General features: G+C 64.0%; 37 protein-coding genes. 26 read left to right on the plus strand and 11 right to left on the minus strand.

The features are described from left to right. From AXK11_RS08905 to AXK11_RS08920, 4 genes are all read left to right on the plus strand, one after another. Positions 1-961: PEP-CTERM sorting domain-containing protein (locus AXK11_RS08905; RefSeq protein WP_231865822.1), on the plus strand; the 961-nt coding region annotated here is incomplete at its 5' end. 133 nt (positions 962-1,094) lie between these two features. Next, a complete protein-coding gene (locus tag AXK11_RS08910) occupies positions 1,095-1,721 on the plus strand; it encodes a nucleotide exchange factor GrpE (protein WP_068631390.1) in 627 nt (208 codons plus the stop codon). A 9-nt stretch (positions 1,722-1,730) separates the two neighbouring features. Beyond that, positions 1,731-2,903, plus strand: coding sequence for a molecular chaperone DnaJ (gene dnaJ, locus AXK11_RS08915; protein WP_068631392.1), 1,173 nt, complete (start codon positions 1,731-1,733; stop codon positions 2,901-2,903). Positions 2,904-3,100: 197 nt separating this feature from the next. Beyond that, entirely contained in the window at positions 3,101-3,604 is a 504-nt protein-coding gene (locus AXK11_RS08920; protein WP_068631394.1) for an adenylyltransferase/cytidyltransferase family protein, read from the plus strand. Between the two features lie 173 nt (positions 3,605-3,777). Here the strand turns inward: AXK11_RS08920 and AXK11_RS10310 are convergent, their stop codons facing one another. Next, entirely contained in the window at positions 3,778-5,298 is a 1,521-nt protein-coding gene (locus AXK11_RS10310) for a CobW family GTP-binding protein (RefSeq protein WP_068631395.1), read from the minus strand. A gap of 190 nt (positions 5,299-5,488) precedes the next feature. Between AXK11_RS10310 and rsmG the strand changes: the two genes are divergently transcribed. The 4 genes from rsmG (at position 5,489) to AXK11_RS08945 (ending at position 9,368) form a co-directional block, all read left to right on the plus strand. After that, positions 5,489-6,202, plus strand: coding sequence for a 16S rRNA (guanine(527)-N(7))-methyltransferase RsmG (rsmG, locus tag AXK11_RS08930; protein ID WP_197456868.1), 714 nt, complete (start codon positions 5,489-5,491; stop codon positions 6,200-6,202). Positions 6,203-6,319: 117 nt separating this feature from the next. Continuing rightward, on the plus strand, positions 6,320-7,366 hold the full coding sequence (locus tag AXK11_RS08935; RefSeq protein ID WP_068631397.1) for a YeiH family protein: 1,047 nt from the start codon (positions 6,320-6,322) through the stop codon (positions 7,364-7,366). 74 nt (positions 7,367-7,440) lie between these two features. After that, positions 7,441-8,349, plus strand: coding sequence for a LysR family transcriptional regulator (locus AXK11_RS08940; RefSeq protein ID WP_068631399.1), 909 nt, complete (start codon positions 7,441-7,443; stop codon positions 8,347-8,349). A 224-nt stretch (positions 8,350-8,573) separates the two neighbouring features. Continuing rightward, entirely contained in the window at positions 8,574-9,368 is a 795-nt protein-coding gene (locus AXK11_RS08945) for a CAAX protease (protein WP_156469299.1), read from the plus strand. Here AXK11_RS08945 and AXK11_RS08950 read toward each other — a convergent pair. The 5 genes from AXK11_RS08950 to lipB form a co-directional block, all read right to left on the minus strand. Beyond that, positions 9,365-11,605 (minus strand): copper-translocating P-type ATPase, encoded by a 2,241-nt coding sequence (locus AXK11_RS08950; RefSeq protein WP_068631402.1) that lies wholly within the window; start codon positions 11,603-11,605, stop codon positions 9,365-9,367. The genes AXK11_RS08945 and AXK11_RS08950 overlap by 4 nt on opposite strands. Next, positions 11,595-14,816: an efflux RND transporter permease subunit gene (locus AXK11_RS08955; protein ID WP_068631404.1), complete on the minus strand. Its 3,222-nt coding sequence runs from the start codon at positions 14,814-14,816 to the stop codon at positions 11,595-11,597. Before AXK11_RS08955 ends, AXK11_RS08950 begins: the two co-directional genes overlap by 11 nt. A 124-nt stretch (positions 14,817-14,940) precedes the next feature. After that, positions 14,941-16,695 carry an efflux RND transporter periplasmic adaptor subunit gene (locus AXK11_RS08960; RefSeq protein WP_068631406.1) on the minus strand — a complete coding sequence of 585 codons (1,755 nt, stop codon included), beginning with the start codon at positions 16,693-16,695 and terminating at the stop codon, positions 14,941-14,943. Between the two features lie 803 nt (positions 16,696-17,498). Next, positions 17,499-18,392: a lipoyl synthase gene (lipA, locus tag AXK11_RS08970; RefSeq protein ID WP_231865823.1), complete on the minus strand. Its 894-nt coding sequence runs from the start codon at positions 18,390-18,392 to the stop codon at positions 17,499-17,501. Between the two features lie 160 nt (positions 18,393-18,552). Beyond that, complete coding sequence (lipB, locus tag AXK11_RS08975; protein WP_068631444.1) at positions 18,553-19,248, minus strand: lipoyl(octanoyl) transferase LipB; 696 nt, start codon at positions 19,246-19,248, stop codon at positions 18,553-18,555. A 107-nt stretch (positions 19,249-19,355) separates the two neighbouring features. Here lipB and lysS point away from each other — a divergent pair, with 107 nt between their 5' ends. Continuing rightward, on the plus strand, positions 19,356-20,864 hold the full coding sequence (gene lysS / locus AXK11_RS08980; RefSeq protein WP_068631410.1) for a lysine--tRNA ligase: 1,509 nt from the start codon (positions 19,356-19,358) through the stop codon (positions 20,862-20,864). 119 nt (positions 20,865-20,983) lie between these two features. Here the strand turns inward: lysS and AXK11_RS08985 are convergent, their stop codons facing one another. Then, the gene (locus AXK11_RS08985) at positions 20,984-22,036 is read right to left on the minus strand and encodes an AraC family transcriptional regulator (RefSeq protein ID WP_082781074.1); all 1,053 of its coding nucleotides are present in this window, start codon (positions 22,034-22,036) and stop codon (positions 20,984-20,986) included. 332 nt (positions 22,037-22,368) lie between these two features. Here AXK11_RS08985 and AXK11_RS08990 point away from each other — a divergent pair, with 332 nt between their 5' ends. Then, positions 22,369-23,352 (plus strand): alpha/beta hydrolase, encoded by a 984-nt coding sequence (locus AXK11_RS08990; RefSeq protein ID WP_068631448.1) that lies wholly within the window; start codon positions 22,369-22,371, stop codon positions 23,350-23,352. A gap of 230 nt (positions 23,353-23,582) precedes the next feature. Continuing rightward, positions 23,583-24,434, plus strand: coding sequence for an aldo/keto reductase (locus AXK11_RS08995; protein WP_068631412.1), 852 nt, complete (start codon positions 23,583-23,585; stop codon positions 24,432-24,434). Positions 24,435-24,591: 157 nt separating this feature from the next. On the opposite strand, the gene AXK11_RS09000 is transcribed toward AXK11_RS08995, so the two are convergent. Further along, positions 24,592-25,011 carry a type II toxin-antitoxin system VapC family toxin gene (locus AXK11_RS09000; protein ID WP_197456869.1) on the minus strand — a complete coding sequence of 140 codons (420 nt, stop codon included), beginning with the start codon at positions 25,009-25,011 and terminating at the stop codon, positions 24,592-24,594. Then, complete coding sequence (locus tag AXK11_RS09005; RefSeq protein WP_068631416.1) at positions 25,008-25,244, minus strand: hypothetical protein; 237 nt, start codon at positions 25,242-25,244, stop codon at positions 25,008-25,010. The genes AXK11_RS09000 and AXK11_RS09005 overlap by 4 nt, the downstream gene beginning before the upstream one ends. A gap of 293 nt (positions 25,245-25,537) precedes the next feature. On the opposite strand from AXK11_RS09005, the gene AXK11_RS09010 reads away from it, so the two are divergent. The 7 genes from AXK11_RS09010 (at position 25,538) to AXK11_RS09040 (ending at position 35,227) form a co-directional block, all read left to right on the plus strand. Then, positions 25,538-26,308 carry an NAD-dependent epimerase/dehydratase family protein gene (locus AXK11_RS09010; protein ID WP_068631418.1) on the plus strand — a complete coding sequence of 257 codons (771 nt, stop codon included), beginning with the start codon at positions 25,538-25,540 and terminating at the stop codon, positions 26,306-26,308. Next, positions 26,305-27,009, plus strand: coding sequence for an SDR family NAD(P)-dependent oxidoreductase (locus tag AXK11_RS09015; protein ID WP_068631420.1), 705 nt, complete (start codon positions 26,305-26,307; stop codon positions 27,007-27,009). The genes AXK11_RS09010 and AXK11_RS09015 overlap by 4 nt, the downstream gene beginning before the upstream one ends. Positions 27,010-27,229: 220 nt before the next feature. Next, positions 27,230-29,215, plus strand: coding sequence for a glycoside hydrolase family 36 protein (locus tag AXK11_RS09020; RefSeq protein ID WP_068631422.1), 1,986 nt, complete (start codon positions 27,230-27,232; stop codon positions 29,213-29,215). A 260-nt stretch (positions 29,216-29,475) separates the two neighbouring features. Then, positions 29,476-30,471 (plus strand): aldo/keto reductase, encoded by a 996-nt coding sequence (locus tag AXK11_RS09025; protein ID WP_082781076.1) that lies wholly within the window; start codon positions 29,476-29,478, stop codon positions 30,469-30,471. 181 nt (positions 30,472-30,652) lie between these two features. After that, complete coding sequence (locus AXK11_RS09030; RefSeq protein WP_082781077.1) at positions 30,653-32,599, plus strand: glycoside hydrolase family 36 protein; 1,947 nt, start codon at positions 30,653-30,655, stop codon at positions 32,597-32,599. Between the two features lie 123 nt (positions 32,600-32,722). Then, positions 32,723-33,685 carry an aldo/keto reductase gene (locus AXK11_RS09035; protein ID WP_197456870.1) on the plus strand — a complete coding sequence of 321 codons (963 nt, stop codon included), beginning with the start codon at positions 32,723-32,725 and terminating at the stop codon, positions 33,683-33,685. Positions 33,686-33,835: 150 nt separating this feature from the next. After that, positions 33,836-35,227, plus strand: a complete 1,392-nt coding sequence (locus AXK11_RS09040) for an NTP/NDP exchange transporter (RefSeq protein WP_197456871.1) — start codon at positions 33,836-33,838, stop codon at positions 35,225-35,227. Here the strand turns inward: AXK11_RS09040 and pdxR are convergent. Beyond that, on the minus strand, positions 35,218-36,735 hold the full coding sequence (gene pdxR / locus AXK11_RS09045; protein WP_068631430.1) for a MocR-like pyridoxine biosynthesis transcription factor PdxR: 1,518 nt from the start codon (positions 36,733-36,735) through the stop codon (positions 35,218-35,220). The two genes, AXK11_RS09040 and pdxR, sit on opposite strands and share 10 nt — an antisense overlap. Positions 36,736-36,859: 124 nt before the next feature. Between pdxR and AXK11_RS09050 the strand changes: the two genes are divergently transcribed. The 5 genes from AXK11_RS09050 to AXK11_RS09065 all read left to right on the plus strand — a co-directional run bounded on the left by AXK11_RS09050 (position 36,860) and on the right by AXK11_RS09065 (position 41,182). Next, positions 36,860-38,110 (plus strand): benzoate/H(+) symporter BenE family transporter, encoded by a 1,251-nt coding sequence (locus AXK11_RS09050; RefSeq protein ID WP_068631452.1) that lies wholly within the window; start codon positions 36,860-36,862, stop codon positions 38,108-38,110. Continuing rightward, positions 38,110-38,919 (plus strand): YggS family pyridoxal phosphate-dependent enzyme, encoded by an 810-nt coding sequence (locus tag AXK11_RS09055; protein ID WP_068631432.1) that lies wholly within the window; start codon positions 38,110-38,112, stop codon positions 38,917-38,919. Before AXK11_RS09050 ends, AXK11_RS09055 begins: the two co-directional genes overlap by 1 nt. After that, a complete protein-coding gene (locus AXK11_RS09570; RefSeq protein ID WP_082781078.1) occupies positions 38,916-39,896 on the plus strand; it encodes a GNAT family N-acetyltransferase in 981 nt (326 codons plus the stop codon). The genes AXK11_RS09055 and AXK11_RS09570 overlap by 4 nt, the downstream gene beginning before the upstream one ends. Beyond that, positions 39,869-40,693 carry an aldo/keto reductase gene (locus AXK11_RS09060; RefSeq protein ID WP_068631455.1) on the plus strand — a complete coding sequence of 275 codons (825 nt, stop codon included), beginning with the start codon at positions 39,869-39,871 and terminating at the stop codon, positions 40,691-40,693. The genes AXK11_RS09570 and AXK11_RS09060 overlap by 28 nt, the downstream gene beginning before the upstream one ends. Positions 40,694-40,939: 246 nt before the next feature. Beyond that, positions 40,940-41,182, plus strand: a complete 243-nt coding sequence (locus AXK11_RS09065; protein ID WP_068631456.1) for a hypothetical protein — start codon at positions 40,940-40,942, stop codon at positions 41,180-41,182. Between the two features lie 235 nt (positions 41,183-41,417). Here AXK11_RS09065 and AXK11_RS09075 read toward each other — a convergent pair whose 3' ends face one another. Next, a complete protein-coding gene (locus AXK11_RS09075) occupies positions 41,418-41,879 on the minus strand; it encodes a universal stress protein (RefSeq protein ID WP_068631436.1) in 462 nt (153 codons plus the stop codon). Positions 41,880-42,045: 166 nt separating this feature from the next. Between AXK11_RS09075 and AXK11_RS09080 the strand changes: the two genes are divergently transcribed. From AXK11_RS09080 to AXK11_RS09930, 3 genes are all read left to right on the plus strand, one after another. Further along, positions 42,046-42,837, plus strand: coding sequence for a sugar phosphate isomerase/epimerase family protein (locus tag AXK11_RS09080; protein WP_068631438.1), 792 nt, complete (start codon positions 42,046-42,048; stop codon positions 42,835-42,837). Positions 42,838-42,980: 143 nt separating this feature from the next. Beyond that, on the plus strand, positions 42,981-43,631 hold the full coding sequence (locus tag AXK11_RS09085) for a ThuA domain-containing protein (protein ID WP_068631458.1): 651 nt from the start codon (positions 42,981-42,983) through the stop codon (positions 43,629-43,631). A 149-nt stretch (positions 43,632-43,780) separates the two neighbouring features. Beyond that, the coding region (locus AXK11_RS09930) for a hypothetical protein (RefSeq protein ID WP_156469301.1) at positions 43,781-44,254 on the plus strand (474 nt) is incomplete at its 3' end.

The raw sequence follows: 44,254 nt of genomic DNA on the forward strand, positions 1-44,254 counted from the left end.
GGCGCGAAATTTTCCCGAACCCCAGTGGGATAAATATGAAAAGAAAAAGACTGCCGCGAGTGCGTGGAGTAACACTCAAGGTGTGACTTGGCCCGGTGGGGATGTGGGGAGCCGGGGCATTACTGTTAACACTGGTACGGGTATCGATATTCGGAGTAGCGTTACCTCCTCGGCCGGAGTGGTTAAGGTTTACTCGACTGTCTGGACTTATCACTGCTTGGCCTTTCATGCGCCGATAACTGACTATGGTAATAAGAGCGTTGGCCTGGACCTCTCCGCAGCAGCTAATGCACGAGGGGATATTGATATAACCGGCGCGAGCTCCAACACCTACACTGGCGATACATCTATCACAGGGAATGTGTTTGCTCAATTATTTAAAAAAAGTGGAGCCATCGCTATCCCTAAGGATATGTATATAAGAGATGGGGCTGTGGTCCAGGTCATGTACAACGAGCAGATTGCTAATGGATCTAAAGTCTCGCTTATCTCCAAGAGTCGGGCGAAAGCCTCTTCAATTGGCTTCCTGGGACAGTGGCAGACTGATATTAAAGAGACGATTGGGGAGCTGGCAGTGAGTGGGTATGGGGTGGTTGATTTCGGCTTCGATGGTAAAGCGAACGGTGAACAACTATGGCCTGCTGGGGATCACGGCAAACGTTGGTTTTACATAGATGACTTATATATCTCTTACGGTAGCCTTCTGACGATTAAGAACTGGAAGTATGGGCGGGACTTCCTCCTCGTGAAGAAGGGTACTTGGAATCTGGAGGAGATGCTCAAGCGGATGGAGTTTGAGGGCTACGACCGAAACGCCATCCACTTGGAAAGTTTCAATTGGGAATACTGGCAAATCTCCGGAGCACCCGAGCCTGCGACCTACGGGGCGGTCCTCAGCATCGCGGTCCTCAGCGCCTTCCTCCTCCGCAAACGCCGCAAGGCTTGCCTCGCGCGAGCGTGAACGACCCGAGGGAGCCCGCCTTCCAATAAAGGGGGCGCATTCCGGACGTGTCGCCTGCGGGCGACGCGCCAAATAAAAGGGGCGAAGCCCCCTTGAAGAATGGGGAAACCTGTGAATCTAATGCCCGCTTACTATGAGCAGAGCGAATTCTGAAGACACCGAGCCAAAGACCCACACTACGACTACAGCCGACCCCGACGTGAAGGCAGAGGAGGGGGCAGGTACGCCGCCTGCGGAGCAGGCGCAGGCCCAGTCGGGCGAAGGCGCGGCGCCTGCCGCGGACCCGCTCGAAGCGGCCAAGGCCGAAGCCGCTGCGCTGCAAGACCGCTACCTGCGCGCCGTGGCCGATCACGAAAATTTCCGCAAGCGCGTGGCCCGCGAAAAGGACGAGCTGCGCCAGTACGCAGCCTCGCGCGTGCTCGAAGACCTGCTGCCCGTGCTCGACAACCTGGGCCTCGGGCTCGCTGCTGCCGCCCAGCCGGGCGCCGACGTCAAGTCACTGCGTGAGGGCGTGGCGATGGTGCAGACGCAGCTCAAGGCCGCGCTCGAACAGCACGGGCTAAAGGAGATCGACCCGGCGGGCCAAGCCTTTGACGCGCACCAGCACGAGGCGCTGTCGCAAGCGCCGAGCGCGGAGGTCGCCGAGGGCGATGTGCTCCAGGTCATCCGCGTCGGCTATTCGCTGAACGGTCGGCTGCTGCGCCCGGCGTCGGTCGTCGTTTCGAGCGGGGCTGCCGCCAATTCCGGGGAGGGCAAATAAGACACGCGTATGGCTGCAAAGGAAGATTACTACGCGCTGCTCGGCGTCGGCAAAACTGCGACGGCGGACGAGCTGAAGAAGGCGTACCGCAAGAAAGCCGTCCAGTACCATCCGGACAAAAACCCGGGGAATAAGGAGGCCGAGGAGATGTTTAAAAAAGTCTCCGAGGCCTACGATGTGCTCAGCGATGCCGATAAACGCGCCGCCTACGACCGCTACGGTCACGCTGCATTTCAGGGCGGTATGGGCGGGGCTGGTGGGGCACGCGGTGCGGGCGGCGGCGGTTTTCACGACCCCTTCGACATCTTTCGCGAGGTCTTTGGCCGCCAGGCGGGCGGTATGGGCGGCAGCGGCGGTTTCTTTGATGAAATGTTTGGCGGCGGCGGTGGCGGGCGCGCCCAGGCAGGCCGCGACGGCGCCGACCTGCGCTACGATCTGGAGATCAGCCTCGAAGAAGCTGCGCGCGGCGCGGAGAGGGAGATCTCCTTTCGCCGCGCGGTGGCCTGCGACCACTGTCACGGCAGCGGGGCCGAGCCCGGGTCGAAGACGGTGACCTGCCCGACCTGCGGCGGTACGGGCCAGGTGCGCCGCTCTGGCGGGATCATCACCTTTACCCAAGTCTGCCCGACCTGTGGCGGCACGGGCCAAAAAATCGAAAAACCCTGCACCAAGTGCCACGGCGAAGGCCGCGTGCAAAAAACCACCAAGCTCAAGGTCAACATCCCTGCGGGGGTGGATACCGGCTCGCGGCTGCGCTCCGTCGGCAGCGGCGAGGCGGGTGTGCAAGGCGGCCAGACAGGCGACCTCTACATCGTCCTCACGGTGCGCGAGCACGAGCTCTTCGAACGGCACGGCGACGACCTGTTTTGCGAGATCCCGATCAAGTTCACGCTTGCCACGCTCGGCGGCTCGATCGAGGTGCCGACGCTCTTCGGCAAGGCCACGCTGAAAATCCCCGCAGGCACGCAGAGCGGCACGACCTTCCGGCTGCGCGAAAAGGGCATGCCCTCGCTGCGCGGGCGGCGGCAGGGCGACCAGCTCGTGCGCGTACACGTCGAGGTGCCGACCTCGCTCAGTGGCGAACAGCGCAAGGTGCTGGAGGAGTTTGCCAAGCTCAGCGGCGACGCACCCAGCGAACCGGCCTCGAAGAGTTTTTTTGAAAAAGCCAAAAAGTTCTTTTAGCGCGTAGCTCGCGCAAGGCGGCGCGGGCGCATCGCACACACGATGGCGTGCCGCTCGCTACCGCCCGCCCGCGCGCGCCGAGAGCCGCAGGCGGAACACCGCGATCTACTACTCGACCTCACCGCCTGTTCGCCCGCCTGGTGTGCGGGTGCTCTCGCGCAGCACACCGCACTTTGCGATCAATCCCCACACGCCCTATGCACCACGCGCTCGAAACCCCAAAGCTCCTGAGCCTCGCCGAGGCGGTCGCCGCGCGCGCGGCACTGCGCCGTGCGGGCAAGCGCGCGGTCCTGACCAATGGCGTTTTCGACCTGCTGCACCCGGGCCACCTCTACTCGCTCGCTGCTGCGCGGCGGCTGGGCGACGCACTGTTTGTGGCGATCAATAGCGATGCCAGCGTGCGCGCGCTCAAAGGCCCCACGCGCCCGATCCTCAGCGAAGCGCAGCGCGCCTACGCGCTCGCCGCGCTGGAGTGCGTCGATGCCGTGCTGGTGTTTGACAGCGAACGGCTGACCGAGGAAATCCGCGCCCTCGCTCCCGACGTGTACGCCAAGGCGGGCGACTACACTCTGGAGACGCTCAACTCGCAGGAACGCGCCGAGCTCGAACGCTGCGGCGCCCAGATTTCCTTCCTGCCCTTTCTCCCCGGCTTTAGCACCACCACCCTGATCGAGAAAATCCGTGCCGCAGGCGAAGCCTGATAAGCGGCCACCCTGCCGCCCCTCCTTCGTTCGCCCTGGCCGCCAAGGCAAAGCGATTACCCACTTGGGCGATTTTTTCAGTTAACGGGTAAAACCACCGGATGCAGTGGGGCGGTGGCAGCCGAAGCGGGAGGGGCGAAGGCTCCCTTATTTTTGGGGAGGCTTCATTTCGGTTAGGTTACGAGGCAGTCGCGGAAGGCGGTGGTGAGGGCTTCGCGGTCGAGGTCGCGGCCGATGAAGACGAGGGTGTTTTGGCGCGGCTCGCCGGAGGCCCATTCGCGGTCAAACTTGGCGTCGAAGAGCATGTGCACGCCCTGGAAGACGAGGCGTTTATTGGAGCCCTTCACCGAGAGGACGCCTTTCATCCGGTAGATGTCGCCGCCCTTGGTGCGGAGCAGCTCGCTGATCCAGTCGTTGAGGCGTTTGGGGTCGAGCTCGCCGCCGTGGTTGATGCCGACCGAGCTGACAGCATCGCTGTGGGTGTGCGCGGCGTGAAAGTCCTGCTGCCAATCGGCGCGGATGGGCTGCTCGGCGCGGTGGCCGTCGGCGTGTTTTTCGTAAATGTGCAGGGGGATCTCGCCGTGCTGCGCGAAAATGAGGTAGTGCCCGCTGCGCTCGATTTTTAGCGGGAAGTGGCCGTGACCGTCGTGCAGGCAGAGGCGCTGGAGGGCGGTGCCGGGGAGGACGGCTTCGCCTTCCTTGAGGCGCGTCTCCCAATCGGAAAAACTGGCAACGGCGACTTTGATCGCGGCCGCAGTGGGGGCGTGCCCGGCAGCGCGCTGACCTGCAGCGGGGATTTCGGGGATGGGCAGAACGACCAGGTCGAGCTCGTTTTCGTTTCCGTGATGATGGTGGTGGTGCGGCCCGCTGTGGCCCTCGCTGTGGTCGCCGTGATCGTGATGCGCGTGCGGCTCCTCGCCCTCGTGGTGATGTGGGGTTCCGTGAGTGTGCTCATGATCGTGTGCGTCGTGGTGGTGATGGCCGACGACGAGTTCGTGAGTGCCTGCGGGGAGCGTGTAGGCGCTGGCCGCTTCGAAGGGGTACTCGATGTCGAGGAACTGCGGGTCGAGCTCGGTCGCGCGGCTGAGGTTGAAGCCGCCCACGTCGAGCACGTGCGTGAGTGGGAGCTCGCAGTTTTGGGTGCGGTGCAGGCGTGCGACGGCGTTGATGCCGCGGATGCGTTTCTCCAGCGCGTCGAGCTCGGCAGGGGCGACGAGGTCGGCCTTGTTGAGAAGGATCACATCGGCAAAGGCGACTTGCTTCTGCGCTTCGTCTTCCACGCCGAGGTGCTGCTCAATGTGTTTGGCGTCGACGACCGTGACGATCGCGTCGATGCGGAAGTGCTCGCGCATTTCCTCGTCGGTGAAAAACGTCTGTGCAACGGGGGCGGGGTTGGCCATGCCGGTGGTCTCGATGAGGATGGCGTCGAGCCGGTCCTTGCGTTTGAGGAGGCGGCCGAGGATGCGGATCAAGTCGCCGCGCACGGTGCAGCAGATGCAGCCGTTGTTCATCTCGAAGATCTCTTCGTCGCTCTGGATCACGAGCTGGTTGTCGACGCCGACTTCGCCGAACTCGTTTTCGATGACGGCGATTTTCTTGCCGTGGTTCTCGTTAAGGATCCGGTTGAGCAGCGTGGTCTTACCGGCTCCGAGAAAACCAGTGAGGACGGTGACGGGGATGGGAGCGTTGGGCATAAGGCGAAGTGGGCTGGGGGCGGAGGCGTTGTGACGTGTGTGTGGTACGTGAGATATGGAGAGGAGGCCGATAATACCGAATGGCGCAAGTGGCGTGCATGCACGCCCGGGAGAATGGACGGCACAGCGCAGCCGCCGCCCTCCGCAAAGTCCCTTGATTCGCCCCGGTGCTCCGGCATGGCTATGCGGGATGAGCCGTGCTGAAACTTTGCCAATGGAGCTGCCGCTGGTGCGTGAGTTTTTCCCCGAGCTGGCGGCGGCCGGCGTGGTCGGGCAGTTGGGGCGCCTGGGCGCGAGCGTGCAGCAGTGGAATGCGCGGCTAAACCTGATCTCGCGAAAGGACGCCGAGCATATCGAGGAGCACCACATCCTGCATGCGCTGACGCTGACCAAGGTCCTGCGGCCGGGCGCGGGCGCGAGCTTCGCAGACCTGGGAACGGGCGGCGGCTTCCCGGGGCTGGTGCTGGCGATTTGTTATCCGCAGTGCCGATTCACGCTCGTGGACTCGGTCGGTAAAAAAATCGCCGCCGTGCAGGAGATCGCGCGCGAGCTGGGCTTGGAAAACGTGATCGGGCGCGCCCAGCGTGCGGAAACGCTGCGCGAGAAATTCGACTACGTGACGGGCCGCGCCGTGACTGCGCTGCCGAAGTTTCTTGGCTGGGCGCAGCCGCTGCTGAAGTTGGCGCGTGCACCCACGGCTTCCGCAGGGGAGCCGCCAAACACGGGTGTTTACTATTTCAAGGGCACGCTGTGGCGCGAAGAGCTCGCCGGCAGCCCGCAGCAGCCCGCCTCGGTCTGGCCGCTGGAGGCGTGGGTGCCGCGTCCCTTTTTCGCCGAGAAATTCCTGCTGCATTTTCCGCCCGCTCCACTAACTCAGTGGGCCTTCAGGGCGCCCGTAGCTTGACTGGCGATTAGCCCGAAAGTTAGCCGGTGTGGTCGTGCTCCCGATAACTTAAAGTTATGGGGGATCAGATAACGGTATTTCCCGAAATGCGAGGCGTGGCGGTATTCTTGGGGCGTGATGATTTCGCGCATTCGTCGTTTTGTGCCCGCGCTGGTTTTGGTGGCCCTGATTGCTTCGCTGGCGTTGTGGGGTGAGTCGCTGCCGCTGCTGCGGCATGTGGGTGCGCTGGCCTTGGCGTTGTTGCTGGGGTTGGGGCTGCGCGTATTGTGGCGCGTTCCCGAAGCGTATGTTGCGGGCGTGAGCTGGGCGGCCCGGGCCTTGCTGCGCTGGGGGATTGTGCTGCTGGGTGTGCGGCTGGATTTGATGTTGGTGTGGGAGGCGGGCGTGGCGATTTTGGCGATTAGCGCTTCGGTGGTGTTGTGCGGTTTGATTGGGATTTCGTGGTTGGGGCGGCGGCTGGGACTGGGCCCCGTGTTGGCGATGTTGATCGCGGTGGATAGCTCGATTTGCGGCGGCTCGGCCGTAGCGGCAGCGGCGCCGGTGGTCGGCGCGCGCGAGCGCGACGTAGCCCTGGTGGTGCCGATGTGCAGTTTGCTGGGGACGGTGCTGATGTTGGGCTACACGGTGGTGCAGCAGTGGTGGCCGCTCTCGGAGTTGCGTTATGGCGTGTTGGTCGGGGCTTCGCTGCATGAGGTCGCGCAGGTGGTGGCGGCAGTGACGCCTTTTGCGGGAGCGGTGGAGCCGGGGATGGTGGCCAAGCTCAGTCGCGTGGCGCTGTTGGTTCCGGCTGTGGCGGTGTTGGGCTGGGTGTGGGGGCGCGCCAGTGGGGGTAAAAGTCGTGAACCAAACGCAGCGCCCGCGCGGAAAGTCAGCTCTGCACCGGCTGCGCCGCGCCCTTGGTTCGTGCTCGGTTTTTTTGCGGTGAGCTTGGCAAACACGGTTTTCTTGCACGCTTGGCCAGAGGCTCGCGGGCTTGTGGAACAGGTCGACGGGCTGCTGCTTCACAGCGCGGTTTTCCTCATGGCAATGGCGATGGCGGCGATGGGGCTGGGCACCGATTTCGCGCATTTGCGTGAGAATGGGCTGCGCGCTTTTGCCTGTGCACTGTTGGGCTGGTTGGGGATTGCGGGACTGGTCGCGGCCGAGCTTGCGGTGTTTACCTGAGTGCGCGCGTGGTCTGTTTTTTGCGTCAAACACCGCCCTGCTTTCCTCCACATTTCCCCAATCGATCAAAGCCGATGTCGGACTATCGTTTGCATGTTTTCAAAATCGCTGCCGAGGTGCTCAACTTCACGCGTGCGGCGCGCGAGCTGCACATCTCGCAGCCGGCGGTGACGCAGCACATCAAGCAGCTCGAAGAGCACTACGGGCAGGCGCTGTTTGTGCGTGGGGCGGCGGGGCTGAGCCTCACGCCGAGCGGGCAGCTCCTCCACGAGCATGCGGTGCAGTGCGAGGCCGTGGAGGCCGAGCTTGAGGCAAGGCTGCGTGCGGATGCACCGTTGTTGAGCGGGACTTTGAAAATCGCGGCTTCGACGACGATTGCGCAATACCTGCTGCCGCGCTGGCTCGGGCGTTTCAAGCAGGCGCACCCGCAGGTGCGGCTCGATTTGCGCATGGGAAACACGGAGGAGGTGGGTGCGGCACTCGGTGCGCGTCGGGTCGAGCTGGGCTTGGTGGAGGGGCTCTACGCGCGGCGCGAGTTGAAGGCGCAGCCGTTTTGGGAGGACGAGATCGTCGTCGTCGCTTCGCCGCGGCATCCGCTCGCACAGAAGCGGCGATTGGGGTTGGCCGATCTCGCCGCCGCGCCGTGGGTGCTGCGCGAGCCGGGCTCGGGCACGCGAGCGGTGGTCGAGCGAGCCCTCAAGCGTGCGCGCGTGAACCCGAAAAAGCTGAATGTCGTCCTCGAAAGCTGGAGTAGCGAGACGATCAAGGGCGTTGTCGAAACGGGCGCGGGGCTGGCTTTCTTGTCGCGGCTGGCACTGCGGCACGAGTTGACGGTGGGCACGTTGGTCGTGCTGCCGGTGGCGGGATTTTCCATCAAGCGCGACTTGCAGCTCCTGCGGCCGCAAGGGCCGCCGGCCATCGGGCCGGTGCGTCACTTCGCGGACTTTCTCTTCGAGGCGGCCAAGGCCGACCTGACCGGGTGAGCGGGTTTCTGCATCCGATAAAATCGGGAGTTCCGCGGGCTGCGCTTCATTTGCTCTGGGCAAAAAAATCCCCGCCTCAAGGGCGGGGTGATGTGAGCGGGTTTTACATGGCAGGTCGTAGACTCGCGTCCATTGGAAGCTGCCACCAACCCCAGTGCTCACCGTCGTGAACCTGTATTTTCCGGCTGGCCTGTGTCAACTGGTTTCTTTGGCTTCAGGTCGACGTGTCCCATTCACTGCAATACCGACCGGTGTTGATTGACGAGCTCATCAGCGTTGAGCGCATTCGTAGCTACGAAGTCGTGTTTCATCCGGCTGACGATGCCGAATTGATGGGGGTGTATTTGTGGAATGCTCATGTATGCGGTGCGCTGTACCCTCTGATCAGCGCCGTCGAAGTCTCATTGAGAAATGCGATTGATCACGCGCTTATGGCTGAGCTGGGTGAGTTCTGGTGGGTGGGCAACCGGCTGAGGTATCGTTCGTTTGGCTCAGGTAACCCACCCCCGCAGGCGATGCAGGTCATCAGGGCGAATTTTACCAAGGCGACGAACAGCTACATTATTGATCAACGCCGCCGTCATAAACGGCGGGGGCGGGTGGAGCCGTTGCACAACGACGTCATTGGGAAAACCGAGTTCTCCACTTGGCAGTTTATGCTGGATGCCGAGTTCTTGGGACGCGGGCTGATCTGGCCAAAGCTCTTGTCGATCGTATTTCGCGGGCCGTGGCCGACGCGTCAGGCGAGCGTACTGCTCACTCGAGTGAGGGGGCTTGTCTTCATGCTGCGCGAGTTTCGGAACCGCCTGTTTCACAACGAGCCTGCCTGGAAAGGCTATGGAGTAAAGAGCGAGGCCGACGCCTTGGCGCATCTGCAAGAGCAGATCCGAAAAGTGGAGGGGCTGCTGGCATTGATTCACCCCGAGTGCTTACGCTTGCTGCGGCTAAGCGGGCTGCTGCGGGCGGCGCAGCGGGCCTGCACTCAGGGCGCGATCCGGCGTTTCCAGAGGCGCCTTTAAAACCTGAGGCGGCGGAGGCGCAGGGCGTTGGTGACGACGCTGAGGGAGGAAAGGCTCATGGCTACGCTGGCGAGCATCGGGCTGAGCAGCCAGCCGCTGAGCGGGAAGAGGAGTCCGGCGGCGATGGGCAGGCCCGCGCTGTTGTAGGCAAAGGCCCAGAAGAGATTTTGGCGGATGTTGCGCAAGGTGGCGCGGCTGAGCGTGGTCGCGCGGGCGAGTGCGGCGAGGTCGCCCTTTACTAGGATGAGGCCCGCACTGTGGATGGCGACTCCGGTGCCGGTGCCCATCGCGATGCCGACATCGGCGGCGGCCAGCGCGGGGGCGTCGTTGAGCCCGTCGCCCGCGAAGGCGACCCGCTCGCCGCGTGCCTGAATGCTGCGGACGAGGGCTTGCTTGTCGGCCGGGCTGAGTGCGGCGTGGACTTCGATGGGCCCGAGTTTTTGCGCGACGGCCTCGGCCGTTTCCTGCCGGTCGCCGGTCGCCATCACGATTTTGAAGCCCTGTTGTTTGAGTGCGGCGATTGCGGCGGGCGTGCTCGGCTTGATCGCATCGGCCAGTGCGATGAGCCCGGCAAATTGGCCGTCGATTTTTACGCTGACCAAAGTCTGGGACGCGGCAGCGGTTTCCGCTGCCTGCGCAGCCGGTGCTTGCTGCGCGTAGGCGGCGCTTTCGCTCGCACTGGCGCGGCCGATTTCGACTCGGCGGCCTGCGACTGTGGCGCGGACGCCTGCGCCGGGGCTGGCGAGAAAGTCGCTTGCGGGCAGCAGCGGGAGGCCGCGCTCGGCAGCCGCATGGACGATGGCTCGGGCGAGCGGATGTTCGCTAAAAGCTTCCGCCGAGGCGGCGAGCTGGAGCAGGGCTTTGTCCCTTTTTTGGGCGGCAGTGTCGCTGGCACTTCCGTCGCCTTTCCCGCGAAAACCGTCGACTGGGGTGACTGCGACGACTTCAGGGCGGCCTTGGGTGAGGGTTCCCGTTTTATCGATGACGAGAGTGCTCGCCTGCGAAAGGGCTTCGAGTGCGGCGGCATCTTTGACGAGGACACCGACTTGCGCGCCGCGGCCGATGCCGGTGACGAGCGAGACGGGCGTCGCCAGGCCCAGCGCGCAAGGGCACGCGATGATGAGCACGGCCACGGCATTGAGCAGGCCGTAAGTCCACGCGTGTTGGCTGCCGAGGAGGCCCCACGCGAAAAAAGTTACCACCGCGATTCCCAAAACGATGGGCACGAACCACGCGGAGACGCGGTCGGCGAGGCGGGCAATCGGTGGCTCGCTCTCAATCGCGTCTTCGACGAGGCGGACGATTTGGGCGAGGAGTGTATCTGCGCCTACGCGCTCGGCGCGGTAGCTGAAGCTGCCTGTGGTGTTGAGCGTGCCTGCGCTGAGCAGCTTGCCAGCGGTTTTCGTCACAGGGAGCGGCTCGCCGGTGAGCATGGATTCGTCGATCTCGGCGTTGTGCCCGGAGGCGAGGATGCCATCCACGGGGAGGTGCTCGCCGGGCCGCACGCGGAGCAGGTCGCCCGGGCGGATTTGCTCAACCGGCACGTCTTCCTCCTGGCCGTCTGCGCCGATCCGGTGCGCGATTTTTGGGGCGAGCTGCATGAGCGCGCGAATCGCTTCGTCGGTGCGCGCGTGGGTGCGTTGCTCGATGATCTGGCCGAGCAGGACGATTGTTGTAATAAAGGCGGTGGCCTCGAAATACAGCGGTGTGCCGTGCGCACCGCCGCGCAGCGCTTCGGGGAATAGCGGGGCCGCGAACAGGCTCGCCACACTGTACAGGTAGGCCGCGCCCGTGCCGGTGACGGTGAGCGTAAACATGTTGGTGTCGCGCTCGCGGATGGAGTACCACCAGCGGCGGATGAAGGGCGCCCCCGACCAGAAGAAGATGGGGGTGGTCAGCGCGAGCTGGAGCCAGCCGTTCACCGCAGCAGGCAGCCAGGCAAAGGCGCGCGGCAGGAGCATCTCGCCCATCGATAGCGCAAGAACGGGGATGGCGAGCGCGAGCGCGAGGTAGAAGCGCGGGCGCAGGTAGCGCTCGTGCGGCAGGCCCATGTACACGGGCGCAGTTGCTGCCGCCGCTGCCACGGAGGAGGAGCCTTCGGCCCGCTTGTCTTGCGGGCCGCTCGCTGGCGGCTCGGCGGTATGGCGGGTGGCGAGTTGCGCGGCGCTGCGGCTTGAGCAGCAAGCTGCGTTGCGTGGCGGTTGCGCTTCGTTTGGGGGCGTGTGGTCAGGACTCATGAGCTGCGGTGGTGGTGTTAGTTTTCAGTTTCCGCTCCTGGAGCCAGGCAAAGATGACGGGCGTGACGATGAGGATGTGGAGCAGCGAGGAGAGCATGCCGCCGACCACGGGAGCCGCGAGCGGGCGCATGACCTCGACGCCGCTGCGGTCGAGCCAGAACAACGGTGTGAGCGAGGCAATCGTGGTGGCGACGGTCATCACCTTGGGCCGCAGCCGCAGCCGCGCGCCTTCCTTGATGGCCGCGAGCAGGTCGCTGCGTGTAAACGTGGCACCGCGCGCGGCGACCTCGGCGCGACGTTTGGCGAGTGCTTCCTCCAGGTACACCACCATGATGACGCCAGTCTGGATGGCGGTGCCGAAGAGCGCGATGTAGCCGACCCACACCGCGACGCTGAAGGGGTAGCCGAGCAGCGCCTGGAGGAGGACGCCACCCGTCAACGCGAAGGGCACGGCGAGCAGCACGTGCGCGGCTTCGCTCGCAGACTTAAACGTCATGACGAGCAGGACAAAGATGATCCCGATCACCGCGGGGAAAATCAGCGCGAGCGTGCGCCGTGCGCGGAGCTGGTTTTCGTATTGGCCGGAGTATTCGAGCGTCTGCCCGGGGCCGAGCGTGAGCTCGCTGGCGAGCCGCGCCTTCACTTCGTCAACGAAGGAGCCTAGGTCGCGCCCTGCGACGTTGGCCTGCACGAAGACGCGCAGGCGGCCGTTTTCGCTGGCGATTTCGTTGGGCCCCACGGTGCGGCGGATGTCGGCCACCTGGGCCAGCCGCACCTTCGCTCCGGAGGGCGTGTTGAGCGCGAGCTCGCCGAGCTGGTCGATGTCGCTGCGGTCGGCGTGTTCGAGGCGCACCTGTATGGGCCAGCGCTCGCGCCCTTTAAGCGTGGTCGAGACCACGCGACCACCGATGCCCGCCTCGACGAGCTCGTAAAGCTGGCGCAGCGACAGCCCGTAGCGCGCGAGCGCTTCGCGGCGCGCGGCGATTTCTAGGTAGGGCTTGCCCTGCACTCGCGAGGGCGCGACGCCGACCGCCCCGTCGATGCCCGAGATGATGCGCTCGATCTCGAAGGCCTTTTCCTGAAGCGCGTCGAGATCCTGTCCGAAGAGCTTTACGCCGAGCTGGGCGCGGATGCCGGTACTCGTCATGAGGATCCGGTTTTCAATCGGCTGGAGAAAGCCGGGCACGTAGCCGGGTACCTGCATGAGGCGTGCACTGAGATCGGCGATGATCGAGTCCTTGGTCGTGCCCGCGGGCCACTCGCGCTGTGGCCTCAGCAAGATCGTGGTCTCGATCATCTCGACCGGTGCGGGGTCGGTGGCGGTCTCGGCGCGGCCCAGCTTTCCGGCGACAGAGGCGACCGCCGGGTGCTCGCTCATCACGCGGTCTTGCCAGGCCATGATGCGCTTCACCTCCGTGAGCGAGGTTGCGGGCAAGAGCACGGGCATGAAGAGCAGTGCACCTTCTTCGAGTGGCGGCATGAACTCGCTGCCAAATCCTTGCGTGCGCTGTGCGAGCGGCTCGGGCAGCCGTGCGCGCAGTCCGGCGGGCAGCCCGAAGGCGACGAGGCAGGAAAACGCGAGCAGCGCTGCCGCAGCGGCCAGCACGGTTTTTCGCCAGCGCAGCGCGGCATTGAGGAGCGGATCGTAGAGCCGCAGCAGCGCGCGCATCAGCCAGTTTTCGCTTTCGGGCGTGAAGGGCCCGCGCACCAGCAGCGTGCAAAACACGGGCACGGCGGTCACCGCCAGCAGCACCGCGCCGACGAGGGCAAAGGTCTTCGTGTAGGCGAGCGGGTGAAAGAGCTTCCCCTCCTGCCCGCTCAGCAGAAACACCGGCACGAAGGCGAGGATGATTACCAGCATCGAGAAGACCATCGGGCGGCCGACTTGCTTCGAGGCGGCGAGCGTGAGCTCGAAAATCTCGGCAGGGCGCAGCGCGCGCCCGCGCGTGGCAGTCGCTTGCTCGCAGTGGCGGATGACGTTTTCGGTCATCACGATCCCCGCATCGACAAGCACGCCGATAGAGATCGCGATCCCCGTTAGCGACATGATGTGCGAAGGGATGCCGAGCCGGTCCATCAGGATAAACGAAATGAGGATCGAGGCGGGCAGCGGCAGCGTGACGATCAGGATGCTGCGGAAGTGAAACAGGAACAGGATGTGCGCGAGCGTCACGAGGATCACCTCCTCGGTGAGCGCGTGTTTGAGCGTGTTGATGGCGCGGTCGATCAAGCCGCTGCGGTCGTAGCTGGCGACGATGCTGATGCCCGGGGGCAGCCCCGGCGCGAGTGCGGCCAGCCGCGCCTTTACGTCCTGGATGACGCGGTGCGCATTTCCGCCGTAGCGCATGACGACGATGCCGCCCACGACTTCGCGCCCGTCCACGTCGAGCGTACCGCGCCGGAAGTCGCCGCCGATTGAAACGCGGGCGACATCGCTGAGCCGCAGCGGTGTGCCGCCGCGCGCCGCGAGCGCGACCTGCTCCAGGTCCTCGGCACGCTCGATCAGGCCGACGCCGCGCACGATGTATTCGGCGGCGTTTTCCTCAATCGTGCGCCCGCCGACGTTGAGGTTGGCCGCTGCTACGGCGTCCATGATTTCGCCGAGCGTGAGGTCGTATTGCTGGAGCTTGAGCGAGGAAACCTCGACTTGCCACTGGCGCACGAAGCCGCCGATCGACGCGACCTCGGCCACACCCGGGACACTCGCCAGCTCGTAGCGCACATAGGTGTCTTGCAGGCTGCGCAGCGCGCCGAGGTCTTGGGCGCCGGACTCATCGTGCAGGTAGTATTGGTAAACCCAGCCGAGCCCGGTGGCATCGGGCCCGAGTCGGGCGACGACGCCGGATGGCAGCATCTCGCCCAGCGAATTGAGCCGCTCAAGGACGCGCGTGCGGGCGAAGTAGCTGTCCACCGCATCCTCGAAAATCACGGTCAGAAACGAGAACCCGAACATGGAGCTCGCGCGCACGCTCTTCACGCCCGCCAGCCCTTGGAGCGAGACGCTGAGAGGGTACGTGATCTGGTCTTCGACTTCTTGCGGTGAGCGCCCGGGCCAGTCGGCGTAGACGATGACCTGGTTTTCGGAGAGGTCGGGGAGCGCGTCGATCGGCACGCGCTGGAGGGCGACGATGCCCCACGCGCAGAGCGCGAGAAAGGCGGCGACGACGACGAAGCGGTTGTGCAGCGACCAGTGGATGAGGCGGTCAATCATGGCGGGCGGGTCGGGGGGAAGTGGTGCGAGCGAGCGTGTGTGTGGCCTTGTGGCGGAGTTCGCGTGTGCGCGCGGACGGGAAGCGGAGGCGGAGCGGATTGCGCGGTGGGGAAGCGGGTAGGGCTCAGTGGAGCTCCACGCCGCATTCGAGCATCATTTCGCCGAAGAAGGGGTTTCGCAGTTCGCTGCTTCGCGAGAGCCAGCGGCCCGTGCCGAGGACGGGCGTCATGGGACACTGGAAGATGTGGAGCCCGGGCTCGCGGTGGTGCAGATGCGCCGCGCGGGCGAGGTCGGCGAGTGCCGTGCTAAAGGGCTCAAAGGCTGCGCGCGCTTGCTTGAGGTCGGCCCCGGGCAGTAGCGCATCGGCGAGCGCGGCCAGCGACTCATCAGGATGCGCGGCGAGGTAAGCGCGGCTCGCCTCGCGCAGCGCAGGGAGCAGCCGTTGGTAGGCGCCGAGATCGTCATCGGCGAGGGCGCGCGCGGCATCGGCTGCCACGAGCGCGGCGGTGAGTAGCTCAGCGTGTGGGGCGGCGGCGGCTTGCCCGTTTTGCGCGCGGTGCGTCAGTGACGGGTGAGCGTGCGGTTTCGCGTGATGCTCATGTTCGTGAGCGTGATCCGCGCCCCGCGCGTGTGTTTCTGGCGCGACTTTGATTTGGGCGAGCTGGGCTTGGCCATCGAGGATAAGCCCGCCCTCGACGACGACGCGCTCGCCCAGTTCAAGCCCGCTGAGCACCTCGACTTGCTGGCTGCCAATCCGCCCGAGCGTCACCGCGCGCGGCGTGTAGCGGCTCGTGCCTTCTTCGACAAAAACGACCGCTTGCCCGCTGTGCTGGAGCACAGCCGAGCGCGGCACGAGGAGCCGCTCTGCGTAGCTGGCGCGCACCGTCGCGGTGGCCGTTTGCCCTCGCAGGAGTTGGCGCTCGGGGTTGTCGAGTACGACTCGGGCGCGCGCCGTGCGCGTGACGGGGTTGAGGCTGGGATCGATGAAGCGGATCGGCGCGACCAGGCGTTTCCCCGGTCGCGAGGGCAGCTCGACTTCGACCTCCTGGCCGACCCTGACCCAGGCCAAGTCCGGCTCGTAGAGGTCGAAGATAAACCACATCTGCGAAAAATCGCAGATCTCGAAGAGCGGATCATTTATCGTGACGTACTGGCCCTCGTAGGCGGCGCGCGCGACGACAGTGCCCGACATGGGCGCGCGCACCGTGTGGATCGCACTCGGCTGGCGCGTGGTTTCCAGTTGGCGGATCTCGCCCTCGGTGAGCCCGAGCGCGAGGAGTCGCTCGCGAGCATCGGCGCGCGCCGTGGCGGAAAATGCCTCCCCCGCCAGCAGGTGCTCCAGGTAGCTGCGCTGCGCAGTGAGCACCTCGGGGCTGTAGAGCGCAGCGAGCGGCTCGCCCTCGCGCACCTCGGCGCCGACGTAGTTGACGTGCAGCGTCTCTACGCGACCCGGGACGCGTGCAGCGAGGATTCGGTGGCGGGTTTCGTCGTCGTTGATCGTGCCGTTTACGCGGAGCCTGCGGGTCAGCGTGCCGCGCGTGACGGGCGCGGTCTGGATGCCGCTGACGCTGTGCTGCGCGGCGCTTAGCGTAATGGTCGTTGGAGCACTTTTGGGAGCGTGGTGCTCGGCGCGGGAGGGGGCGGCACGTCCGCCCTCGTCGGAGTGGGTGGTCGACTCGGCCCCTTCGCCATCTTCATCAATCGTGACGCGTACGAGCGGCATCCCGCAAATCGTGCAGCGTCCCGGCTTGTCGGAGGTGATCCACGGATGCATCGGTGACTGGTAAATCTGCCTGGCTGCTGCCGAGGCGTCGGGAGCCGCAGCGAGCGCGAGAAGAAGTGCGAGGAGGGCGGAGCTGAGAGGAAAGAGCGGTTTCATTTGATTGGGCAAATAGGGTGGCGGGAAGGGCGGCAGACCAAAGGCGGCATGCGCCGCGCGTGTGGGCGTGCAGAAGCGAAGCCCCGCATCGCATGGCGTGCAGGGCGCAGCAGGGCCTGTTTGCTCAGATCAAGAAACGACACTGGGTCACCCGCAGCGGAGGTGGCCGTGTCGCAGTCGCCGGATCAGTCGCCTTCGCAAAGGCGTGTGCATCGTCCGACGAAATCGCCGTCAGAAACGGCGCATAAAAAGGAAGGTCTGCGGCTGCGCGGGCGTTGTGATTGCGCGCGGCCTTTTGGCGCGCCGCTAGCTGCTGGGCTGGCGCAGTGAGCGCGCGCTCAGGCGCGGCGCTGGTGCCTCTTGGGCTCGGTGCATTGCAGGGCGCACAAGGTGCCGCGCAACCGCTCTTGTCGCCTTCAACCGGCGCAGTCCCGTCTGCCGGAGTTGCCGCTCGCGTCTCATGTGCTTGAGCGCACGCTTGGGCCTCCGCCCCCTGCGCGTCGCAGCAGCACTCACTGCAATCATTGCCACCGAAACTGCGCTGCGCGGCCCGCCCCTCAAACGCCCCCGCCCCGCCCCCAAAAGAGAGCGCACAAAGCACAAGAGCGATAAACGCACGCAGCCACATGAGCCGAACCGCGTAACCCAAACGCACCCTGGCGCAAACCGAATGGTAAATACGTAGGTATTTTCTGCGGTTGCGGCACGCCGGGGCTCAAGCCCCCGCCCGCTCTGCGAAGAGCGCGCCAGCACGGATTTTCGCTCGCGAGTGTACAGTCCGACAGGAACGGCGAAGGGCGTGCTCAGGCGACGGCTTCGGCGAGGGTGTTCTCGGTGTTGAGGTGGTGCTTGCCGGTGTACTTCTCGGATTGCTCGTCGGCGTGGTAGCTGGAGCGCACCATCGCGCCGCTTTCGACGACGCCGATGCCGGCGCGCAGCCCAAATTCCTTCCAGTGTGCAAACTCGTCGGGGTGTGCCCAGCGCTCGACTTTGAGGTGCTGCGGGGTGGGTTGCAGGTACTGGCCGATGGTGAGGATGTCGGTGCCGTCTTCGACGATGTCGTAGATGGTTTTCTCGATTTCCTCGGGCGTCTCGCCGAGGCCGAGCATGATGCCGGTCTTGGTGGTGAAGCCGCGCGATTTGGCGTGGCGCAGGACGGAGCGCGAGCGGTCGTAGCGGGCTTGCACGCGCACGGGTTTTTGGAGGCGCTCCACCGTTTCCAGGTTGTGGTTAAAAATGTCGGGCCCCGCGTCGAGGACGGTGTCGAGGTCGTGCAGGCGGCCTTTCCAATCGGGGGTGAGGATCTCGATCGCGGTTTGCGGCATGCGGTAGTGGATGGCGCGGATGGTGGCGGCCCAGACGGAGGCGCCGCCGTCTTTGAGCTCGTCGCGCGCGACCGAGGTGATGACGCAGTGGCGCAGGCCCATCTTGGCGACGGCATCGGCCACGCGGGCGGGCTCGCCGAGGTCGTACTCGGTGGGGCGGCCGGTCTGGATCGCGCAGAAGTTGCAGGAGCGCGTGCAGATGTTGCCCAGGATCATGACGGTGGCGGTGCCGCGCGACCAGCATTCGCCGAGGTTGGGGCACTGTGCGCTTTGGCAAACGGTGTGCAGTTTGTGCGTGTCGACGAGTTCGCGCACGGCTTGGTAGCCGGGGCCGGAGGGGAGCTTGGCGCGCAGCCAGGCAGGTTTACGCATGGGCGTGGTCATCAGGAAAAGGTCGGTAAAAATCGACGTGTCTGCTCGTTTGGCGCAGCGCGGGTTTTTCGCAAAATAAAAAGCGGCGCAGCGTTTGTTGTGAGAGGGGGGGGCGTGGCGCGGGCAGGCGCTGTAGCGGACCTTTCCGCCCGCGGCTTTCTTACGCGGCCGCGCTGTTAAACTCCGGCAGCAGCGCGCCAAACTCGGCGGCGAGGAGTCGCTGCACTTCGCCGGGTGCGGGTGTGTTGGCGGTGCCGAGCTCGGCGGCCAGCGAGGTCACGCTGCCTTGGGCAGGGGAGATGCCACAGGGGATGATGCCGCCGAAGTGCGAGAGGTCAGGGGCGACGTTGAGCGCGAAGCCGTGGTAGGCGACCCAGCGTTTTACGGCGACGCCGATGGCGGCGATTTTGCGCTCGCCGATCCAGATGCCGGTAAGCCCGCCGCGGCGGCTGGCGGCGAGGCCGAGCGCGCCCACGGTGTTGATGAGCACTTGCTCGATGAGCCGCAGGTAGGCGTGCAGGTCGCGCCGCGCGTCGAGGGAGACGATTGGGTAGCCGACGATCTGGCCCGGGCCGTGGTAGGTGATGTCGCCGCCGCGGTTGGTCTGCGCGAGGGCGATGCCTTTCTTTGCGCGCTCGGTCTCGCCCCACAAGAGGTGGGCGTCTGCGCCGCTGCGCCGTCCGAGTGTGAAGACGGGCTCATGCTCGGTGAAAACGAGCGTGTCGCCGATCTCGCCCGCGATGCGCTGGGCGAGGAGCGCCTCTTGCCGCGCGAGTGCCTCGGCATAGGGGGTGCGCCCCCAGTCCAGCACGGTGAGGGCGGGCGCAGGCGTTTGGGCTTGGGCTTCGGAAGGCATCGCGCCTGCGAAGAAGCAGCGTGCGTGCGCCCGCCGCAAGGCCACACCGTGAATCGGTGCCTTGCGTTGGCGGGCGGCACTTGGCTTGCTCGCGGGCTATTTTCCCCATGAGCGAGATTTTAGATATTTCCCACGATCAGCATGCGGTGCGGCTCGCCAAGCTGCGCGAACTCCAGGCGGCGGGCCGCGATCCGTTTCGCGCGAGTTTTGCGCCGACGCATTTTTCGGGCGAGGCGCTTGCGGCCTACGTGGAGGGCGCGGAAAACGCAGCCGAAGTCGCGCTCGCGGGCCGCCTCGTCGTCATCCGCGACATGGGCAAAAGCCAGTTTGTCAAAATCCTCGATCAGCAGGGGCAGATTCAGTTTTACGTAAAAAAAGACGTCGTCGGCGAGGAGGCTTACGCGGCGTTCAAGCGGCTCGACCTGGGCGACATCATCGGCGCGGCGGGCACGCTGTTCAAGACCAAGACCGGCGAGGTGACGCTGCGCGTCGAGCGCTACACGCTGCTCTCCAAGGCGCTGCACCCGCTGCCGGAAAAGTGGCACGGGCTGGCCGACACCGAGCAGATCTACCGCCAGCGCTACCTCGACCTGATCGTAAACGCCGACTCGCGCCGCCGCCTCATCCTGCGCTCGCGCATCGTCTCGCACATCCGCCGCTTCCTCGAAGCGCGGAGCTTCATCGAGGTCGAGACGCCCGTCCTCGAAAACACCGCGGGCGGCGCCGCGGCGCGCCCATTCGTGACGCATCACAACGCGCTGGATACGGACTTCTACCTGCGGATCGCTACCGAGCTGCGGCTCAAGCGGCTGCTCGTGGGCGGGCTCGACCGCGTTTTCGAGATCGGGCGGATCTTTCGCAACGAAGGCGTCTCCCGTCGCCACAACCCCGAGTTTACGATGCTGGAGGTTTACCAGGCCTACAGCGACCGCGTGGGCATGATGGCGCTGATCCGCGAGCTGCTCACCTCGCTGTGCACCGAAGTGCTCGGCACGCTGCAAATCGAGCACGCCGCGAGCGGCCAGCAGATCGACTTCGCCGGCGAGTGGCGCCAGGTGCGCTACAAGACGCTCATCTGCGAGAAGGCCGGCGACCCCGACTGGTTTTCGCGAACGAAGAGCGAGAAGATCGCGCGCGCCACGGCGCTTGGCTGCAAGATCGACCCGAGCTGGGAGGACTACGAAGTCACCAACGAGATTTTCTCCAAACTCATCGAGCCCACGCTGATTCAGCCGACCTTCGTGACGCACCTCCCCAAGGAGCTTTGCCCGCTCGCCAAGCTCGATACCGAGGACCCGACGACGATCGACGTCTTCGAGCTGATCGTCGGCGGGATGGAGGTCGCCCCCGCGTACAACGAGCAAAACGACCCCTTTGTGCAGCGCGTGATGTTTGAGGCGCAGGCGGGTGGCGAGACGCAGAACATCGACCACGATTTCCTGCTCGCGCTCGAACACGGCATGCCCCCGGCGGGCGGCATGGGCGTGGGGATCGACCGGCTGTGCATCCTGCTCACCGGCGCCGAAAGCATCCGCGATGTGATCTACTTCCCCGCCATGCGCCCCCAATCTGCGTCTGGCGAGCTCCCGGAAACAGCAGTCGGCTCCCACGCCTGAAACCTCAGGAGAGTTGTGAGGCGAGGCCTGCGCGCGCGACAGCGAGCGTGCGGTGGCGTTTCTCCCCGAGCGCTTTCCCCGCCTTGGAAAAAAACGCCGTTTGCCGTGGCGGTGCTCTCTTATTGCGGGCCCGGTTGCAGGCCCGCAGAGCTGGATTGGCGAAGGGCGAGGATGTTGCGCTTGGGCGGGGCTCCGAAGAGGCGGCGGTACTCGCGGCTGAACTGTGAGGGGCTTTCGTAGCCGACCTGGTAGGAGGCGGTGGCCGCGTCGAGCTGTTCGTTGAGCATGAGGCGGCGCGCTTCGTTCAAGCGCAGGCGTTTCTGATATTGCAGGGGGCTCATCGCGGTGAGCTGTCGGAAGTGGTGGTGAAAGTTGGGCGCGCTCATTTGCACGCTGGCGGCGAGTTGCTCGATGCTGAGCGGCGCGGCGTAGTGGACGCTTAGCCAGTCAATCGCCTTGGCGATTTTGTGGCTCTGGCTGTCGATTGCGGCGATTTTGCGCAGGCGGGCGGCTTGGTCGCCGGTGAGGAGCCGGTAGTGGATCTCGCGTTGAAAAATGGGCGCTAGGCTGGGGATGGCCACAGGCTCATCGAGGAGGGCGAGCAGGCGTTGGAAGGCGGAGAGCAGCGGCGGCGTGACGCGGCCAATGCCCATGCTGCGCGCGTCGCTGAGCTGCGCCGCAGTCGGTTTTTGAGGAGGTGTCGGGGCGGGAGGTTTTGCGAGGCCGCCGTGCGCGATCAGCTCGGCGATGGTGTGCAGGTCCAGCTCGAAGTTTAGGCCGAGGCAGGGCCGCTCGGGACTGGCGGTGAGCACTCCCGAGCGGGCGGGCATGTCGAGCGAGGAGATGAGGAAGCGCGCGGTGTCGTACACGTAAGTGTCGGTGCCGAAGATCATCTGCTTTTTCCCTTGGGCGACGAGGACGAGGCTGGGCTTGATGAAGCAATACGCGGGCGGAGTAAGCGAGTCGCGGCGGAAAAAGCTGAGCCCGGGGATCGCTGTCCGGAGCTCTTGCAGGCCGCGCGTAGCGTGCTCGATCACGCGTGCGAGGTCGCTTAAGAAGGGGGCGAGCTCGGGCGCGGCCGTCGCTGCCTTTTCGCTGCGTGTGTTACTGCGCGCGGCGCGGGCGGCGGTTTTGGCGGGCGCAGATTTTGGGGCGATCGAGAGGGCGGACATGAAGCGGTAACGAGTGGGGGAAATCGGATCAGGCAAGAGGATGAGAGGATCGGTCTACCGGTTTTCGCGCGCGATGGGCTACAGTGTGCGGTGGGGCGCATGCCAAATTCGCGAAGGCGGTGCAGGCGCACCCGTGTTCGCGAATCCGGCCCGCCCAACCGGAAAACTCCCTCATGAAAACGATCCGCCTCCCGTTGCTTTTTCTCTCTGCGGTGCTGCTGGCGCCGCTCGTCCACGCCTCAACTCAACACCCAACTGCAACACAACCCATGAACAACTCTGCGAATCTGGATGACACGGCAGGCAAGTCTGCCCCTGCAACGCCCCGCCAAATGGAGGAGCCGAAGACTCCACCCGACGCTGACAACTTTTACCAAAGTGAGGCGCTCTCTGTGCAGCGCGTGCGCTTTCGCAACCAGTACCAGATGCAGGTCGCGGGTAATCTCTACTTGCCCAAAGACCTCGCGCCGGATGCGCGGCTGCCCGCGATCATCGTCGGCCATCCGATGGGCGCGGTGAAGGAGCAGTCGTCAAATCTCTACGCGCAGAAACTCGCCGAGCAGGGGTTTGCGACGCTGGCGATTGACCTGTCGTTTTGGGGCGAGAGCGGGGGCGAGCCGCGCAACGTCGTGGCGCCCGATATCTACAGCGAAGACTTCAGCGCGGCGGTGGACTTCCTCGGCATGCAGCCGCAAATCGACCGCGAGCGGATCGGTGTTTTGGGGATTTGCGGCAGCGGCAGCTTTGCGATCAGTGCGGCCAAGATCGATCCGCGGATGAAGGCGATTGCGACCGTGAGCATGTACGACATGGGTGCGGCCAACCGCGACGCGCTGCACAAGTCGCAGACGCTCGCTCAGCGGAAGGCGATTATCGAAGAGGCGGCGCGCCAGCGGTGGGTCGAGTACGAGGGCGGCGCCACGCGCTACACGAGCGGCAGCGTCCACCAGATCGACGCGGATACGCCGCCGGTCGCGCGCGAGTTTTACGCGTTTTACCGCACGCCGCGCGGCGAGTTCACGCCCGCGCGCAGCAGCCGCGAACTGACCACTCACCCGACGCTCAGCAGCAACACGAAGTTCATGAACTTTTATCCCTTTAACGACATCGAGACGATCTCGCCGCGCCCGCTGCTTTTCGTGACGGGGGAGGACGCGCACTCGCGCGAGTTTAGCGAGCGGGCTTACGAGCTGGCCGCCGCGCCCAAGGAAATCCTGCGCGTGCCGGGTGCGGGCCATGTCGATCTCTACGACCGCGTGGGGCTGATTCCCTTTGCGCGGCTTGCGGATTTTTTCCGCACCAATCTGGTGCCGTAGTTTCCCGTTTTTCGGACCCGCCGCGGAGCGCCAGTGCGCCGCCGGGCTCCCATGTCTCCTCCCTGATATATCCCAACTGCGCTACCCCGATGAATGCTCCTGCGAAACTCTCCCGCCGCGGCTTTGTGCAGCTCGGTGCGGCAGCCTTGCTGGCGAGCCCACTCGCCAAACTCAGCCCCATAGCTTTGGGTAAAATCTCGCCCTCAACTCCAAGAGCCAAGGATTACCCGATGACACAGAAAACAGTGACTCTGCCCGATGGGAGCCGCGTGCCCGCGCTGGGTATGGGCTCGTGGCAACTGGCCTCCGGGCGACATCCGCGCGCCCAGGTGGAAGAGGCCTTGCGGGTCGGGCTCTCGCTCGGCCTGCGCCTGATTGACACGGCGGAGAATTACAGCGGCGGCGCATCGGAGCAACTCGTCGGAAGCGTGATTGCCGACCAGCGCGAGCAAGTCTTCGTCGTCACCAAAGTGCAGCCTTCCAATGCGAGGAGTGAGCAGTCGATCCGCCGCTCCTGCGAGCGCAGCCTGCGCAATCTCGGGACCGATTACATCGACCTGTATCTGCTGCACTGGCGGGCAGGGGAGCACTTGCCGACGGTGGTCGACACGTTTGAGGCACTCAAGGCCGAGGGGCGGATCCGGCATTGGGGGGTATCCAATTTTTACGTGCGCGGCATGGAGGAGCTTTATGCGATCCCGGGCGGCAAAAACTGTGCGGCCAACCAAGTGCGCTACAGTTTGAGTGATCGCAGCATCGAGGCGCTGGGGCTGGTGGATTGGGCGGCGCAGCATGGCTTGCCACTCATGGCCTACTCGCCGCTCGGCAGTGGAGGCGGTTTACTGAGCAACCCCGTTTTGGGCGAGGTAGCCGCCAGGCATGGCGTGAGCGCGGCGGCGGTTGCGCTTGCGTGGACGATGCGCAGTGGCTCGGTGGTCTCTATCCCCGAATCGGGCCGCGTAGCTCACACGCGCGAAAACGCGCGCGCTGCCGGGCTGACTCTCGATGCGGATGACTTGGCGAAGCTCGACCGTGCCTTTCCGGCGCGCCACATCCCGCACTGGAGCGACGAGAGGGCATAGCTATTCAGTCATCGCGTCAAACATCTGCGCGCCCGCAACCACTTCCAGTACGTTGTACTGGTGGAGCTCTCCCGCTGGCCGCGGGGGAGAGCAAAAACCAAGCTTTTTCTCGAATTTCCCGAGCTGCCTGTTCGGTGGTTAAGCCTTGGACTGGCGGTCAGGCCTTGGGCAGCGGCTTGTGGTCCTTCTTGCGCGGGTCGTCGAAGCCGATGCGAACCAAGCCCTCAATCCGGTCAAAGTCGCTGTCGTTGCTCAGCAGTGGCAGATCTAACTCAAGGGCGATGGCGGCTATCCAGATATCGTTGAGCGGTAGCGGAGTTCCGCGTCTTTCAAGCTCCGCGCGCAAGCGGCCGTAGATTTCCGCAGTGACCTCGGTGACAGGATGAATGGCGCATAGAGGGAGGGTGCGTCTGAGCCAGTCTTGATAGCGGGCGAAGCGGTTGGACTTGATGATGCCGTAGCGGTACTCACCGAGGACAATCGCGGGGATAACAGGCCGCGTGCTGCGGCGAAGTGCAGAGCGGACAGCCTCGGCTCCATCCGCCCATGCGGACAAGCCATTGGTGTCAACAATCACCGCCAGGCCTCCGGCTCAATCTGCCCAAAGGCTTTGTCAATGCGCTCCATGACGCGCACGTTTTCATCGTGCATGTCCGCGAGCTCGCCAAAGGTCGCCAGCCAAGGGGGATCGGCCTGCGCGCAGACTGCCTTGGCGACAAAGTCACTGAGGCCCACGTGGCGGGCGCGCGCAGTTTGCTCGGCGAGGGTGTAGACCTCTTCGGGCAGCTCGATGGTGGCGGTGGGCGGCATGGCGGGGAGGTTGGTTGCGCGGGAGGTGGCGTTACGCTGCGTTATATTGCGTTACGTAGCGCGCGGGCGGGGTGAGTCAACTGTCCGGAAATTCTGGAGGGCTGGGGGGCGGTTTGCTGAGCAAGCCCGTTTTGGGCGAGGTGGCCGTTGTGCGGCATTCACCATCGCGCGGGTGTTGAGGTTGTTAAAGAGTGGGGATTCTACCCAGCCTCCAACCGGGCGGGACTGTTGGTAAAAGCCCCTCAAATAGCCCCTCCCTTCGCCCCAAAAAAAACAGATAGGAAAGGTAGCATATGCGAGTCGCAATCACCGGAGCCGCGGGCTTTCTCGCGCGCCACATCATCGAAGAGCTGGCGGAAGACTTTGAGCTCACTTTGGGCGACATCGCAGCAGCGCCCAAAGACTTGCCCGCGAACTGCCGCTGGACGCACTGCGACGTGACTCAACCTGCTTCCGTGGCGGAGCTGGTGAAGGGCCAGGATGCGGTAGTGCATACAGTCGCCCTCGTCAGGGAGGCGACCAAAACGGGTGTCTCAACGTTTGTAGATGTGGTCGTCGGCGGAACCTGGAACACGCTTGCTGCGGCGGTCGATGCGGGAGTCAGCCGCTTCGTGAATATTTCCAGCATCGTGGTGATGGGTGGGCCCATCGCCAGCGGAGCGGGTGACCCTATCGACCACCCGATTACCGTGCACGAACGGCACCCCATTGGCCCAAGAGGGCTGAGCTACGTGCTGTCAAAAACCCTGGGCGAGACGGTTGCCGATGTGTACGCCCGCACCTACCCGAACCTCTCGGTGCTTAACCTGCGCCCCGGCGTGATTACCGGCGACGGCCAGAATTCTGATCCTGCACCTCCGGCGGACAACACTCGGCGACACTGGTTTGTTCACGTCGATCCGAAGGACGTGGCGAGAGCCGTGCGGCGCGGACTCAGCTTGGATCCGGCACCGCGCGGCAGCTACAACATCTTGGCTTCACGTCCGGACGCGATGTACAGCTGGGCCGAAACAGAGCGTGACCTCCACTTTGTCACAGAAAACACATGGCCACAGATCAAATGAGCCGTCGCGTCGCCGCAATTACGGGAGCCAGTCGAGGCATCGGACGGGCGCTCGCCGTTGAGCTCGCACGATGCAGCTTCGATGTCATCGGCATCGGGCGCGACCGCGCCTCGCTCGAAAAGACTGGCGAGCTCGTGCGCGCGCATGGCGGGCACTTCACCCTGCATGTCGCGGATCTCTCCCAAGAGAGTACGTGCACCAGTTTGTACGAGTCACTCCCTGCGGTTGACCTCGCTATCGCGAATGCCGGCGTGGTAAGCCACACTTCGGCGCTGGAGACAAGCCGTGGCGAGTATCAGCGCCTGCTCACCGTCAACACGATCGCTGCGCTCGAATTCATGCGAGAAAGCGCGAAGGCGATGCTTGCTGCCAGGCGTCCGGGCCAGCTCCTGGTGATCGCTTCAGACGCCGCCTACACCGCGATTCCCGGGATGAGCGCATACGTTGCCAGCAAGTACGCCATTTCCGGTGCGGCCAAAGTGCTTGAGCGGGAGCTCGCGCCGACCGGCATCCGCGTGACAATCGCCTACCCTGGAGGCGTCGACACTGAGATGACCAACATTCCTGAGCAAAACAGGCATCGCGTCATGGCCCCCGCCGACGTCGCGCGCACGCTTGTCCACACGCTTCTCGCAATGGGCACCACCGTCCGCGTCCCTGAAATTCACCTTCAGCCACTTGGTCAGATCGAACGCTTGTAGCCGCGGCAGGGGTAATGGGTAGCCAAAGATCCGCGCCCCTGGCACCGCCGCCGGATTCAGGTGAATAAACACCCACTCGTTATTTTCGCCCTGCTCAATAATCCGCCGGGATATCCGCTTTCCTCAAAACCTGCCCTTGAGTTGCGCCCCTGAAGGAGAGTGCGAGTTCCGCTCCGCCTTCCCCCAAAACACAATCCGAGCCTTTACCCCTCTCCCTACTATGAAAACACCCGCAGTGTCCGCATCTCCTGTCGCGTCTGGCCTTGATGGCTTCGCGGTGCTCCCCGAAAACCGCTGGCCCGGGCGGCTGGTCGTCGGCGGCAAGACGCTCGACGACTTTGTCACCATCGGCGAGGAAGCCTCTCCTGAGGCTTCGTGGACGATCCGGGTATTCCAGTCTGTTTCGGAGCCGACCTTGCAGATCCGTGCGCAGTGGCGGGCCATCGGCCCAGCCACGGAGTGGATTTCCACGCTGGTGAACAACAGCTCCGCGCCTTCCGAGTGCGTGACCGAATTGCGTTCGCTCGCGGCCTCATGGCCGACGCGCGGCCCTGTGGATTTTTACGGCACCAAGGGCGGTGAAGATCACGTGCTGGATGAGTTTGCCGACCTTAGGCAGGTGGACATTGATGCCGTAGAGCTGTCGCCGGAAGGCGGTCGGTCGTCAGCGGCCATCCTGCCCTTCTTCGCCCTGACCGACAGGCATGACTCTCTCGCCGTCGGCATCGGCTGGAGCGGCCAGTGGTGCGCCAGCATCAGACACAGCGCCGCAGTTTTGCAGGTCGAGGTAGGGCTGCCGCGGGTCGGCTTTGTGCTCCGGCCACAGGAGTCGGTGAGGCTGCCTTCCGTCTTGCTGACGCGGGCTTCCGGCGCACCGGTCGACCAGGCCCGCCGCTTGACGCGCGCGCACCTGACAAGCCACGTGGTGCCTAAAACCCCCGACGGCAAGAGCCCCAATTTCACAGCGCACGGGCCGATGCACGTGTACCTCACCTCCGCCGGAGGCACTGACGAAGCGAGGGAGCTCGCTGCACTGGAGCGCGCCGCTGCACTGGGCTTCGAAACGTACTGGGTTGATGCCTGCTGGTATGGAGATTCGCCCGAGGCGGGCTACGAGTTGGGCAATTGGGATAGTGAGGTGGGCAACTGGCATGTGCGCCGCCGCCTTTTCCCGCGAGGCCTGCGCCCCATCAGCGACCGCGCACACGAACTGGGGATGAAGTTCCTCTTCTGGATGGATCCGGAGCGGGCGCAGCCGAATAGCAAGTGGGTGCGCACCCACCCCGAGCTGTTTCTCAGCTACCCTGAAAACGGCAACCCGGATCCTTATTCGGGAGGAAGAGGTCTGGTCCTGAATCTTGGCGATCCGCGCGCGGTCGATTTTGCCTTCAAGGAGATCTCCGCCCTGATCACGGAGTTTAACGCGGATATCTTTCGCAACGACTTTAACCTGGCCCCGCTCGATGCCTGGCGCGCTGCGGATGCCCATGACCGGGTGGGGATCACGGAGATCAAATGTGTCGAGGGGCTCTACGAGCTGTGGGACCGCCTGTTGGCGGCGCACCCCGGCCTGCTGATCGACAACTGCGCATCGGGTGGGCGGCGTATTGACCTGGAAACAACGAGACGATCAATCCCCTACTGGCGCAGCGATTTGGGCCTCGCCCCCGGCGGAGCCGAGAGGGCGGATGTGTTCAAGCAGCGTCAGTGCTGGGGGCTGGGGCACTGGCTGTCCGAGCATTCCGGGCCAGTCGACACGTTTGATGCCTACGCGATCCGCAGCGCGCTCGCTACAGGATTCATGGCCTACCGTGAGCTGCCGCGGAGCGAATATGACCCCCAGTACGCCAACGTCCGTGCGGCGGTGGCCGAGAACAAGCGCCTCCGCCCCATCCTCGCCGAGGAGCGGATCGGACTGATCGTCCCAGACAGGCATAAAGAAATCTGGGCGGCCTTCCAGTACCACAGCCGCTCCGAAGCGCGCGGGATCATCGTGGCCCTGCGGGGCCCGCATGCCGATCTGGACTCGGTCACCCTGCGCCCCGAGCACATCGACGCCGACGCCACGTATGAGGTGGTCCGCTGGGACGACTACTACCGCATGGTGCCCACGGCCCGGGTTGCCGGAGCGGAGCTCCAGGAGATGCTCGTGACGATCCCCCGGAAACTCAGCAGCGTGCTCCTCGAATACCAGCGGGTAGGCTGATTGAGGGGAGCCCTCACGGGCTCCCTCTGGGGACGAGGGGCTTGGCCAGTCTGTTGTGTGTGTGCGGTCGCCGCCTGCGCGACCGCGCGCAGCAGTGTGCGTTGATCTCTACCGGCTGCGTAGGGCGGGTGCCTTTTGCGGAGCTTGCGTAACTCTTCCTCACCCATATGGGAATTGCGTACCCCTGTTTATCGGGCCGTCGCGCTGTGTGGTGCGGCGGCATGTTCACACCCCCATAAATCCCCCCTGCTTCCCCCCCCATGAATGCTCCTAAACTCTCCCGCCGTGGTTTTGTGCGGCTCGGCTCGGCGGCTTTACTCGCGAGTCCGCTTTTGAAATTCGCCCCCGCAGCTTTTGCCAACAGTCCTCGCCCCAGCTCGCGAAAGAAGAGCTATCCCGGCACAAAGAAGTTCGTGAAACTCCCCGATGGCACCCGTGCGCCTGCGCTGGGAATCGGGGGCTGGCAATTAGCCTCGGGGCGATACCCGATGGAAGAATCCGAGGAGGCGGTGCGCACGGGACTCTCGCTGGGCATGCGCTTGATTGATACGGCGGAGATCTACCAAAACGGCAATTCGGAGCAGGCCTTCGGGCGGTTGATCGCGGGGCAGCGCGAGCAAGTGTTTGTCGTTACCAAGGTAGATGCCCCCAACGCGACGAGCGAGCAATCGATCCGCAATTCTTGTGAGCGCAGCCTGCGCTACCTCGGCACCGATTATATCGACCTGTACCTGTTGCACTGGCCGGTCGCCGATTTGCCGCCGGTGGTTAACGCGTTCGAGGCCCTCAAGGCCGAGGGGCTGATCCGCAATTGGGGCGTGTCCAATTTTGATGTGCGCTTGATGGAGGAGCTTTACGCGATTCCGGGCGGTAAAAACTGCGCCGCCAATCAGGTGCGCTACAGCTTGGTTGACCGGAGTGCGGAGGCGGTGGGGCTGGTGGACTGGGCGGCCAGGAAGCGCCTGCCACTCATGGCCTACTCACCGCTCGGCAGTGGGGGCGGAGTTAAAACGCTATTGCAGACTCCTGCCGTGATCGAGGTGGCCGCCAAGCACGGCGTGAGCGCGTCTACGGTCGCGATCGCGTGGACGATGCGCAGTGGCTCGGTGATCTCGATTCCTGCAACGGGCCGCGCAAAGTACATGAGCGAAAATGCGCGCGCCGCAGAGCTTACCCTGGACAAGGCCGATCTGGCAAAGCTGGACGGTGCCTTCCCGGCGCGCCACATCCCCAGCCGGGGCTTCCCTGCTCGCTAAGAGGTGCTCTCTTTGGAGGGGCAGAGCCGTGGGGATGGCCGATCTCCACGGCCCGTGGGGCCGAGGCGGCGGAGGGCAGAGCATTCGCGGCGGATGCCTTCCGAACCGCCCCTGAAGGAGTGCGAGCTCTGCTCCCGCTTCTCCCCAAACACAATCTGAGCCTTCACCCCCTCTGCCCACTATGAAAACACCCGCAGCGTCCACATCTCCTGTCGCATCTGGCCTTGATGGCTTCGCAGTGCTCCCCGAAAACCGCTGGCCCGGGCGGCTGGTCGTCGGCGGCAAGACGCTCGACGACTTTGTCGCCATCGGCGAGGAAGCCTCTTCGGAGGCTTCGTGGACGATCCGGGTATTCCAGTCTATTTCGGAGCCGACCTTGCAGATCCGCGCCCAGTGGCGGGCTATCGGGGCTGCCACGGAGTGGATTTCCACGCTGGTGAACAACAGCTCTGCGCCTTCCGGGAGCGTGACCGAGCTGCGTTCGCTCGCGGCCTCATGGCCGACGCGCGGCTCTGTGGATTTTTACGGAAATCGAGGCTCCTTGTGTGAGATTGAGGACTTCGCTGACCTCTCGGAAAGCGATCTTGATGTGATCGAACTGAGGCCGAAAGGGGGCAAGTCGTCGAATGGCGCTTTGCCTTTTTTTGCCCTGACGGATGGGCACGATTCCCTCGCCGTTGGTATTGGCTGGAGCGGCCAGTGGTGTGCCACGATCAGGCACAGTGCCGCGATCTTGCAGGTCGAGGTCGGGCTGCCGCGGGTCGGCTTTGTGCTCCGGCCACAGGAGTCGGTGAGGCTGCCTTCCGTCTTGCTGACGCGGGCGCCCCAGGCACCGGCCGACCAGGCCCGCTGGGCGGTGCGCGCGCATCTGACAGACCATGTGGTGCCGAAGTCCCCCACAGGGGAGAGCCCCAACTTTACGGCACACGGCATGATGCATGAGTATCACCGCACGCGGGTGACGAGCGAGCAGATCGAGATCGCGGCGTTGGAGCGCGCAGCGGAGATGGGCTTTGAAGCGTACTGGATTGATGCCTGCTGGTACGGGAACTCGACCAGCTGGGATCACGAGGTGGGCAACTGGAATGTGCGGCGCAGCGATTTCCCGCGAGGCCTGCGCCCCATCAGTGACCGCGCGCACGAGCTGGGGATGAAGTTCATTTTCTGGATGGAGCCGGAGCGGGCACGGCCGGATAGCGAATGGGCGCGTGCCCACCCCGAGCTCTTTCTTCACTTTCCTGATGAGAAGACGGGAGCTCGCGGGCTGCTCTTGAACCTCGGCGATCCGCGCGCGGTCGACCTGGCTTTCGAGAAGGCGTCTTCGTTGATCACTGAGTTCAATGCGGACATCTATCGTCAGGACTTCAATACATGGCCGCTTGCCGCCTGGCGCGCTGCGGATGCCCCTGACCGAGTCGGGATCACGGAGATCCGCCATATCGAGGGGCTCTACGAGTTTTGGGATCGCCTGTTGGCGGCGCACCCCGGCCTGCTGATCGACAACTGCGCGGAGGGAGGTCGCCGGATCGACCTGGAAACCCTGCGCCGCTCGGTGCCTCTGTTTCGCAGCGACGCCGGTGACCTGCCCGGCAGGGGCATGTCGCTCATGGATATCACCAATCAGATCCATTGCTGGGGATTGAGCCACTGGCTCCCGGACCATGGCGGCCCGATCAAAACCTTTGATGCCTACGCGACCCGCAGCGGGCTTTCCACGGGGTTCATGGCCTACCGCGTGTTGCCGGAAAACGAGCAGGATCCCGAGTACGCCGATGCCATCGCAGCGGTGGCCGAAAACAAACGCCTGCGCTCCCTCATTGCCTCCTCGGAGCGGATTGGCCTGATCCGCCCGAATTTGCGATTCGAGTCCGTGACGGCGTTCCAGCACCATCGCCATACCGACTCGCGCGGGATCATCGTGGTACTTCGCGGCACGTGGCCTTGGGGAGAGACTGTCACCCTGCATCCGCAACACATTGATGCCGATGCCACCTATCAGGTGACCCGCTGGGACGACTACCGCGCGAGCCCCCCGGCGCAGCTCGCTGGGGCGGAGCTCCAGGAGAGGGTCATTACGATCCCCCAAACCCGCAGCAGCGTGCTGCTGGAGTATCAGCGGGTAGGCTGATGGGGATCCCGCGCCGGAGTGACGGAGGGGGGGCTGTAGGCTCTTGTTTGGTCGGGCCGTCGCGCTTGCCAGCGCGTGGGAGGTACGTATATCAGTCCGACTGCTTCACCCCTGTTTACCCCCATGAATACTGCCTGTCTCTCCCGCCGTGGCTTTGTGCGGCTCGGCTCGGCCGCTTTACTCGCGAGTCCGCTTTTGAAATTCGCCCCCGCTGCTTTCGCCAACAGTCCTCGCCCCCGCTCACGAAAGAAGGATTACCCGCTGGCCCGGAAGTTCGTGAAACTCCCCGATGGTACTCGGGTGCCTGCGCTGGGAATGGGAACGGGAGCTGCGTACCGGACTCCGCACGCGGAGGTCGAGGAGGCTCTGCGTGTCGGTCTCTCGCTCGGTATGCGTGCCATTGATACGGCGGAAAACTACGGTAAGGGCGGCGATGTGGAGCGGGTCGTAGGCAGGGCGATCACCGGCCAGCGCGAGCAAGTGTATCTCATCACCAAGGTGGATCCCAAAAACGCGACGAGCAGGCAGGCGATCCGCCACTCCTGCGAGCGCAGTCTGCGCAACCTCGGCACCGATTACATCGACCTCTACTTGCTGCACTGGCCGGTCGAAAATTTATCGCTGGTGGTTAACGAATTCGAGGCCCTCAAGGCCGAGGGGCTGATCCGCAATTGGGGCGTGTCCAATTTTTATCTGGGCGATATGGAGCGCCTCTACGCGATCCCGGGCGGTAAGCACTGCGCGGTCAATCAAGTGGGCTACAGCCTGGCCGACCGGAAGATCGAAGCGCAGGGCTTGGTGGACTGGGCGGCAAAGCGCCGCTTGCCGCTCATGGCTCACTCGCCGCTTGGCCGTGTCGGCAAATTGATGCAAAGCCCGATCATGGGCGAGGTGGCCGCCAGGCACGGCGTGAGTACGTCTGCAGTGGCGGCTGCGTGGACGATGCGCAGTGGCTCGGTGATCTCCATCCCCGGGTCGCCCCGCGTGAAGTACGCGCGTGAAAACGCACGCGCCGCCGAGCTCACCCTGGATGCAGCCGACTTGGCCAAGCTCGACCAGGCCTTCCCTGTGCGTCCCCTTTCCTGATGGGGGCGCCCACGTCTCTGTCACACGGCGTTTGCCGACGCTGTGTTTAATTAAAACAAGCCCGGCCATTGGCGCGGGCCGAATACGCCGCGCGACGCCCGGGGCCCGGGAGCGTGGCACACCTGGAGCCCTCTGATGGAGAAAATTACGATGCCTACAGCCGAATCCATAACGAAGGTGAAGCCCGGGGAGTGGCGGGCGGTGGGGCTGGCCCTGCTCTACGTGGGCTCGCTTTTTTTGGCCTACTACTTGCTGCGCCCGATTCGCGACGAGATGGGCGTCGCTGGCGGGGTGCGGAACCTGCCGTGGTTGTTTACGGGCACGCTGTGCGCGATGTTGGTGCTGAGTCCGCTGTTTGCGCTGGCGGTGAAGCGGCTGCCGAGGACCCGGTTTATCGCGCTGTCGTACCGGTTTTTTGCGAGTCACTTGCTGGTGTTTGTGGGGCTTTTGCAGTTTGCCCCCGAGAGCTGGGCGCTGGGGATCGGGCGCGCATTTTTCATCTGGGTGTCGGTGTTTAACCTGTTCGTGATCTCGGTGTTCTGGTCGCTGATGGTGGATGTCTTCAAGGCGGAGCAGGGGAAGCGGCTCTTCGGGCTCCTGTCGGCGGGAGTGACGGCGGGCGGCTTGCTGGGCTCGGCGATTACCTCGGCATTGGTGGGGCGCCTTGATCGGGTGTGGTTGATGGGACTGGCGGTCGTGTTCCTGGAAGTGGCGGTGTGGGCGGCGCGGCGTCTGTCGCGCGGCTCCGCAGCGGCAATACCGGCAGGCGATCAGCCGAGCGCGGACGGGGCGGCCAGTGAGCCAGCGTCGATTGCCGCAAAGGCTGCGCCGAGCCCCGCTCCAGAGGGCGAGGGGGACCGCGCGCTGGGCGGCCGGGTTTTTGACGGGATGTGGCACACGTTTCGCAATCCCTACCTGGGCGGCATCGCGCTATTCATCCTGTTTTATACGGTGCTCTCGACCTTCCTGTATTTTCAGCAGGCAAGCATCGTGGCGGAGGCGTTTACGGATCGGGCCGCGCGCACGGCTTTTTTTGCACGGGTAGACTTGGCGGTTAACGCGCTCACGCTCGGCCTCCAGCTCTTCGTGACGAGCCGTTTGCTCGCGCGCGCGGGCCTGGTCGTGACGCTGTGCGTATTGCCGCTGGTGAGCGTGGCCGGTTTTGGCGCGCTGGCGCTCAGCCCGACGGTCGCGGTGCTCGTGGTCGTGCAGGTGCTGCGGCGGGTGGCGAACTTCGCCTTTGCGCGGCCCGCGCGCGAAATCCTGTTCACGCGTACGAGTCGCGAAGATCGCTACAAGGCCAAGAACTTCATCGACACGGCGGTCTATCGCAGCGGCGACCAGCTCGGGAGCTGGGGCTACTCGGGGCTCATGGCGCTGGGGCTGGGCTTGGCGCAATTGCCACTGGTGGCCGTCCCGCTCTCGCTGCTGTGGCTGTTGTTGGCCGTGTGGCTCGGCCGGCAAAAGGGGGAGGACGCGGAGGCGGACTCTCCGGAGTCGCCGTCGTCGCACGCGCCTGCGGCTCCGCTTGGTCAAGGATGACGGGGGCAGCTCGGCATACCCGGCAGCGCGCGCAGCACTTTGGCGAGTTTCTTGACGGCGGCTTTCAGCTCGCGCGGCGTGTGGGCGGCAAAGCCCATGAGGAAGCCCGCCTGATGCCGCCGTGAGGCGTGCAGCGCGCTGAGTCCCAGCAAGTCGATGCCCGCTTGGCGCGCGGCCTCTACGGCCTCGCGCTCGGGTATGTCGCGTACGAATAAGCAGGGCAGTTGCATGCCGCCTGCGGGGATTCGCGGCTCTACAAACTCGGCCAAGTGATCACGTACCAGTTGGGCCAGCACGTCGTGTCGCTCGGCGTAGATCGCCCGCATCGTGCGCACGTATGCGCCGTAGTGGCCGCCCTTCATAAAGCGCGCCAAGGTGAGCTGCGGGAGCGGGGCGCTGTGCCCATCCAGCAGCGTGCGCGCCACAGTCATCGGTGCGACAAGCGCGGGCGGCAGCACCATGTAGCCGATGCGCAGCCCGGGCCACAGCGACTTGGTGAATGTGCCGATGTAGATCGTGCGCTCGTGTGGATCGAGCCCCTGCACGCAGGCGGTGGGTTTGCCCGCGTAGTGAAACTCGCTGTCGTAGTCGTCCTCAATGATCCAGCCCTGCTGCCGTCGCGCCCACTCGATGACGGCCAGCCGCCTGTCGAGTGCCAGCGTCGCGCCGGTGGGGAATTGGTGTGAGGGCGTTAGAAATATCGCCTTGGGCTGTGCGTGCGAGGCGGGCTTTGCGCGCGCCAAGTACTCCACGCGCAGGCCGTCGGCATCCATTGGCACGGGCACACACTTCAGCCCAGCTGCGTCAAAGGCTTTGCGCGCACCTTGGTACACGGGGTCTTCGATAAAAATCCGATCACCAGCGTCGAGCAGTACGGTGGCGCATAGGGTTAAAGCTTGTTGCGAACTGGTGAGGATGAGGACGCGCTCGGGCGTGGCGCGTGCGCCGCGCTCGAGTGTGACGTGGTCGGCGATGGCGCGGCGCAGCGGTTCCATGCCCTGCGGCGGGCTGTGCAGGAGCACTTGGGTGCCGTACTCTTTTAAAACCTGTCTCTGTAGCCGCTCCCAGAGCGGCAGCGGAAAATGGCGCGTCTCTGGCACACCCGGGGCTAAGAGGCGCGGCTGCAAAAAATCGCTTAGCCCACCGCTCTTGAACAGCGCGCTCCCGCGCTGGCTGAGCTGCGAAGCGGCTAGCTGCTGGCGGCTTCCTTTAGGTTGAGTTTTCGTGTGCTCTGGCGCGCGTCGTGCGCGCTCCGAGACGAAGCTGCCGCTGCCGATCCGCCGCTCAATAAAGCCCTCGGTGTGGAGTTGGGCGTAGGCGGCCTCAACTGTATCGCGGGAGACTGCTAGTGCTTTGGCGAGGGCACGGGAGGCGGGCAATGGCCTGCCCGCAGCAAAGGCCCCGTCGAGGATCAGTTCCCGGATGGCTCGCTGGACGCGCGCGTGGAGAGGCAGGGCCTCCTGCGCCGGATCGTTGATCCACACTTTGACAGAATCAAAGTCTGGCATGGTTAGAAAATTGGATGGTATGTCTTGCAAGAAAACGGATAGGACTTCAGTCCACTTTGGCGGTTAAAAAAACGACTCACACCGATCTGCCGTGCTGCCCTCAGCGAGCTATTTCCCGAAAAACATGACATCCGCCTCCACGCGTTCAACCGTTCGTTGGAACGACCTTACCCATCCTGTCGTAGCTGGCCTGATCTCGGTCATCGTCAACTACGGCGGTACGTTCATTCTGGTGTTCCAGGCCGCCAAGGTGGCTGGCCTCAGCCCCGAGCTGACGGCTTCGTGGGTCTGGTCGATTTCGATTGGCGTGGGCGTAACCGGGATATTCCTGAGCTGGATTTCCCGTGAGCCGATCATCACCGCCTGGTCCACGCCGGCAGCGGCGTTCCTGGTCACGGCGCTGGCGACTACGCCCTATGCGGAAGCTGTCGGTGCCTACCTGATTTCGGCCGCCGCGTTCGTGGTGCTCGGGCTGTCCGGCTGGTTCGAGCGGGTCATCCGCATGATCCCGCCTGGCGTGGCCGCCGGGCTGCTGGCCGGCATCCTGCTTCAGTTCGGTATCGGCGCCTTTGGCGGCATGACGGTCGATCCCCTGCTCGCCGGGCTCCTGATCGTGGCCTACCTGGTGTTCAAGCGTTTCAGCGCGCGCTACGCAGTGGTGGGCATCTTGGTGCTGGGGCTGGCCTTCCTGTTGGCCCAGGAGCGCGTCGATCTGTCCGGGTTGAGGCTGGAGTTGGCTACGCCGGTCTTCACCATGCCCGCGTTCTCGCTCAATGCCCTGCTGAGCGTAGCCCTGCCGCTGTTCCTGATCACCCTGACCGGACAGTACATGCCCGGCATGCTGGTGCTGCGCAACGACGGCTTCAAGACCAACGCCAACCCCATCGTGACGGTCACAGGGCTGGGTTCGCTGCTGATGGCGCCGTTCGGTTCGCACGCCTTCAACATCGCCGCCATCACGGCTGCCATCGCCACAGGCAGAGAGGCGCACGAAGACCCATCCAAGCGCTGGATCGCCGGCATTGCCGCAGGCATCTTTTACGTGCTGGTCGGAGTGTTCGGGGTCACGCTCGCCGCCGTGTTCATGGCCTTCCCGGCGACTTTCATCACTACGTTGGCCGGTCTGGCGTTGCTGGGCACGATCGGCGGCAGCTTGGCCAGTGCGCTGGTCGACCCCAAGGCTCGCGAAGCGTCGCTCATCACCTTCCTGGCCGCCGCCGCCAACATCAACTTGCTCGGTATTGGTGGCGCGTTCTGGGGGCTCGTGATCGGACTGGTTGCTCATGCGGTGCTCAATGGCAGGCTGCCTCGACTCGCGCCGAGCATTGTAAGCCCTGCTGTTTTGCCAAATCCTGTTAACCAACGCTCAAGCTGATGACTGTTCCCACCGATACCCAAACCCGTCACGACCAGCATGGTCGCTATCCCGAGGCCAGCACGGTCGAGGATTTCCGGCACAACCTCGCTGCGGTGCGAGCGCGCATCGCGGCCGCCTGCCAACGAGTCGGGCGCGATCCGGCCAGCGTGCGACTGCTGCCGGTCAGCAAGACCAAGCCCGAGGCCAGCCTGCGCCTCGCCTACGCGGCAGGCTGCCGGCTGCTGGGCGAAAACAAGGTGCAGGAGGCCTACGGCAAGTGGGAGGCGATGCAGGACTTGAGCGATCTGCGCTGGTCGGTCATCGGCCACTTGCAGTCCAACAAGGCCAAGCTGGTCGCGCGCTTCGCCGCGGAGTTTCAGGCGCTCGACAGCCTGCACCTGGCCGAGGTGCTCGACCGCCGCCTGCAAGCGCAGGGGCGCTCGCTGGATGTGTTTGTGCAGGTCAACACTTCGGGCGAGACCAGCAAGTACGGGCTGTCGCCCGAGGAGGTGCCCGCTTTTTTGCAGGCGCTGCCCACGTTTTCGGCGCTGCGCGTGCGCGGGCTGATGACGCTGGCGCTGTTTTCCAGCGAGGCCGAGCGGGTACGAGAGTGCTTCGTGCTGCTGCGCACGCTGCGCGACCAACTGCGGCAGAGTGCGCCCGCCGGTATCGGGCTGGACGAGCTGTCGATGGGCATGTCCGGCGACTTTGAAATCGCCATCGAGGAAGGCGCCACCGTGGTGCGCGTGGGCCAGGCGATCTTTGGCGCGCGCGATACGCCGGACAGCTATTACTGGCCCACCCAAACCGGCGCCCCCCAGTCATGACTGCTCCCATGACTGCCGAAGCGGGCTCCCTGCCGATTGGGGCACCGCTTCCGGATTGGCAGCCGCTGCCGCTGCCTGCGCGCATTGTTCTGGAGGGGCGCGATTGCCGCCTGGAGCCGCTCGATCCCGCGCGCCACAGCGATGCACTTTGGGCGGCCTACAGCCAGGCGCCCGATGCGCGCGACTGGACGTATTTGCCGATTGGCCCGTTTGCGGACGCACAGGCGTTTCGCGCCCACATTGAGCAGATTTCTCAGGAGGCCGATCCGCTGCACTTTGCGGTGGTCGAGCTGCGCAGTGGCTCGGCCGTGGGCACGTTGGCGCTGATGCGCCAGCAGCCTCAGCACGGCGTGATCGAGGTGGGCTGGGTGGTGTTTTCTCCGGCTCTGCAACGCTCGCGGATTTCGACCGAGGCGCAGTTTTTGCTGATGACCTACGTGTTCGACCGACTCGGCTACCGCCGCTACGAGTGGAAGTGCGACAGCCTCAATCGGCGCTCCCGCAAGGCCGCGCAGCGGCTGGGCTTTCAGTACGAAGGGACTTTTCGCCAAGCCATCGTCTACAAGGAGCGGAGCCGCGACACGGCATGGTTTGCGATTATCGACAAGGATTGGCCGGTGGTGAAGGCGGCCTTTCAGCACTGGCTGGAGCCGGGTAATTTTGATGCCGCGGGGCAGCAGCGCAGGCGCTTGCAGGAGATTCGCGAATCGCTCGCGGGCTCGCTTGCAGGTGCGCCTGTAGTCGCGAAATCGGGCTCGGGGCAGCGGGCGTTGAGGCGTCCTCACCCCAGTGAGGCAGCTCTGCCTGCTCCGGCCGGAGCGCGCGACTTTTTGGGGAAGCCGTCCGGTGTGGCGGCTGCCTTTTATTTTGCGTGTTCCCCCAATCGCGTGAGCGTAGGCGGCAGTGCGATCCGGGCCTTGCTGGCCCTTCGCGCCAAAGGAGCAAACTCATCATGTCTATCCCCACCATTACCCTGAACGATGGCCGCCAGATCCCGCAGCTCGGGTTTGGCGTTTGGCAATTATCTGAAGAGCAAATCGTGCCCACGCTGCTGCGCGCGTTTGAGGTCGGCTACCGGCATATCGACACGGCGATGATTTACGGAAACGAGGCGGGCGTCGGCCGCGCGATTCGCGAGTCGGGGCTGCCGCGCGAGTCGTTCTTTGTCACGACCAAGCTCTGGAACACCGACCACGAGCGCGCCCGCGCTGCGCTGGAGGAGAGCCTCGGGCGACTGGGCCTGGACTACGTGGACCTCTACCTGATCCACTGGCCGAAGGCGGGGCTCGACAAGCGCGTGGACGCTTGGCGGGAGATGGAGCAGGCGCGCGCGGAAGGGCTCATCCGCTCGATCGGGCTCTCCAATTTCACGCCGCGCTTCCTGAGCGAGATCCTGGAAAAGGGCACGGTCGTGCCTGCCGTGAACCAGATCGAGTACCACCCGACTTTTCAGCAGCGCGAGGTCGAGGCCGCCAACACCGCTGCGGGCGTGGTGACCGAGGCATGGTCGCCGCTCGGTCAGGCCAAGGATCTGGGCAGCGAGGCGGTGAGCCGGATCGCGCGCGAGACGGGCCGCAGCGCCGCCCAGGTCATCCTGCGCTGGCACTTGCAGGCCGGGCGGGTGGTGATCCCCAAGACGGCTACGCCTGCGCGGATCGCGGAGAATTTTGCCGTGACGGATTTTGTGCTCAGCCCCGAGCAAATGGCGGCGATTGACGCACTCGAATGCGGTAACCGCCTCGGCAACGATCCCGACCTCGTCCACGACTGGTGAGGTGAAGCCGGAACCCATTTGGGCGAATCAAAATAGTTTACGGGTTAAACCTGCTCCCGATCTTTTCCTGCCATTTGTCCGTTGGGCGCAACGCCCAGCAGACAAATCGCACAGTGAATGGGAGTGGCGACCCTGACGAGCCGTCTTTTGCTGAAGTCGGGTGGCTCACGCTTTAAAAGCGACAAAAGACCCCTCTGGACACGCGGCAGTTTCTCGCTCTGGATCAGCGGTCACTTTTTCCAAGCTATGGCTTCCAAAAAAACTGTGAGTCCTCTCGGCGTCGTGATCGACCTGGCCTTTGTGGCCGGATTCTTCCTCATCATTTTCAACGTGGTGCAGTCGCACGTGCCCTCCAATGATCCGGCGATGGTGCTCTTGTGGAGCGTGCTCACGGCGGCCTGTCTCTCGGGCACTTTCTGGATCGCGATCCAGATGTTTCGCGTCGTCCTGCGCGCGCAGCTCCAGCGCAACCGAGGCGAGCGGGGCTAGGGTTTTTCCTCGCTTCGCGGCGCGGCCGCTTCGGCCGCGTTTTTTGGCTGGCGCGACGCAGCGGGAGAGTTGGGGGGGGCTGAGTGTGTCGGCACGGCGGCCTTTTGCCGCCGTTGCTGCGGCGATGCACCGCGCGTCTCCGGTGTCGCGCGTGCCCAAACGGGGAGCCAGCGCGCGGAGCGTTTTTGGTGCAGTGCGGGTGTAAACCGAAGGGAGGAGCGCCACGCTCCCACCTTTAGCGCTTCTTCGTTTTCTTGGTCGGGTGCGGCGGGACGACTACGACGGGGCAGGGCGCGCGGCGTATCAGCCCCGAGGCGGTGCTTCCGGCGAACAGGTCGTAGAGCGCGGAGTGCCCGTGCGAGCCGACGACGATGTAGTCGGCCTTGGTCTTCTTCGCCTGTTCGATGATGCTGCGGACGGGGGCTCCAGTGGCTTGGGCAACCTCGACCGGGACGCCTGCGCTGCGCGCGACGCTCTTCTGGCGTTTATCGAGCTCCTTTGCGCTCGTGCGCTCGCTGATGGCGACGATGTCCTGGACGTTGGTCATGATCGCGCCGTACTCGCTGATGAGCACGGGGGGCTGCACGATGTGGAGCAAGACGATGCGCGCGTTGTGTTCGCGGGCCAGGTTGATGGCGACTTTGAGGACGGAGTTGCTCGCCCTGGAAAAGTCGATTGGGGCAAGGATCGTTTTCATAGCGGCGGCACTCTAGTGCAGAAACTGTACTCAAGTCCACGCAGCAACTGCCGCCGCCCGCGTGTATTTACGCTTCTGTTAACAGGTAGTAAGCCAGCCGCAAAATCAGGCCTCCGGCTCAGTTCGCATTTGCTTTGGGCGTCAGCTTTGGCCTGATCCACCGGCGATGAACCCCACGCAGATATCTGTAAATCTCTACTCGCAGCGCGAGAGACTGAAGACGCCCCAGGACTTTGCCGCGGGCATGAAGAGACTGGCCGAGATCGGCTTCAAATCCGTGCAGCTCAGCGGTGTTGATTTTGAGATGATGAGCGAGGCCGACTTCGTTCGCGTCTGCGGTGACAGCGGCATCACCATCACCGCGACGCACCTGATCGGCACTGACGACCTGGACGCGCCGCAGAAGTGTATCGACCGGCTCGGCAAGCTCGGCGTCACGCAGGATGCCTATGCGTACCCGGCGGGCGTGAATTTTGGCGAGCAGGACTCGATTGACCGCTGGCTTGTGAAGCTCGAAGCCGCGAACCAGGCCTACAAAAAAGCGGGCATCACCCTGAGCTACCACAACCACCATCTGGAGTTCATCAAAAGCCGCGGGAAGACCGTCCAGCAGCGCATTTTTGACGAGACCACGCTCGCCTTCGAGATCGACACTTACTGGGTCCAGGCAGGTGGGGAAAGTCCGCTGACCTGGGTGAAAAAGTGCGCCGAAGCGGGCCGCCTGCCGCTACTCCACCTGAAGGACTTTCGCATCGGGATCGATGCGACGACTGGCGGGGCGGTTGCCCAGTTTGCCGAGCTCGGCGCGGGCGGCATCGAGTTTGCGCCGATTATTGCCGCTGCCGAAGCAAACGGCTGCCTGTCGTATATCATTGAGCAAGATAATGCTTATGGGCGCGACGAGTTCGAGGCCGCTGCCGAAAGCTTCGGCTACCTGCGCGATAATTTCGTGCGTTAAATAGGCCTTAACTTGCTTTCCCTTCGGCGTGTGTCTTGTTGGACACACGCCGCGACTACCCCGCTCTTTAGTTACTCCCCGATACACGGGGATCCCTGTATAACCCAAAACCCTGAAAACTGGTACCCAAAATGAATAAACTAATATTAAAAGCCCTTATTTTCTGGGGCGGCTGGGCTGGCCACCAACCGAAAGAATGTGCCGATATTGTAGCCCAGATGCTCGTCGAAGAAGGCTTCGTGGTATATGTCGAAGAAGGCACGCAAGCTCTTGCTAAGCACGATTTGAGTGAGTTTAACCTCATTGTTCCTATGGTAACAATGGGTAAGTTTGAAGGCGATCAAGCCTCCAAACTGCTGAACGCTGTAAAAAACGGTGTAGGTATTGCGGGTTTCCACGGCGGGGCGGGTGATAGTTTCCGGGATCACACGAGTTATCAGTATATGATCGGAGGCCAGTGGGTTGCTCACCCCGGAAACAAGATCCACTATACGGTTAACATCACCAAGCCCAGTGATCCGATTGTCGCAGGGCTCTCTGATTTTGCTTACATGTCGGAACAATACTACATGCATGTAGATCCGTCTAACGAAGTGCTGGCGACGACCACCTTTACCGGCGAACATGATTTCTGGATAGAGGGCACAGTGATGCCCGTGGTCTGGAAGCGCCACTATGGGAAAGGGCGTGTGTTTTACTCTTCACTCGGGCACGATCCGAAAGAGTTTGAGGTACCGGAAATGCGCGAAATCTTTCGCCGCGGCATGCTCTGGGCCGCCGGCGTTATTAGGTGACGTGTGTTACGGCCGTGCTCCCGGTGGGGCGCACGGCCCTTGTTGTCGCAGTGCTTCCCGTGTATACAGGGTGCCCGTTTTAACACCATCTGCCTCCCGAGCCCCAAACAAAAACAAGCGCAAGCGGTAGCCCTCTACCCTAAGAACTTATGAAACTGATAAATTCAATTCTACTATCCATAATCGCTCTGCTTCCCCTAGCAGCCCACACAGCCGAGAAGAGAGTCACCATATTTACATCTGAGGGCTACGAAAAAGAGCTCGTTATAGACGTCCCTAGTCAACTCATGGGACAAGAAGAGCACTACACCAAGGCATACATACTAAATTATATGAGGTGGTGGAATATGGGAGTTGGAACCACAAAAAGAAACGCACGAAAATACCAGTTCGACTTAACTCATTTCAATGAAAATACCCCACCACGACAGATCTCACGCCAAGCTGAGGCTGCTGCGGATCGCCATTTTTCAAAGGACGACTTCTGGGCGAAAGTGGTTGCAGAAGGGGATAGATTTATTAATGATATAAACCACAAATCAGACAGTTCTGAAACCGGAATGGTTAGTTTATCAATCAAACCGACTGGGGGGGGGGGGGGGAAAAAAATTTTAAAAAACCAA

This window comes from Cephaloticoccus primus (genome assembly GCF_001580015.1).
GTDB classification, from domain to species: Bacteria; Verrucomicrobiota; Verrucomicrobiia; order Opitutales; family Opitutaceae; genus Cephaloticoccus; species Cephaloticoccus primus.

Coding starts and splice junctions, on each gene's coding strand:
- AXK11_RS09040 (WP_197456871.1), top strand. CDS start 33,836: ATGCCTACAGCCGAATCCATAACGAAGGTGAAGCCCGGGGAGTGGCGG.
- AXK11_RS10310 (WP_068631395.1), bottom strand. CDS start 5,298: ATGCCCAACGCTCCCATCCCCGTCACCGTCCTCACTGGTTTTCTCGGA.
- AXK11_RS08920 (WP_068631394.1), top strand. CDS start 3,101: ATGCACCACGCGCTCGAAACCCCAAAGCTCCTGAGCCTCGCCGAGGCG.
- AXK11_RS09570 (WP_082781078.1), top strand. CDS start 38,916: ATGACTGCTCCCATGACTGCCGAAGCGGGCTCCCTGCCGATTGGGGCA.
- lysS (WP_068631410.1), top strand. CDS start 19,356: ATGAGCGAGATTTTAGATATTTCCCACGATCAGCATGCGGTGCGGCTC.
- lipB (WP_068631444.1), bottom strand. CDS start 19,248: ATGCCTTCCGAAGCCCAAGCCCAAACGCCTGCGCCCGCCCTCACCGTG.
- AXK11_RS09050 (WP_068631452.1), top strand. CDS start 36,860: ATGACATCCGCCTCCACGCGTTCAACCGTTCGTTGGAACGACCTTACC.
- AXK11_RS08950 (WP_068631402.1), bottom strand. CDS start 11,605: ATGAGTCCTGACCACACGCCCCCAAACGAAGCGCAACCGCCACGCAAC.
- AXK11_RS09055 (WP_068631432.1), top strand. CDS start 38,110: ATGACTGTTCCCACCGATACCCAAACCCGTCACGACCAGCATGGTCGC.
- AXK11_RS09030 (WP_082781077.1), top strand. CDS start 30,653: ATGAAAACACCCGCAGCGTCCACATCTCCTGTCGCATCTGGCCTTGAT.
- AXK11_RS09015 (WP_068631420.1), top strand. CDS start 26,305: ATGAGCCGTCGCGTCGCCGCAATTACGGGAGCCAGTCGAGGCATCGGA.
- AXK11_RS08960 (WP_068631406.1), bottom strand. CDS start 16,695: ATGAAACCGCTCTTTCCTCTCAGCTCCGCCCTCCTCGCACTTCTTCTC.
- AXK11_RS08955 (WP_068631404.1), bottom strand. CDS start 14,816: ATGATTGACCGCCTCATCCACTGGTCGCTGCACAACCGCTTCGTCGTC.
- AXK11_RS09075 (WP_068631436.1), bottom strand. CDS start 41,879: ATGAAAACGATCCTTGCCCCAATCGACTTTTCCAGGGCGAGCAACTCC.
- AXK11_RS09010 (WP_068631418.1), top strand. CDS start 25,538: ATGCGAGTCGCAATCACCGGAGCCGCGGGCTTTCTCGCGCGCCACATC.
- AXK11_RS09080 (WP_068631438.1), top strand. CDS start 42,046: ATGAACCCCACGCAGATATCTGTAAATCTCTACTCGCAGCGCGAGAGA.
- AXK11_RS08935 (WP_068631397.1), top strand. CDS start 6,320: ATGATTTCGCGCATTCGTCGTTTTGTGCCCGCGCTGGTTTTGGTGGCC.
- lipA (WP_231865823.1), bottom strand. CDS start 18,392: ATGCGTAAACCTGCCTGGCTGCGCGCCAAGCTCCCCTCCGGCCCCGGC.
- AXK11_RS08940 (WP_068631399.1), top strand. CDS start 7,441: ATGTCGGACTATCGTTTGCATGTTTTCAAAATCGCTGCCGAGGTGCTC.
- AXK11_RS08985 (WP_082781074.1), bottom strand. CDS start 22,036: ATGTCCGCCCTCTCGATCGCCCCAAAATCTGCGCCCGCCAAAACCGCC.
- AXK11_RS08995 (WP_068631412.1), top strand. CDS start 23,583: ATGACACAGAAAACAGTGACTCTGCCCGATGGGAGCCGCGTGCCCGCG.
- AXK11_RS08990 (WP_068631448.1), top strand. CDS start 22,369: ATGGAGGAGCCGAAGACTCCACCCGACGCTGACAACTTTTACCAAAGT.
- AXK11_RS09035 (WP_197456870.1), top strand. CDS start 32,723: ATGAATACTGCCTGTCTCTCCCGCCGTGGCTTTGTGCGGCTCGGCTCG.
- AXK11_RS09005 (WP_068631416.1), bottom strand. CDS start 25,244: ATGCCGCCCACCGCCACCATCGAGCTGCCCGAAGAGGTCTACACCCTC.
- dnaJ (WP_068631392.1), top strand. CDS start 1,731: ATGGCTGCAAAGGAAGATTACTACGCGCTGCTCGGCGTCGGCAAAACT.
- pdxR (WP_068631430.1), bottom strand. CDS start 36,735: ATGCCAGACTTTGATTCTGTCAAAGTGTGGATCAACGATCCGGCGCAG.
- AXK11_RS09020 (WP_068631422.1), top strand. CDS start 27,230: ATGAAAACACCCGCAGTGTCCGCATCTCCTGTCGCGTCTGGCCTTGAT.
- rsmG (WP_197456868.1), top strand. CDS start 5,489: ATGAGCCGTGCTGAAACTTTGCCAATGGAGCTGCCGCTGGTGCGTGAG.
- AXK11_RS09025 (WP_082781076.1), top strand. CDS start 29,476: ATGAATGCTCCTAAACTCTCCCGCCGTGGTTTTGTGCGGCTCGGCTCG.
- AXK11_RS08910 (WP_068631390.1), top strand. CDS start 1,095: ATGAGCAGAGCGAATTCTGAAGACACCGAGCCAAAGACCCACACTACG.
- AXK11_RS09065 (WP_068631456.1), top strand. CDS start 40,940: ATGGCTTCCAAAAAAACTGTGAGTCCTCTCGGCGTCGTGATCGACCTG.